This is a genomic window from Pantoea pleuroti (genome assembly GCF_014156615.1).
Classification (GTDB): Bacteria; Pseudomonadota; Gammaproteobacteria; order Enterobacterales; family Enterobacteriaceae; genus Pantoea; species Pantoea agglomerans.
In genome coordinates this window covers 1-57,671 of sequence record NZ_SBFD01000007.1, presented here as the reverse complement: position 1 = coordinate 57,671, position 57,671 = coordinate 1, and the positions used below count along the sequence as shown (strand labels likewise).

General features: G+C 55.8%; 53 protein-coding genes and 1 pseudogene (1 of these 54 running past the window's edge). 17 read left to right on the top strand and 37 right to left on the bottom strand.

Annotated elements, in window-relative coordinates:
• The 6 genes from EPG66_RS16535 to EPG66_RS16510 all read right to left on the bottom strand — a co-directional run.
• A protein-coding gene (locus EPG66_RS16535) for a sugar kinase (protein ID WP_010671602.1) crosses the window boundary here: on the bottom strand, window positions 1-561 show its 5' portion. The gene continues 405 nt to the left of window position 1, outside the view; only the first 561 of its 966 coding nucleotides appear in the window; it begins with the start codon at window positions 559-561; its stop codon lies off the left edge, out of view.
• A gap of 9 nt (window positions 562-570) precedes the next feature.
• Window positions 571-1,320, bottom strand: a complete 750-nt coding sequence (locus EPG66_RS16530) for a sugar phosphate isomerase/epimerase (protein WP_182687556.1) — start codon at window positions 1,318-1,320, stop codon at window positions 571-573.
• Window positions 1,321-1,459: 139 nt separating this feature from the next.
• The gene (locus tag EPG66_RS16525; protein ID WP_061703507.1) at window positions 1,460-2,485 is read right to left on the bottom strand and encodes a LacI family DNA-binding transcriptional regulator; all 1,026 of its coding nucleotides are present in this window, start codon (window positions 2,483-2,485) and stop codon (window positions 1,460-1,462) included.
• A gap of 65 nt (window positions 2,486-2,550) precedes the next feature.
• Complete coding sequence (locus EPG66_RS16520; protein ID WP_069025556.1) at window positions 2,551-3,531, bottom strand: LacI family DNA-binding transcriptional regulator; 981 nt, start codon at window positions 3,529-3,531, stop codon at window positions 2,551-2,553.
• A 135-nt stretch (window positions 3,532-3,666) separates the two neighbouring features.
• Window positions 3,667-4,329 carry an OmpA family lipoprotein gene (locus tag EPG66_RS16515; protein WP_010258904.1) on the bottom strand — a complete coding sequence of 221 codons (663 nt, stop codon included), beginning with the start codon at window positions 4,327-4,329 and terminating at the stop codon, window positions 3,667-3,669.
• Between the two features lie 110 nt (window positions 4,330-4,439).
• Window positions 4,440-5,006 (bottom strand): DNA-3-methyladenine glycosylase I, encoded by a 567-nt coding sequence (locus EPG66_RS16510; RefSeq protein ID WP_069025555.1) that lies wholly within the window; start codon window positions 5,004-5,006, stop codon window positions 4,440-4,442.
• Window positions 5,007-5,159: 153 nt separating this feature from the next.
• Between EPG66_RS16510 and EPG66_RS16505 the strand changes: the two genes are divergently transcribed.
• The 5 genes from EPG66_RS16505 to EPG66_RS16485 all read left to right on the top strand — a co-directional run bounded on the left by EPG66_RS16505 (window position 5,160) and on the right by EPG66_RS16485 (window position 9,428).
• Window positions 5,160-5,846 carry an autotransporter gene (locus tag EPG66_RS16505; protein WP_069025554.1) on the top strand — a complete coding sequence of 229 codons (687 nt, stop codon included), beginning with the start codon at window positions 5,160-5,162 and terminating at the stop codon, window positions 5,844-5,846.
• A 75-nt stretch (window positions 5,847-5,921) separates the two neighbouring features.
• Complete coding sequence (locus EPG66_RS16500; RefSeq protein ID WP_031591008.1) at window positions 5,922-6,602, top strand: hypothetical protein; 681 nt, start codon at window positions 5,922-5,924, stop codon at window positions 6,600-6,602.
• Window positions 6,603-6,713: 111 nt separating this feature from the next.
• Window positions 6,714-7,250 (top strand): primosomal protein DnaT, encoded by a 537-nt coding sequence (gene dnaT / locus EPG66_RS16495; RefSeq protein WP_069025553.1) that lies wholly within the window; start codon window positions 6,714-6,716, stop codon window positions 7,248-7,250.
• Window positions 7,250-7,990 (top strand): replicative helicase loader DnaC, encoded by a 741-nt coding sequence (gene dnaC / locus EPG66_RS16490; RefSeq protein ID WP_010258898.1) that lies wholly within the window; start codon window positions 7,250-7,252, stop codon window positions 7,988-7,990. The genes dnaT and dnaC overlap by 1 nt, the downstream gene beginning before the upstream one ends.
• A 304-nt stretch (window positions 7,991-8,294) precedes the next feature.
• A complete protein-coding gene (locus EPG66_RS16485) occupies window positions 8,295-9,428 on the top strand; it encodes an ROK family protein (protein ID WP_069025552.1) in 1,134 nt (377 codons plus the stop codon).
• Between the two features lie 58 nt (window positions 9,429-9,486).
• Here the strand turns inward: EPG66_RS16485 and xylR are convergent, their stop codons facing one another.
• The 4 genes from xylR to xylF form a co-directional block, all read right to left on the bottom strand.
• Entirely contained in the window at window positions 9,487-10,665 is a 1,179-nt protein-coding gene (gene xylR / locus EPG66_RS16480) for a D-xylose utilization transcriptional activator XylR (protein WP_010672192.1), read from the bottom strand.
• Window positions 10,666-10,758: 93 nt separating this feature from the next.
• Complete coding sequence (xylH, locus tag EPG66_RS16475) at window positions 10,759-11,943, bottom strand: xylose ABC transporter permease XylH (protein ID WP_031591003.1); 1,185 nt, start codon at window positions 11,941-11,943, stop codon at window positions 10,759-10,761.
• Window positions 11,936-13,456, bottom strand: a complete 1,521-nt coding sequence (locus tag EPG66_RS16470; RefSeq protein ID WP_069025551.1) for a xylose ABC transporter ATP-binding protein — start codon at window positions 13,454-13,456, stop codon at window positions 11,936-11,938. The genes xylH and EPG66_RS16470 overlap by 8 nt, the downstream gene beginning before the upstream one ends.
• A gap of 28 nt (window positions 13,457-13,484) precedes the next feature.
• Complete coding sequence (gene xylF / locus EPG66_RS16465) at window positions 13,485-14,477, bottom strand: D-xylose ABC transporter substrate-binding protein (RefSeq protein ID WP_010258888.1); 993 nt, start codon at window positions 14,475-14,477, stop codon at window positions 13,485-13,487.
• Between the two features lie 344 nt (window positions 14,478-14,821).
• On the opposite strand from xylF, the gene xylA reads away from it, so the two are divergent.
• From xylA to EPG66_RS16450, 3 genes are all read left to right on the top strand, one after another.
• Window positions 14,822-16,144: a xylose isomerase gene (gene xylA / locus EPG66_RS16460; RefSeq protein WP_163793989.1), complete on the top strand. Its 1,323-nt coding sequence runs from the start codon at window positions 14,822-14,824 to the stop codon at window positions 16,142-16,144.
• A 17-nt stretch (window positions 16,145-16,161) separates the two neighbouring features.
• Window positions 16,162-17,604 (top strand): xylulokinase, encoded by a 1,443-nt coding sequence (gene xylB, locus EPG66_RS16455; protein WP_069025549.1) that lies wholly within the window; start codon window positions 16,162-16,164, stop codon window positions 17,602-17,604.
• 384 nt (window positions 17,605-17,988) lie between these two features.
• The gene (locus EPG66_RS16450; RefSeq protein WP_039390344.1) at window positions 17,989-18,237 is read left to right on the top strand and encodes a hypothetical protein; all 249 of its coding nucleotides are present in this window, start codon (window positions 17,989-17,991) and stop codon (window positions 18,235-18,237) included.
• 358 nt (window positions 18,238-18,595) lie between these two features.
• Here the strand turns inward: EPG66_RS16450 and EPG66_RS16445 are convergent, their stop codons facing one another.
• The 24 genes from EPG66_RS16445 to ravA form a co-directional block, all read right to left on the bottom strand.
• A complete protein-coding gene (locus EPG66_RS16445) occupies window positions 18,596-19,834 on the bottom strand; it encodes an MFS transporter (RefSeq protein WP_010258883.1) in 1,239 nt (412 codons plus the stop codon).
• 107 nt (window positions 19,835-19,941) lie between these two features.
• Window positions 19,942-20,676, bottom strand: coding sequence for a phosphate signaling complex protein PhoU (gene phoU, locus EPG66_RS16440; RefSeq protein ID WP_009088225.1), 735 nt, complete (start codon window positions 20,674-20,676; stop codon window positions 19,942-19,944).
• Between the two features lie 17 nt (window positions 20,677-20,693).
• Window positions 20,694-21,467 carry a phosphate ABC transporter ATP-binding protein PstB gene (gene pstB, locus EPG66_RS16435; protein ID WP_010258879.1) on the bottom strand — a complete coding sequence of 258 codons (774 nt, stop codon included), beginning with the start codon at window positions 21,465-21,467 and terminating at the stop codon, window positions 20,694-20,696.
• Window positions 21,468-21,511: 44 nt separating this feature from the next.
• Window positions 21,512-22,402, bottom strand: coding sequence for a phosphate ABC transporter permease PstA (pstA, locus tag EPG66_RS16430; protein WP_010258878.1), 891 nt, complete (start codon window positions 22,400-22,402; stop codon window positions 21,512-21,514).
• On the bottom strand, window positions 22,399-23,361 hold the full coding sequence (gene pstC, locus EPG66_RS16425; RefSeq protein WP_022624789.1) for a phosphate ABC transporter permease PstC: 963 nt from the start codon (window positions 23,359-23,361) through the stop codon (window positions 22,399-22,401). The genes pstA and pstC overlap by 4 nt, the downstream gene beginning before the upstream one ends.
• Window positions 23,362-23,448: 87 nt before the next feature.
• Window positions 23,449-24,492 carry a phosphate ABC transporter substrate-binding protein PstS gene (pstS, locus tag EPG66_RS16420; RefSeq protein ID WP_010258875.1) on the bottom strand — a complete coding sequence of 348 codons (1,044 nt, stop codon included), beginning with the start codon at window positions 24,490-24,492 and terminating at the stop codon, window positions 23,449-23,451.
• Window positions 24,493-24,657: 165 nt separating this feature from the next.
• Window positions 24,658-26,487 (bottom strand): glutamine--fructose-6-phosphate transaminase (isomerizing), encoded by a 1,830-nt coding sequence (gene glmS / locus EPG66_RS16415; RefSeq protein WP_010672188.1) that lies wholly within the window; start codon window positions 26,485-26,487, stop codon window positions 24,658-24,660.
• Window positions 26,488-26,641: 154 nt separating this feature from the next.
• Window positions 26,642-28,012 (bottom strand): bifunctional UDP-N-acetylglucosamine diphosphorylase/glucosamine-1-phosphate N-acetyltransferase GlmU, encoded by a 1,371-nt coding sequence (gene glmU, locus EPG66_RS16410; protein ID WP_031590995.1) that lies wholly within the window; start codon window positions 28,010-28,012, stop codon window positions 26,642-26,644.
• A 160-nt stretch (window positions 28,013-28,172) separates the two neighbouring features.
• The gene (locus EPG66_RS16405) at window positions 28,173-28,592 is read right to left on the bottom strand and encodes a F0F1 ATP synthase subunit epsilon (protein WP_031590994.1); all 420 of its coding nucleotides are present in this window, start codon (window positions 28,590-28,592) and stop codon (window positions 28,173-28,175) included.
• Window positions 28,593-28,616: 24 nt separating this feature from the next.
• The gene (gene atpD, locus EPG66_RS16400) at window positions 28,617-30,014 is read right to left on the bottom strand and encodes a F0F1 ATP synthase subunit beta (protein WP_010258870.1); all 1,398 of its coding nucleotides are present in this window, start codon (window positions 30,012-30,014) and stop codon (window positions 28,617-28,619) included.
• Window positions 30,015-30,044: 30 nt separating this feature from the next.
• The gene (atpG, locus tag EPG66_RS16395; RefSeq protein WP_031590993.1) at window positions 30,045-30,911 is read right to left on the bottom strand and encodes a F0F1 ATP synthase subunit gamma; all 867 of its coding nucleotides are present in this window, start codon (window positions 30,909-30,911) and stop codon (window positions 30,045-30,047) included.
• A gap of 52 nt (window positions 30,912-30,963) precedes the next feature.
• Window positions 30,964-32,505 carry a F0F1 ATP synthase subunit alpha gene (gene atpA / locus EPG66_RS16390; RefSeq protein ID WP_010258868.1) on the bottom strand — a complete coding sequence of 514 codons (1,542 nt, stop codon included), beginning with the start codon at window positions 32,503-32,505 and terminating at the stop codon, window positions 30,964-30,966.
• A gap of 14 nt (window positions 32,506-32,519) precedes the next feature.
• On the bottom strand, window positions 32,520-33,053 hold the full coding sequence (gene atpH / locus EPG66_RS16385) for a F0F1 ATP synthase subunit delta (RefSeq protein ID WP_003849530.1): 534 nt from the start codon (window positions 33,051-33,053) through the stop codon (window positions 32,520-32,522).
• A gap of 14 nt (window positions 33,054-33,067) precedes the next feature.
• Entirely contained in the window at window positions 33,068-33,538 is a 471-nt protein-coding gene (gene atpF / locus EPG66_RS16380; RefSeq protein WP_003849528.1) for a F0F1 ATP synthase subunit B, read from the bottom strand.
• 105 nt (window positions 33,539-33,643) lie between these two features.
• Window positions 33,644-33,883 carry a F0F1 ATP synthase subunit C gene (gene atpE, locus EPG66_RS16375; protein ID WP_003849523.1) on the bottom strand — a complete coding sequence of 80 codons (240 nt, stop codon included), beginning with the start codon at window positions 33,881-33,883 and terminating at the stop codon, window positions 33,644-33,646.
• A 105-nt stretch (window positions 33,884-33,988) separates the two neighbouring features.
• On the bottom strand, window positions 33,989-34,807 hold the full coding sequence (gene atpB / locus EPG66_RS16370) for a F0F1 ATP synthase subunit A (RefSeq protein WP_010258863.1): 819 nt from the start codon (window positions 34,805-34,807) through the stop codon (window positions 33,989-33,991).
• Between the two features lie 8 nt (window positions 34,808-34,815).
• Window positions 34,816-35,196 carry a F0F1 ATP synthase subunit I gene (gene atpI, locus EPG66_RS16365; RefSeq protein WP_010258861.1) on the bottom strand — a complete coding sequence of 127 codons (381 nt, stop codon included), beginning with the start codon at window positions 35,194-35,196 and terminating at the stop codon, window positions 34,816-34,818.
• Window positions 35,197-35,907: 711 nt separating this feature from the next.
• Window positions 35,908-36,525 (bottom strand): 16S rRNA (guanine(527)-N(7))-methyltransferase RsmG, encoded by a 618-nt coding sequence (gene rsmG / locus EPG66_RS16360; protein WP_010258859.1) that lies wholly within the window; start codon window positions 36,523-36,525, stop codon window positions 35,908-35,910.
• Between the two features lie 48 nt (window positions 36,526-36,573).
• Window positions 36,574-38,463 (bottom strand): tRNA uridine-5-carboxymethylaminomethyl(34) synthesis enzyme MnmG, encoded by a 1,890-nt coding sequence (gene mnmG, locus EPG66_RS16355; protein ID WP_182687554.1) that lies wholly within the window; start codon window positions 38,461-38,463, stop codon window positions 36,574-36,576.
• 432 nt (window positions 38,464-38,895) lie between these two features.
• Window positions 38,896-39,336 (bottom strand): FMN-binding protein MioC, encoded by a 441-nt coding sequence (gene mioC / locus EPG66_RS16350; protein ID WP_010258855.1) that lies wholly within the window; start codon window positions 39,334-39,336, stop codon window positions 38,896-38,898.
• 155 nt (window positions 39,337-39,491) lie between these two features.
• Window positions 39,492-39,953, bottom strand: coding sequence for a transcriptional regulator AsnC (gene asnC, locus EPG66_RS16345; protein WP_003849496.1), 462 nt, complete (start codon window positions 39,951-39,953; stop codon window positions 39,492-39,494).
• Between the two features lie 103 nt (window positions 39,954-40,056).
• The gene (ovoA, locus tag EPG66_RS16340) at window positions 40,057-42,195 is read right to left on the bottom strand and encodes a 5-histidylcysteine sulfoxide synthase (protein WP_031590990.1); all 2,139 of its coding nucleotides are present in this window, start codon (window positions 42,193-42,195) and stop codon (window positions 40,057-40,059) included.
• Window positions 42,196-42,266: 71 nt separating this feature from the next.
• On the bottom strand, window positions 42,267-43,727 hold the full coding sequence (gene viaA / locus EPG66_RS16335) for an ATPase RavA stimulator ViaA (RefSeq protein WP_031590988.1): 1,461 nt from the start codon (window positions 43,725-43,727) through the stop codon (window positions 42,267-42,269).
• A complete protein-coding gene (gene ravA, locus EPG66_RS16330) occupies window positions 43,724-45,220 on the bottom strand; it encodes an ATPase RavA (RefSeq protein WP_031590986.1) in 1,497 nt (498 codons plus the stop codon). The genes viaA and ravA overlap by 4 nt, the downstream gene beginning before the upstream one ends.
• Window positions 45,221-45,512: 292 nt before the next feature.
• Between ravA and kup the strand changes: the two genes are divergently transcribed.
• Window positions 45,513-47,381: a low affinity potassium transporter Kup gene (gene kup, locus EPG66_RS16325; RefSeq protein ID WP_010258849.1), complete on the top strand. Its 1,869-nt coding sequence runs from the start codon at window positions 45,513-45,515 to the stop codon at window positions 47,379-47,381.
• Window positions 47,382-47,396: 15 nt separating this feature from the next.
• Here the strand turns inward: kup and qseC are convergent, their stop codons facing one another.
• Window positions 47,397-48,752 (bottom strand): quorum sensing histidine kinase QseC, encoded by a 1,356-nt coding sequence (gene qseC, locus EPG66_RS16320; protein WP_143991316.1) that lies wholly within the window; start codon window positions 48,750-48,752, stop codon window positions 47,397-47,399.
• A complete protein-coding gene (qseB, locus tag EPG66_RS16315) occupies window positions 48,740-49,411 on the bottom strand; it encodes a quorum sensing response regulator transcription factor QseB (protein ID WP_010258847.1) in 672 nt (223 codons plus the stop codon). The genes qseC and qseB overlap by 13 nt, the downstream gene beginning before the upstream one ends.
• Before the next feature lie 162 nt (window positions 49,412-49,573).
• Between qseB and EPG66_RS16310 the strand changes: the two genes are divergently transcribed.
• From EPG66_RS16310 to rbsR, 7 genes are all read left to right on the top strand, one after another.
• Entirely contained in the window at window positions 49,574-49,981 is a 408-nt protein-coding gene (locus EPG66_RS16310) for a YgiW/YdeI family stress tolerance OB fold protein (protein WP_182687552.1), read from the top strand.
• 182 nt (window positions 49,982-50,163) lie between these two features.
• Window positions 50,164-50,583: a D-ribose pyranase gene (gene rbsD / locus EPG66_RS16305; RefSeq protein ID WP_182687550.1), complete on the top strand. Its 420-nt coding sequence runs from the start codon at window positions 50,164-50,166 to the stop codon at window positions 50,581-50,583.
• Between the two features lie 7 nt (window positions 50,584-50,590).
• On the top strand, window positions 50,591-52,099 hold the full coding sequence (gene rbsA, locus EPG66_RS16300; protein ID WP_010672182.1) for a ribose ABC transporter ATP-binding protein RbsA: 1,509 nt from the start codon (window positions 50,591-50,593) through the stop codon (window positions 52,097-52,099).
• Window positions 52,096-53,067 carry a ribose ABC transporter permease gene (rbsC, locus tag EPG66_RS16295; RefSeq protein ID WP_010258841.1) on the top strand — a complete coding sequence of 324 codons (972 nt, stop codon included), beginning with the start codon at window positions 52,096-52,098 and terminating at the stop codon, window positions 53,065-53,067. The genes rbsA and rbsC overlap by 4 nt, the downstream gene beginning before the upstream one ends.
• Before the next feature lie 25 nt (window positions 53,068-53,092).
• Complete coding sequence (rbsB, locus tag EPG66_RS16290; protein WP_031590976.1) at window positions 53,093-53,968, top strand: ribose ABC transporter substrate-binding protein RbsB; 876 nt, start codon at window positions 53,093-53,095, stop codon at window positions 53,966-53,968.
• 62 nt (window positions 53,969-54,030) lie between these two features.
• Window positions 54,031-54,960 (top strand): ribokinase, encoded by a 930-nt coding sequence (gene rbsK / locus EPG66_RS16285; protein ID WP_137230576.1) that lies wholly within the window; start codon window positions 54,031-54,033, stop codon window positions 54,958-54,960.
• 13 nt (window positions 54,961-54,973) lie between these two features.
• Window positions 54,974-55,957 (top strand): ribose operon transcriptional repressor RbsR, encoded by a 984-nt coding sequence (gene rbsR, locus EPG66_RS16280; protein ID WP_182687646.1) that lies wholly within the window; start codon window positions 54,974-54,976, stop codon window positions 55,955-55,957.
• Here rbsR and mdtD read toward each other — a convergent pair.
• The gene (gene mdtD / locus EPG66_RS16275; RefSeq protein WP_031590970.1) at window positions 55,954-57,354 is read right to left on the bottom strand and encodes a multidrug transporter subunit MdtD; all 1,401 of its coding nucleotides are present in this window, start codon (window positions 57,352-57,354) and stop codon (window positions 55,954-55,956) included. The two genes, rbsR and mdtD, sit on opposite strands and share 4 nt — an antisense overlap.
• 3 nt (window positions 57,355-57,357) lie before the next feature.
• Here mdtD and EPG66_RS22880 point away from each other — a divergent pair.
• A pseudogene (locus EPG66_RS22880) lies at window positions 57,358-57,671 on the top strand (hypothetical protein); the annotation flags it as partial.

Here is a 57,671-nt window from a genome sequence, read left to right as displayed (position 1 = left end):
TTCGCTGCGCCACAGTACCGGCCGCAGGTTAGGGTCAAACGAGATAGTTTTACCGCGCGCGCGCATCTCTTTGGCCGTGTGCTTCAGCAGCTCCAGCGAACTCTCTGACAGCGCCGCCGCCACACCGCTCAGGTGCAGATGACGCGCCGAGCCAAAATAGTCCGCGTCAAAATCGTCGACCGACAGATGGCTGGCCGCCGAGCCTTTACGAAAATATTCCACCAGCGGATCAGAGCCGTCATCGACTTTGGACTTGAGCTGAAAACCGGTGGGATAGCGCTTATCTACCGTCACCCGGGCGTGGTCGATACCCTCTTTTTCCAGCTGCTGGCAGATAAACCGGCCAAACGCGTCATCGCCAATACGACTGACCCAGCCCACTTTCAGGCCAAGACGAGCCAGGCCGGTCGCCACATTGAGTTCAGCACCCGCCGCGCGTTTAACAAAGGTCTCTGCTGCGGCCAGGTCGCCGGTTTCACGGGCGATGAACATCGCCATCGCTTCACCGATAGTGACAACATCAAGCGGACCGTTGTGATGCATAGTGTGATGCGTGGTCATCTTCACTCCTTACACGTTACGCAGCAGCGACACATAGTGGCGTGTCACCGCAGTCAGATCGTCGCCTTCCAGCGGAAATTCAATACCGCGCGGTGCCTGTGCGGGCAACTGTTGCAGCAGTGTGCGCCAGTGGTCATCAGCCTCATCCAGCGCAATCGCGCGGTAGCTATCCTGGTGCGCCACGGCGGCTTTGACATGCACATAGCCCACCTGCGCAGCCAGCTGCTGCGCCGCCTGATCGGCATCCTCACCGGTCCAGCACCAGTTACCCATATCAAAGGTCATGCTGATCGACAGATCCGCTTCCCTGACCGCGGTGAAAAAGGCGACTGACGGAGCCAGTCGGCCATGCTCAGTCTGGTCATTTTCCACCGTCAGCTGAAACGGCAGATCCGCCAGCAGCGCCTGCAACGCTTCGCGAGGCAGCGCACCGGTGAACGCTCCCAGCGCCACTTTCAGCCGCTGAGCATTTAACTGGCGTGCTTCTTCAACGTAGTGGGTTATACGAGGATTGATTTCGCCGCCGTCACAAAACAGCGTATCGGGCACCGAATAGCTGCTGTGCAGCTGATGCTGCTCCACCGCCCGGGCCAGTGCTGGCAGATCGGCCAGCGCCGCGTCATCAAGCAGTTCGCGGCGGATTTCGACCCCGTCAGCGCCCGCCTGCTGGATAATTGGCAGCAGCGCACGCTGACCGCCGAGAGCGGCGATCTGTGCGTGGCCATATGCTGCGGTCACCACGATGATGTCAGGTTTCATGTTCTACTCCATGGCAGGGTTCTGCCCATAACGAATACAAAAACCCTAAATGGAACCGGTTCCAAAGCAAAGCAGCAAACAGTGAAATTATGATCGTGCTCACGAAGCGAGCACGTAAACGGAAGGTTAAATCTGAAATTCAGTTAAGAGGCTGGCTGGAGCCGCGAACGATAAGTTCGCCAGAGAAGACCTGCTCGGCAACCGGTAATCCGCTGCCCTCGATGCGCGCAATCAGGCGTTCCAGCGCACTGTAGCCAATCTGCCAGGTGGGTTGTTTCAGCGTGGTGATACCCACACCGGCCAGCGCCGCCCACTCCAGTTCGTCAAAACCGAGCAGGCCGATATCGCGGCCCCAGTGCAGATTGAGTCGCTGTAGCGATCGTGCTACCTGCAATGTCAGCGCCCCGTTGGCGACCATCACCGCGCAACGTTTGCCGGTGTGACGCTGATGAAAGGCCAGTAGCGCCTGATCCAGCGCAGCGGGCTGGTGCAGCGCCACCTCGGTATTCTCATGCTCAACCTGCGGATGCTCCGCCAGTAGCTGGCGGAAGGCCTGCAGGCGCTCACGGCGCGTGTTGACGCTGCCCAGCGGCTCGCTAAGAAAAAGCAGCGCATCGTAGCCATTGTCGACCAGATGCCGCGTTGCCGTTTCGGCTGCCTCGGCGTTGTTCAGGCCCACCACATCGCAGGGAAAATCGGGGATTTTACGGTCAATCAGCACCATCGGCAGCAGGGATTGTTGCAGATGGTTCAGCACCTCTTCACGCATCCCGACGGCGTTAACCACAATGCCCTCAACCTGATAGCTGCTCAGCAATTGCAGATAGTGCTGCTCCAGATCCACTTCGTTATTGGTGTTACACATCAGCAGCGTGAAACCCTGCTCGCGGCAGGCGGCTTCAATACCGCTCATGACATCAACAGAATAGGGATTGGTGATATCGGCGATAATCAGCCCGATCAGGCGGGTACGTCCGCGCTTCAGGCCGCGCGCCATCTGACTCGGGCGATAGCTGAGATCAGCAATAGCCTGTTCGATCCGCGCTTTCAGACCGGCAGAGAGCAGATGCAGTTCACCATTGAGATAGCGTGAAACGCTGGTTTTACCGGTTCGTGCCGCGTGAGCAACATCGCTGATGGTGGCGCGAGGCGGCCTGATTTTCATGAGATATCCTGCGTAATAAGAAACCAGGCAGAGACTAGCACAAGCAAAGCCCGGCGCAAAAAGCGCTACGCCGGTAATTGCAGCCAGGGTTGCCACAGAGTCTGTAACGTCTCCGGCGGTGCGCCATCAATCAGCTGGATGACCATTTCAGCCACCTGTTCACCGGCCTGATGCGGCGTCGCCTGACGAATGGCGACAATGGGATGATCGAGAATCGCATCTCGCGGCAATCCTTCCCAGCCCGCCAGCAGAATGGCACCCTCGCCCGCTGCACGCCCGGCCAGTTGCAGCGCCAGAGCCGCGCCTTCAGCCAGCGCAGCGCAGTCGGTGATGATCACTTCCGGTGCTGGCCCCTCTGCCAGCCACTCCCGGGTTTGCTGATAGCCGGCGCGGCGCGACGGCGCCACCGCCGCCATCGCATAAGGCGTAACCTCCCCCAGCGCCGTCAGATAACCCTGACGCCGGTCACGCACCCGCGTACTGTTTTCATTGCTGCCAAGCCAGGCTATCCGCTGCCGTCCCTGCGCCAGCGACCAGCCCACCGCCAGCTGTGAACCGGCAAGGTGATCAACATCAAACCACGCATAGGTCGATGGCAGATCGCTGCGGCCCAGCGCCAGAAAACGAAAATTGGTCTGGAGCAAAGCATGAAGCCGACTGTCTTCTGGCATGGTGTGGCCGACGATCAGGGCATCAACTACGCCACTGCGCAGCAGGCGTGTCAGAGTCGACTGACTATGCTGCTTATCCGCCAGCAACAGCAGGTTAATGTCATAACGGGCAAGGTGATGCTCCAGCGCCAGCAGCATGTCGCTGAAGTCGCTGCCATTCAGGGGAGAGGCACTGATCGGGTAGACGAATCCCACCGCGTTAGCACGGCCGGTTTTCAGACGCCGGGCCGCCGCATTAGGCCGGTAGCCACGCCGCTGCGCTTCTTCTTCGATGCGTTTACGCGTCTCCTGAGCGACATCCTGATAACCGTTGAGGGCGCGACTGACGGTCGTTACGGAAAGACCTAAAACCGCAGCGATGGCTTTAAGAGACATGGGAAGGCATCCATTGATCAATTTTTGATCAGACTATCATAAAGCCTCTGCTGGCTCTATTCGCAGAAACATTACTGATACTTTTAACGCGCTGCTTTACAGAAAAAAGGTGCCCCCAGGCGGGGGCGACCGCGTTTATCCCAGCGGGCTGAGCGTGATCTCAACACGACGGTTTTGTGCTTTGCCTGCTTCGGTGCTGTTGCTGGCAACCGGGTTATCCGGGCCTGCGCCCTGCGTGCGCAGGCGATCGCTGGCGACACCCTGCACGATCAACGCGCTGGCGACGCTTTCAGCACGCTGCTGTGACAGACGCATGTTCAGTGCGCGGGTGCCGGTGCTGTCGGTATAACCCACTACGTTTACCGCGGTTTTTGGATACTCTTTCAGCACCATTGAAACACCCGTCAGGGTGTTCGCGCCGGCAGGTTTCAGATTGCTGCTGCTGGAGTCGAAGGTGACATTGTTTGGCATATTCAGGACGATGTTATCGCCATTACGGGTCACGCTGACGCCCGTACCGCGCATCTTGTCGCGCAGTTTCGCTTCCTGCACATCCATGTAGTAGCCCACGCCACCGCCCAGTGCGGCTCCGCCTGCAGCACCAATCAGCGCACCTTTACGGCGATCTTTCTTCGACGAGGAGAGTACGCCGACACCGGCACCCACTAACGCACCCAGGCCTGCGCCCACACCTGACTTACCCGCCTGAGATTCGCCGGTGTAAGGATTGGTGGTACAACCTGGCAGGGCCAGACTGCCGCTTAGTAACAAGGTGATGGCGATTAATTTCTTCTGCATTTTTGTTCCCTTACATTCGACACACAGGGGAAAACCTTTCCCATAAGTGGCACGATTATGCCGCCTGGTGGCCGGGAATGTAGTGAGGAAAAATCCTGATTTAGCGGGAATTACGCCTTTTGATTGTCAGGATGGCAAAAACAGTTGCTCTGATGATCGTTTATCAGCCCGCAGGCCTGCATAAAGGAGTAGCAAATTGTGGGGCCGATGAATTTGAAACCACGCTGCTTTAGCGCCTTCGAGAGCGCAATGGCCTGCTCTGAGGTGGTGGGAGCCTGGCTATAGTCAGGATAATGGTGAACGATTTGTACGTTATCGACAAATTGCCAGACGAAGTGGCTGAAATCCTCTCCTTGCGCTTCCATCTGGAGATAAGCACGGGCGTTGGCGATAATTGCCGCGATTTTACCGGCGTGGCGGATAATGCCGCTGTTGAGCATCAGCGTGTCGATCTCTGCCGCATCCATCTGTGCAATCGCCTGCGGATCAAACTGGTGAAACGCCGCCCGATAGTTTTCGCGCTTTTTCAGCACGGTTATCCAGGATAACCCCGCCTGCTGTCCTTCCAGACAGAGCATCTCAAACAGCGAACGCTTGTCTCTCTGCGCCACACCCCATTCCCTGTCATGATAAGCCAGATAGAGGGGATCCTGCGTTACCCAACCACATCGTTGCATCGCTCTGTTCCTTTATAACGAGAATATTTTAGCGGTCCGCTTGATCTTAGAATTAATCGGTTGATAGTTAAACGATCACCGGTTAAATAACAGAGACGGGCCGAAATTTAATTTAAACGCCGGATAATAACTTCAGCCTTGCCTGGAGAAGCGATGTTGCCGAGAAGCGGTTGGAAAGGTCTGCGGATCTGCTGTGCTGTATGGCTGTTAATCTTAACGCAACCGACTTTTGCGCGCGGCTGCATCTCTGCGCCTCAGCATCCCGACTTTCTGCCCGACTACGATACGATTCTGGCGGAGAAGATCGCCCTGACGCCACTCGCCTTCAGCGATGAGAGCCGCGCCCTGTTTGAAGCCGCCATCAACTCTCCCACCGCGTCCCCCATCGCACTCCACAGTGAAACCGGCAGCGTAGGCACTACCCCGCTGGGAAAACGCTATCGGGCTGGGGTTGACCTGCCCATTGCCCCGTCATTTACCACCGGGCCGGTGGCGCAGTATGCCGTTGATCCGCAGCAGATGAACTGTCTGCAATGTGACTACAGCGATCAACAGAGTCGTGAGCAGAGCGCCAGCGTCGGCTGGCGCATCGATTCGCAGCAGGGATGGATATCGCCCTGGGCGCAGCTGAGTTATCACTATCTGCTGGCAGACACGCCGCAGAATCCCCGGCGTGAGGCGACGAACGGCACCGATCAGTCCGAAGGCATCGATCTGAGCATCGGTGCACAAATGCCTCTGAACGATAATCTGGCGGCTTTCGCCGCGTTTTCACAAAGCGAAGCGCTGAATAACCAGGAGCAGCAACTTTACACCTTTGGCTTCAGCGCCAGCTTCTGACCGGGGCATGAAAAGAGAAAGGGAATCGGGCGTTTAAAATATAATGAGTCCGCTAATCATTATACTGGTAACACTATGCGCAACGATTTGACAATTATTGGCCGCGAAATGACGGTCTTCATACTGGCAGCACTCTTTCTCGCTCTGATGATATTGCCCATCTATATTGATGTGGCCTGGATGAATGATGCGCTGCACGAAACCTCTTTTACTGAAACTACCCAGGAAATCATGCTGGCGGTGATTGCCGCCCTGTTCTTTATTGCTGCCCAGCGCCGTCCGGCTCAGCGCGGCGCGCTGACCTTAGTGGCGGGCTTCTATAGCTGTATGCTAATCCGTGAGCTCGACTTTGTTTTTGATGCCATCCAGCATGGCAGCTGGATCTGGTTCGCCCTGGCGGTGACGGCCGGTTGCCTGGCCGTCGCGCTGCGAACGCCGAAAAAAACGCTGCACGCGCTGGCCAGGCTGCTGCAACACCGCAGCTGGCCGGTGATGGCCTCCGGCTTTTTAGTGGTGCTGGTCTTTTCACGACTGTTTGGTATTCATGCGCTGTGGCAGCACCTGATGCTGGGGGATTACAACCGCGTGGTGAAAAACATGGCCGAAGAGGGTACCGAACTGCTGGGTTACGGCCTGTGCTGGCTGGCCTCGGTTCGCTATCTATGGCAGACCCGCCCGGCCGCCGCGGCTGTCAGCGTGCGGGCCACCGAATCTGCACCGGCCCGTCACGCCACTTCTCCGGTCACCTCGCACTGATCCGCACTCTTGCTTTTTAAGCGATCCGCATCATTAAAAAAGGTACAATAAACACTTCTGCGTCGGCGACGGGTTCCCGGCGCAAGGTGTTCGTTAACCTCAGGTCTTTTCATGTCAGCTAAAATCTTAACTTCAACGCTCATTGGCCTGGATGCCTTCCGACAGGATCCGCTGACTGCCCTGCAGCAGGCGGAAAAGGGCACGCTGGCGGTGTTAGATAATTATGCGCCGGTGATGTACGCCATCACCCCGGCGCGTCTGGCTGAGCTGCTGGCGCTGGAAGCCGCCGCCCGGCAGCCGAATGATGTGGCGCTGGATGACAGCCTGTATGACGATTCCCCCGCCGCGATCCATACGCCGGCAGGTAAGTTCGCCATGTATCAGGGCTGGCAGCCGGATGCCGACTTTACGCGCCAGGCCGCGATCTGGGGTGTGTCGCTGGGTGAACCGGTGACCCCCAGCGAGCTGGCGGCCTTTGTGGCCTACTGGCAGGCGGAAGGCCGGATGTTCCATCATGTACAGTGGCAACAGAAACTGGCACGCAGCATTCAGATGAACCGTGCCGCAAACGGCGGGCAACCGAAGCGTGATATCACGCAGTTGCCCGATCCTGACCGTACCATTCCCGATGGTTTCCGAGGTGAATGATGAAAACGCCAAACGATCTCTTTAACCGTCTGAAAAAAATGATGCCCGCAGGCACCCGTCCTAAATTTGCCAATGGCGAAGAGCTGCTGGCGTGGAATCAGGAGCAGGGTCGCCTGCGATCAGAGGCGATTGTGCGTGAGAATCGCGCAATGAAAATGCAGCGCGTAATGGGCCGTTCCGGCATTCGCGAGCTGCATATGAACTGCTCATTTGATAATTACCGGGTGGAGAACGAGGGGCAGCGCAAGGCGCTGGAACTGGCGCGTCAGTATGCCGCTGAATTTGATGGCAGCATCGCCAGTTTTGTCTTTTCAGGCCGTCCCGGCACCGGTAAAAACCATCTTGCAGCCGCGATTGGTAATGACCTTATCCTGCGCGGTAAAAGCGTGCTGATCGTGACGGTTGCCGATCTGATGTCGAGCATGAAGGGCACCTTCAGCGGCAGCAGTGGCATTACCGAAGAGCGGCTGATTCAGGATCTCAGCAGTGTTGATCTGCTGGTGATTGATGAGATCGGTATGCAGAGCGAATCGCGCTACGAAAAAGTGATTATTAACCAGATTGTCGATCGCCGTTCTTCATCGAAACGCCCGACCGGCATGTTATCCAACCTCGACCATGCGGGCATGAATACGCTGCTGGGCGAACGTGTCATGGATCGTATGCGCCTCGGCAACAGCCTGTGGGTGCGCTTCGACTGGGAAAGCTATCGTAGTCGGGTACGCGGCGACGAATATTAAACAGTAACCCGGCAGCGCCGGGTCACTGCGCTCATCGGGCCTGAAGCCCCTCGTCACAACGACGAGCAACACCGCTTTTGTCCTTCCGCCCATGCCGGCGCAGCCGGACACGCTGAGTCAGGATCATCCCGACGCCCGGCCACTGGTGCAGCAGAAAACCCGGTATTAATCCCACGATCTGATCGCGGTCACGATCTTAGCCACAGGCGATCGGGTTGTGTGAAACCGCCCGCAAAAGTGTGGGATGTGGAATACGTATGGGCTGATACACTCAATTCTTACTCCTCTGTTGAGTGAACCCGTAATGAAAACGAACGGCAAAGGCCCTGCACTACTGCGACTGAATAACCAGAAACGGGTGATGACTCAGCTGCGTAAGCTGCGCGTGACGTCGCGTCAGGATCTGGCGGAGACGCTGACACTCAGCAAAAACACCGTATCCTTAATCATTGATGACCTGCTGGAGCAGGGCCTGATAGAGGAGCTGGGGCCGGTCAGCGTGGCGGCGGCCGGACGGCCTAAAATCGGGATTACCCTGCGGCCGGAAAAGCTCAAGAGCGCAGGCATCATGGTGGAACGCAACGTCATCCACTGGCGGGTCTGCGACTATTTTTCACAGGTGCTGGCTGAAAAGACGCTGCGCACCGATACCAGTAACCCGACCCGACTGCTGGCTGAGCTGGCGATGCTGTGCCGGGAACTGGTGAAAAGCTATCCTGATTTGCTCGGCATTGGCCTGGGTTTTCCCGGGATCGTCGATCCCCGGCGCGGCTGGATGCATATTTCATTGCCCCTCGAATGGCAGGATGTTGACCTGCTGGGCGCGCTGAGTAAGCACGTCAGTCTCCCCATCCGCATTATGAATAATGTCAAAGCCGCTGCGCTGCTGGCGGTACAGCAGCGTGGATTATCTGTGGAGAGCGGTCACTTTTATCTGCGTATTTCCGAGGGAATTGGCGGCGCACTGGTACAGCATGGCGAAGTATTTACCGGGCACAGCTGGACGGCGGGCGAGGCGGGACATCTGGTTGTCCAGCCCGACGGCCCGCGTTGCAGCTGTGGCCGCCGCGGTTGCCTGGAAGCGCTGGTCAGCCAGCCTGCGGTTAAACAGCAGCTGGCGCAGCGTCAGCCTGGCCTGAGCTGGCAGAACCGCGACAGCGCGCCGCGCGTGGTGGATGAGGTGATGGCGCAGGCGGGTGGCTATCTGGGTGCGGCGCTGAGTCAGATTATGCTGCTGCTCAATCCCGCCACCATCATCATTGATTGTCCGTGGAACGCCAGTGAGGTCTTCTGCAAGGCGGTGCGCACTACCGCACACGGCAACGCGCTGGCCTTTACCGCCGCACATACCCTGCTGCACTTTCCTGAGCAACGGATCGATCCGGCCAACGGGCTGGCGCTGGCGGTGCTGGAGCAGAGGGAGCAGCGGATGATCTAGTGGCTCAAGCCGCCCCAGTTCATCCGGTATCCATCCACCTCAGACTGAACGCTTCCTGCTACAACACATTCTCCCCAAAATGCTGGCGATACTCTTTTGGCGTGGTGTCGTAGCTTTTGCGGAAGACCGAATAGAAGTATTGCAGCGAAGGATAGCCGCACATCTGTGAGATCTCATTGATGTTGAGCGATGATGAAGCCAGCAGCTCGCGCGCTTTTTCCAGTTTTTCACGGTGGATCATCGCATGGAGGGTGTCGCCGGTCTCATCCCGAAAGCGTTTTTCCAGATTAGAACGCGACAGCCCGACGGCATCCAGCACCTGCTCCACTTTGATCCCCTTACAGGCGTTGAAGCGGATGTAGTGCATCGCCTGAATCACCGCCGGATCGCGCAGCGAGCGGAAGTCGGTAGAGCGCCGGGCGATGACTTTCACCGGCGGCACCAGGATGCGCTGAAGCGGTAAGGGTTGCTTATCCAGCAGCCGATGCAGCAGTTTGGCCGCCTGATAGCCCATCTGCCGTGAGCCCTGCGCCACGGACGAGAGCGCCACGCGTGACAGATAGCGGGTCAGCTCCTCATTATCAATCCCGATCACCGTAAGCTTCTCCGGCACCGGTATTTTCAGATGCTCGCACGCCTGCAGCAGGTGTCGCGCCCGTGAATCCGTGACGGCGATAATGCCGGTTTGCGGCGGCAGCGTCTGCAGCCAGTCGGCGAGACGGTTCTGGGCGTGTTGCCAGTTTTCCGGCGCGGTTTCCATGCCCTGATAGACCACGCCCTGATAACGCTCACGTCCCACCAGCTGGCGAAACGCCTGTTCACGCTCCTGTGCCCAGCGCTTGCCGCTGGAGACCGGTAAACCATAGAAGGCAAAGCGGTTGATGCCCTTCTCTTTCAGATGCAGAAAGGCTTTTTCCACCAGCGCGGCGTTGTCAGTCGCGATATAGTGCACCGGCGGATAATCCTCCTGCCGGTGATAAGAGCCGCCAACGCCGACAATCGGCACGGAGACATTGGACAGCAGGGTTTCGATGGAGCGATCGTCGTAATCGGCGATCACCCCATCGCCCAGCCACTCCCGGATGTTGTCGATGCGGCAGCGGAAATCTTCTTCGATGAAGATATCCCAGTCAGTCTGCGACGCCTGCAGATACTCACCGACGCCCTCCACAACCTGACGGTCATACACTTTGTTGGCGTTAAACAGCAGGGTAATGCGATAGCGTTTCTCATGCATGATGGCGCGTTCCCTTAAATCCTCAGCGCATTGCATAACACGGCTGAAAGGGGCAAAAAAATTGTTTGCGCCACAATGTGATCGCCCGCGCGATTACACCCGACGCCGCGTTGCCGTATCCATCCACACCGCCAGCAGCAGAATCGCGCCTTTAACGATGTACTGCCAGAAAGTCGGCACATCCATCATGCTCATGCCGTTATCCAGCGAGGCCATAATAAACGCCCCCATGACTGCGCCCGCCACCGAACCCACGCCGCCCGCCAGGCTGGTGCCGCCGATGACACAGGCGGCGATGGCGTCGAGTTCCGCAATGTTACCCGCCGACGGCGAGCCTGCGCCCAGTCGTGAACTGAGGATCAGCCCGGCAATCGCCACCATCACACCATTGATGGCAAACACCGCCAGCTTGGTACGCGCCACGTTAATGCCAGACAGGCGCGCAGCATCAATGTTGCCGCCGATTGCGTAGATACGACGGCCAAACGCGGTGCGGGTTGCCATAAACATGCCCGCCAGCAACAGCACGGCCAGCAGTAACACTGGCGTCGGCACGCCGCGATAGTCGTTGAGCAACCAGATGGCACCCAGCACTAAGATGGCGGTGATCGCCTGACGCCCGACAGTGCCGCTGGCTGCGCCCTGCGCCAGTCCGAGCTGCTGACGACGCAGCCGCAGCCGCCACTGCCACAGCGTAAACAGCGCCAGACCGGCAACGCCAAAGCCGAAACCGACGCCGCCCGGCAGATAACTCTGACCAATCTGCGACATGCCCGGCGTGATCGGCGCAACCGTAGTGCCATCGGTAATCCCGACCAGAACACCGCGGAAAGCCAGCATCCCCGCCAGCGTCACAATAAACGAAGGCACTTTACGGTAGGCCACCCACCAGCCATTCCACGTGCCAAGCAGCAATCCCATCACCAGCGTTACCACGATGGTCAGCGGCAGAGGCCAGCCGAGCCAGACGTCGAATATCGCCGCCGCGCCACCCAGCAACCCCATCATGGAGCCCACTGACAGGTCGATCTCCGCCGAGATAATCACAAACACCATACCCACGGCCAGAATGCCGGTGATGGCGGTCTGGCGCAGCAGGTTGGAGACGTTACGCGCGCTGAGCCACGAGCCGTCTGTGGTCCAGGTAAAGAACAATGCAATCAGCACAATTGCGCCCAGCATCACCAGAACCTGCAGATTGGGCAGTGTGAACCTGCCCGGTGACGGTTTGCCCGGCGTGCCGGCGAGGCGGCTTTGGGTACTTTCACTTTTAAGCATAATGTTCACTCCGCAGGGCAGCTTCCATCACCTGCTCCTGAGTCAGGTTATCGTTAATCAAATCGGCTTTGATCTGCCCTTCATGCATCACCAGCACCCGATCGCTCAGGCCCAGTACTTCCGGCAGCTCAGAGGAAATCACAATCACCGCGATACCCTGCTGAACCAGCGCATTGATCAGCAGGTAGATCTCCTGACGTGCGCCCACATCAATGCCGCGCGTCGGTTCATCGAGGATCAGGATTTTTGGATTGAGCAGCAGACATTTCGCCAGAATCGCTTTCTGCTGGTTGCCGCCGCTCAAACGACCAATCGGCAGTTCTGAGGAGGAGGTTTTCACCCGCAGGCGGGAGATCGCGTCGTTGATCGCCTGCTGCTCCTGCGCTTCATCCAGCGTTGAGAGTCGGTGGCTGAACTGGTCCAGCGCTGCCAGGGTAATATTTTTGCCCACCGCCATCAGCGGCACGATGCCATCTTTTTTACGATCTTCCGGCACCATGGCGATGCCGTGCGCAATGGCGGCGCGGCAATCGGTGATGTTGGCCGGTTTGCCATTGATCCAGATATCGCCCTGCCAGCGCCCCGGCCAGACGCCAAACAGACACTGCACCGTTTCAGTCCTGCCCGCACCCACCAGCCCGGCGATGCCGAGGATTTCACCGCGTCTGAGCGTGAATGAGACATTGTTAACGCGGCGAATGTGGCGGTTGATCGGATGCCAGGCGGTGAGGTTTTCAACTTTCAGTATCACGTCGCCAATCTGATGCGGCGCGTGGGGATAGAGCGCGGTCAGCTCACGCCCCACCATCATGGTGATGATGTCATCTTCGCTCAGGCCCGCTGCCGGACGGGTAGCAATATGCTGACCGTCACGAATCACGCAGATGGTGTCGGAGATCGCCTTAACCTCATTCAGCTTGTGCGAGATGTAGATGCAGGCGATGCCGTGTTCACGCAGATTACGGATGATGCCGAGCAGCACGTCCGTTTCCTGCTCCGTCAGGGAAGAGGTCGGCTCATCCAGAATCAGCAGCCGGACCTGTTTGTTAAGGGCGCGGGCAATCTCCACCAGTTGCTGCTGCCCAAGGCCTAACTCACCGACCCGGGTGGCGGGAGAGACGTTCAGCCCGACCCGCGCCAGCAGTTGCTGGCAGCGCAGGGTCATGGTTTCATCATCCACCATGCCGAAACGGCTCAGTTCGGCACCGAGGAAAATGTTCTCCATCACCGTCAGTTGCCGCACCAGCGCCAGCTCCTGATGAATAATCACAATGCCTTTACGCTCGGTATCGCGAATGGTCTGCGCCTGAATGTCGTCGCCAGAGAAGTGAATCTGCCCTTCAAAATCGCCGTGCGGATAGAGTCCGCACAGGATTTTCATCAGCGTCGATTTGCCCGATCCATTCTCACCACACAACGACATCACTTCGCCCGCCTCAAGTTGCAGGCTGACATCATTCAGCGCCTTCACGGCACCGAAACGTTTGGTGATATTTTTCATTTCCAGCAGCATCGACTGTTCTCCCTCACGCTATGCGCAGTCAGAGTTCGCTCTGTTTGTGGAAACCGTCTTTCACCACGGTGCTTTCAATATTGTCTTTGTTGACCGGAATCGGCTTCAGCAGCCGTGACGGAACCTCTTTCAGACCATTGTTCAGCGTGCTGTTGCTGGCAGGTGTTTTGCCCTCGCCCAGCTCGACGGCAATTTTCGCCGCTTCGGTGGCGAGCTCAGTGATCGGTTTGTAAACCGTCATGGTCTGGGTGCCCGCTTTGATACGCTTTATGGCTGCCAGATCGGCATCCTGACCGGAGATCGCCACTTTTCCTGCCAGCCCCTGCGCGCTCAGAGCCTGAATCGCGCCGCCTGCGGTGGCATCGTTAGAGGCCACCACCGCATCAATATGATTGCCGTTGGCGGTCAGGGCATTTTCCATAATTTTCAGGGCATTTTCCGGCAGCCAGGCATCGACCCACTGGTCGCCAACAATTTTAATGCTGCCGTTATCAATATAGGGTTTTAACACCTTCATCTGTCCGGCACGGAACAGGCGTGCGTTATTATCCACAGGCGATCCGCCCATTAAAAAATAGTTACCCTTAGGCACCTGTTTCACAATGCTTTCGGCCTGCAACTCGCCCACTTTTTCATTATCGAAAGAGATATAAAAGTCGATATCGGCGTTATTTATCATTCGGTCATAGGCCAGCACTTTAATGCCTTCCCGTTTCGCTTCAGCGACAACGTTACTCAATACCTGACCGTTGTAGGGAATAATCACCAGCACATCGACACCGCGATTGATCATATTTTCAATCTGCGACATCTGTGTCTCTTCGTTGCCGTTGGCTGACTGAACAAACACCTTAGCGCCCAGCGTCTCAGCCTGTTTTACGAAAATATCGCGGTCTTTCTGCCAGCGCTCGAGTCGCAAATCGTCAATCGCCATGCCGATCTTCACTTCTTTTGCCACGCTGGTCTGGCTGAACAGCGCCAGCGCCGCACAGGCGGCGAGCAGTGCATGTTTCATCTTCATTGTGATCATCCTGTAGGTTGAGGCTATTGTCGTTTCAGGCCTATAAACCAGGCGGATGAATTGTTGCCCTTATTTTCCTGTTACAGCAATTACTGATTTTTATCCGGCTATTACGTTTTTTGGTTTATTTCATTTTTTATGAGCGCGATCGAGGTTTCATCTTTTTCGGACAAGAGAGCGATAATGATAAACCACCCCGTAAATAACATTATTTTGCGAGCCAGCGCACAAATAATAATTATCTGACACCCGTAGTGAAATATCGTAATTGAGATGAGACAGCAGCCAATATCAAATATTGCTTCAACGCAGGCCATCCGGGTACTGATGCTAAGGAGCAAACCATGCACGCTTATTTCGATCAGATCGATCGGGTTCGTTATGAAGGCACCCAGTCGACTCATCCTCTCGCTTTCCGCCACTACAATCCCGATGAGGTGATCCTCGGCAAGACCATGGCGGAGCATCTGCGCTTTGCCGCCTGTTACTGGCACACCTTCTGCTGGAATGGCGCGGATATGTTTGGTGTCGGCGCTTTTGATCGTCCGTGGCAGAAAAGCGGAGATGCACTGCAGCAGGCAAAACTGAAAACGGATGTGGCCTTTGAATTTTTCCACAAGCTGAATGTGCCGTGGTACTGCTTCCATGATGTTGATGTCTCTCCAGAAGGCGATTCGCTACACAGCTACAAAGAGAATTTTGCCGCCATGACCGATAAACTGCTGGAGAAACAGCAGGAGACCGGCGTGAAACTGCTGTGGGGCACGGCCAACTGCTTTACCCATCCGCGCTACGGAGCCGGGGCTGCCACCAATCCCGATCCTGAAGTCTTTGCCTGGGCAGCGACGCAGGTCTGCAGCGCCATGCAGGCGACCAAAACCCTGGGCGGTGAAAACTATGTGCTGTGGGGCGGACGCGAAGGGTACGAAACTCTGCTGAATACCGATCTGCGCCAGGAGCGCGAGCAGATTGGCCGCTTTATGCAGATGGTGGTCGAGCACAAACACAAAATTGGCTTCCAGGGAACGCTGCTGATCGAACCGAAACCGCAGGAGCCGACCAAACATCAGTATGACTATGATGTCGCGACGGTTTATGGCTTCCTGAAACAGTTCGGACTGGAGAAAGAGATCAAGGTTAACGTTGAGGCGAACCACGCCACGCTGGCGGGTCACTCTTTCCATCATGAAATTGCGACGGCCATTGCGCTGGGCATTTTTGGTTCAGTGGATGCCAACCGCGGCGATCCGCAGTGCGGCTGGGATACCGATCAGTTCCCGGTCAGCGTGGAAGAGAATGCGCTGGTGATGTACGAAATTCTCAAGGCGGGCGGCTTTACCACTGGCGGCTTAAACTTTGATGCCAAAGTACGTCGTCAGAGCACTGATAAATACGATCTCTTCTACGGTCATATTGGCGCGATGGATACCATGGCGCTGGCGCTGAAAGTCGCCGCTCGCATGATCAGCGATGGTGAACTCGATAAGCGTGTGGCACAGCGCTACAGCGGCTGGAATGGTGAGTTCGGCCAGCAAATTTTGAAAGGTGAGTTTTCACTGGAGGCGCTGGCGGCGCATGCTCAGCAGCAGCAGCTCAATCCGCAGCATCAGAGCGGACGTCAGGAGCAGCTGGAAAATCTGGTGAATCACTACCTGTTTGATTTCTAACCCTTCAGGAGCAGAGCATGTTTATCGGGATCGATTTAGGCACATCTGGCGTCAAAGTGGTGCTGATGGATGCACAAGGCAACGTGGTGGCGACGGAAACAGCGCCGCTGCAGGTTTCGCGTCCGCAGCCATTGTGGAGCGAGCAGGATCCCGAAAGCTGGTGGCAGGCGCTGGATTTGGCCATGCAGGCGCTGAGCGCGCAGCAGGATCTGCGCGCGGTGCAGGCCATCGGGCTGAGCGGACAGATGCATGGTGCAACGCTGCTCGGCAGTGCAAACCAGGTATTACGACCGGCCATGCTCTGGAATGATGGGCGCAGCGAGGCGCAGTGCCGGGAGCTGGAACAGAAAGTGCCGGATTCGCGGGCGATCACCGGCAACCTGATGATGCCCGGCTTCACGGCTCCCAAGCTGTTGTGGGTTCAGCAACATGAACCGGCAATATTCAGTCAGATTGCTCACGTGCTGTTGCCCAAAGATTACCTGCGCTGGCGATTAAGTGGCGACTTCGCCACTGATATGTCAGATGCAGCAGGCACAATGTGGCTGGATGTGGCGCGGCGTGACTGGAGCGATGCGATGCTGCGCGCCTGCGACCTCAGCCGCGATCAGATGCCACAACTCTATGAGGGCAATGCCCTGACCGGCACCCTACATGCTGAACTTGCCGCGCGCTGGAAGATGAACGCTGTACCGCTGGCGGCGGGTGGTGGCGACAATGCTGCGGGTGCGGTTGGTGTCGGCATGACCGAACCGGGCCAGGGCATGCTGTCGCTGGGTACGTCGGGCGTCTATTTCGTGGTGAGCGACGGCTATCTCAGCAATCCGCAGCGCGCTGTGCATAGCTTCTGTCATGCGTTACCCCAGCGCTGGCATCTGATGTCGGTGATGCTCAGCGCAGCTTCCTGTCTGGACTGGGCAGCGACGCTGACCGGTTGCAGAGATGTTCCAGAGCTGCTGGCTGAAGCTGAACGTGCGCGCGCTGACGTGCCCGGGCTGTGGTTTCTGCCCTATCTTTCCGGTGAGCGCACACCGCACAATAACCCGAATGCCCGGGGTGCTTTCTTTGGTTTTACCCACCAGCATGGCCGTCCCGAGCTGGCGAGAGCGGTGCTGGAAGGCGTAGGGTTTGCGCTGGCGGAGGGCATGGATGCGCTGCACGACTGCGGCGTTCAGCCAAAGAGCATTATGTTGATCGGCGGCGGCGCACGCAGTGCACTGTGGCGTCAGATGCTGGCAGACATCAGTGGACAGACGCTGGATTACTGCCATGGCGGGGAGGTTGGCCCGGCGCTGGGAGCCGCCAGGCTGGCACAGCAGGCGCTGGATGCAGAGGTCACCGTGCCGACCCCGGTTCTGGTGCAGCGACACCAGCCGGATCCAGCCCGGGTAGCGCACTACCAGCCGCGTCGGGAGACCTTTGCAACGCTGTATCAACAGCTCCTGCCGCTGATGAAGTAAACAAGCCCGGACGCTCTGCCTGATAACAGGCTTCGCGTCCGGTTCTCCCTACTTAACCTGGTGGGGCAGACTTTCAGAGACAGGCATATTCTTTATTTCACCTGCGGGCAGAATAATAAAAAAGTTCCTTTTTCTCTAAGAGATCTTTAATATTTTAAGATTATTCATGCAGGACAAAATGCGTCAGGCAACAAACATTGACTTACTTTAAAATATCTGTGCAGCCTGAATTTAAAAATGGATTTTTTACTATCTCACAATCCCGTTAATTAGCAATTAATGCTGACAAACTTACGCTTTATTTATTTGATGTTTACTTATTTTTTGATTGCGTTATAAATAAGCCACTCCACTTCAGGAGATAACGCAAATAAGGATATAACAATGAAAGAATTAAATAACAGCGAAATCGAAATGGTGAGCGGCGCTGGTCTGACCGAGTTTCTGGCTGGCCTGAATAAGGCGATTGGTCATGTTAACACTGCACTGACTGACACCACTACAGCGCTTGAGGCTTCCACCAGCACCGGTCAGACCATCGGACTGAGCCATAAGCAATTTGGCCTGAGCATCGCCTCTGGTCATATGACAGGTCTGTATAACTTTCTGTCTTCATTTAACACAGCAGCATAATAGATAAATTATCACCATTATCTAATTGGTAACACTGATAATTAAGGTTGTTATAAGCTAACTATAACAACCTGATTTATTATTTAACACTATTCCATCCCTGGTCGATTCTTCCCGTTTTAAATGCCCTTAAAACGCAAAACACGCCTCTCCTGTATCACTTAACAGTAGCGTTCAGCAAAACTACTCGTCTACTTTTATCGCGTTAAAGCATAACGCTTTCAGGTTAAATTTATGCCAGGATTTTATCTGTCACATAAAGTCAGGCGTTCAGGTGATGAAAACGCTAATAGCAGAAGTGTCACTGATCCATAATTGCTGGGATCACGAGTATCCCAGCATCACTCTCACGGCAGTATCAGCCAATCGCGCCCAGCGTATCTTCCTGACCCTGTTTCTTCGGCAGCAGGAACAGCGTCGCCGCAATATCCAGCAGATAAATCAGCGCCAGCAGGGTAATTGCCGCCGTAAACGAGAACTGGCTCGCCAGCAGACCAATCACCACCGGGCCGAAGCCGCCCACACCGCGGCCAAGGTTGAACAGGACGTTTTGCGCGGTGGCACGCACCTGCGGCGGAAAGGTATCGGAAATCAGCGCGCCATAACCGCCAATCATGCCGTTAACAAACATCCCCATGATCGCGCCGGTAAATAACATGATGTTCGGGTCGCGCAGCTGAGCATAAACCACCACCATCACTACTGCGCCAAACTGATAGAGCAGGAAGATTTTCCAGCGTGCGAAGCGGTCGGCGAGTACGCCAAACAGCCAGATGCCAAAGGTCATCCCGACCACGGTCACCGCGGTCCAGAGGCCCGACTTCGTCAGGCTGAAGCCAAAGCTGGAGGAGAGGTAACTCGGCATCCAGATCATCAGCCCGTAGTAACCAAAGTTCTGTACTGAACAGAGGATAAAAATGCCCAGGCTGGCTTTGGCGGTGGCGCGATCGCGCACCAGCAGTTTCAGGCGCGCCGGAAAAGAGAGTGATGGCACATGTTTAACCTGCCGTTGATACGCCTCCGGTTCACCCATGCCGCGACGAATAGCAAATGAGACCAGCGCAGGCAACAAGCCGACCAGAAACATGCCGCGCCAGCCGATGATAGTCAGCAGCGGCGGTGTGATAAAGGCCGCCATCAGCACCCCGAGTTGCCAGCCGATGCCGACCCACGCTGATGCGCGGTTGCGCTTCTCCGCAGGCCAGGCTTCGGCAATCAGCGCCATACCGATACCAAATTCGCCACCCAGACCGACACCCGCCAGCGTTCGCCAGGCGAGCAGATCCCAGTAGCCCTGCGCCACCGCGCACAGCCCGGTAAAGACCGAGAAGACCAGAATCGTGACGGTGAGCATGCGGATGCGACCATAGCGGTCGCTGAGATGACCAAATACGATGCCACCGATAACCGCGCCAATCAGCGTCCAGGTCACCAGCGATCCCGCCTGTGATGGATTGAGCGCCAGCGAAACACTGATAGCCGGCAGCATAAAGCCGAGTATCAGCAGGTCAAATCCATCCATGGCATAACCGCTGACCGCAGCCAGCATCGCTTTGCCTGGCGTTACGCCGGGCTTAGATTGGGGAGAAGGGGACATTGTTGCGCACCTCATAATGAAAAGTGCCGCAATTATAGAGAGAGTTCAGGATGTGACCAATTGAAAAGGCTTATCCCTGCGCCGATCAGGCGCAGGAAGAAGATTTATCAGGAAGGTCTGTTGCTGCCGTCATCGCCCGACAGTAATTCATCGAGCCGGTCACCGCCAACGTGACGGAAATCCTGACCTTTGACGAAATAGAAGATGATTTCGCAGATGTTCTGGCAACGATCGCCGATACGCTCAATGGCGCGGGCACAGAACAGCGCCGTCAGCACGCTGGGAATGGTGCGCGGATCTTCCATCATGTAGGTCATCAGCTGACGCACAATGCCTTCATACTCTTTATCCACCTTTTTATCTTCACGGTAGATAGTGATCGCTTCATTGAGATCCATGCGTGCAAAAGCGTCCAGCACATCATGCAGCATCTGCACGGTGTGACGACCCAGCGATTCAAGGCTGACCAGCAGCGGCAAATGCTGCTGACCAAATTTCTCCAGCGCCGTGCGGCTGATCTTCTCCGCCACGTCGCCAATGCGCTCCAGCTCAGAAATGGTTTTGATGATCGCCATCACCAGTCGCAAATCGATCGCGGTTGGCTGACGTTTGGCGATGATGCGCACGCAGGCTTCATCAATCTCCACTTCCATCATATTGACCTTCTGGTCACCGTCGATCACCCGCTGCGCCAGTTCGCCATCCAGATTATGCATGGCGGTAATCGCATCGGTCAGCTGCTGCTCGACCATACCGCCCATGATCATCACCTGGGTACGGATATGCTCCAGCTCGGCATTGAACTGACCGGAGATGTGCTTATTCAGATTAAGATTATCCATGTCGATCTCCTGTCAGATCAGCCGTAGCGGCCAGTTATATAATCTTCGGTTTGCTTCTGGGCGGGTTTAGTGAACAGCGTGTCGGTATCGCTGAACTCAATCAGTTCGCCCAGATACATGAAAGCCGTATGGTCAGAGCAGCGTGCAGCCTGTTGCATGTTGTGCGTCACGATCACCACGGTGTAATCCTGTTTCAGCTCGGTGATCAGCTCCTCAATACGGCCGGTGGAGATAGGATCAAGCGCAGAGCAGGGCTCATCCAGCAACAAGACTTCCGGGCGAATCGCGATACCACGGGCAATGCACAGACGCTGCTGCTGGCCGCCGGAGAGACTGTAACCGCTCTGATGCAGCTTGTCTTTGGTTTCATTCCACAGCGCCGCCTTGGTCAGCGCCCACTGTACGCGCGCATCCATATCGGCGCGCGACAGCTTTTCAAACAGGCGAACGCCGAAGGCGATGTTGTCATAGATCGACATCGGAAACGGCGTAGGCTTCTGAAACACCATGCCGACCCGGGCGCGCAGCAGCGCGATGTCCTGCTGAGTCGCCAGAATGTTTTCGCCATCCAGCAGAATGTCCCCTTCAGCCCGCTGATCCGGATAGAGCGAGTACATTTTGTTGAAGGTCCGCAGCAGGGTCGACTTACCACAGCCCGATGGCCCGATAAACGCGGTCACCTGATTCTTAGCGATATCCAGATTGATGTTCTTCAGCGCATGATATTTGCCGTAATAGAAGTTCAGATTACGGACCTGAATTTTATCGGCTGATGCTGTCGCGATACTCATAATTCATCTCTCTTATACGGCGCCGCACAGGGCCGCGCCGGAAATTAACCGTGTTTACCTTTGGCGAAAATCACCCGCGCCACGATGTTCAGCACCAGCACGCACAGGGTAATAATCAGCACGCCCGCCCAGGCCAGGCTCTGCCATTCTGCGAACGGGCTCATGGCGAACTTAAAGATGGTGACCGGCAGGTTCGCCAGCGGCTGCATCATGTCGGTGCTCCAGAACTGGTTCGAGAGCGCCGTAAACAGCAGCGGTGCCGTTTCACCTGCAATGCGGGCAATCGCCAGCAGCACACCCGTGATGATGCCGGAGACCGACGCTTTCAGGGTGATAGACGCGATCATCTTCCACTTGGGCGTACCCAGCGCGTAAGCCGCTTCACGCATGCTGTCTGGCACCAGTCGCATCATGTTTTCGGTGGTACGAATCACAATCGGCACCTGTAGCAGCGCCAGCGCAATCACCCCGGCCCAGCCGGAGAAGTGCTGCATCTGCGACACCACAAGGGTGTAGACGAACAGGCCGACCACAATCGAGGGTGCCGAAAGCAGAATGTCGTTAATAAAGCGGATCACTTCTGCCAGTGGCGACTTGCGCCCATATTCCGCCAGATAGATACCCGCCATGATGCCCAGCGGTGTGCCGAAGAAGGTAGACCAGAAAATCAGTAATCCGCTGCCCGCCAGGGCGTTAGCCAGTCCGCCGCCCGCAGTATTGGGTGGCGGCGTTGATTCGGTGAACAGGGACCAGGAGAGCCCATCCACGCCGCGCGATACGGTGGTGAACAGGATCCACACCAGCCAGAACAGGCCAAAAGCCATGGTCAGCAGCGACAGCGTCAGCGCAATTTTATTTTTAGTGCTGCGCCAGGACTGCATTTTACGGCGTGATGCGTCCAGTTCGGCGCGCGCCTGAATTTCAATTGTGGTCATGAGCGCGCTCCTTCACTTTTCGCCAGCCGCATAATCATCAGCTTTGAAATCGCCAGCACGATAAAGGTAATCACAAACAGGATCAGTCCCAGCTCCATCAGCGCGGCGACATGCACGCCCGATTCCGCTTCAGCGAACTCGTTGGCCAGCGCCGAGGTGATGCTGTTACCCGGCATAAACAGCGACGGGCTGTCGAGCTGGTAGGTGTTGCCGATAATAAAAGTCACCGCCATGGTTTCACCCAGCGCACGACCCAGTCCGAGCATCACACCGCCAATCACGCCATTTTTGGTAAAGGGCAGTACGATGCGCCAGATCACTTCCCAGGTGGTGCAGCCGATGCCGTAGGCTGACTCTTTCATCATCACCGGGGTCTGCTCAAAGACGTCGCGCATGACCGAGGCGATATAAGGGATGATCATGATCGCCAGAATCACACCCGCCGCGAGGATGCCGATACCGAAAGCGGGGCCGGAGAAAAGCTCGCCGACAATCGGAATGCCCGATAGCACGTCATTGACCGGTGTCTGGAAGTATTCGGCAAACAGCGGCGCGAAAACAAACAGGCCCCACATGCCATAAACAATACTGGGAATGGCCGCCAGCAGCTCAATGGCGGTGCCCAGCGGGCGACGCAGCCAGCCTGGCGCGAGTTCGGTCAGGAACAGCGCAATACCAAAACTCACCGGTACTGCGATAATCAGGGCAATAATGGAGGTCACAAGGGTGCCGTAGATCGGTACCAGTGCACCAAATTGTTCGTTGGGCGCATCCCAGGTTTTGGTCCACAAAAAGGCGAAACCAAACTTCTGGATGCTGGGCCACGAGGAGATGATCAGGGAGACAATAATGCCGCCCATCAGTAACAGGACAATCAGCGCAGCCAGCCTGACCAGCGCGCCAAAAATTCTGTCACCTTGTTTGCCTGGGGCTTTGAATGCCGGCTTCGTTGCAGCCATAGAAGTCTCAGTCTTCAGAAGTTATCAGTACGGCATGACGCCGCCCGTTGAGTCTGACCGGACTGCTGTCCGGTCAGGGTCGGTCAATTACTGATAAAGCGCTTTACCAGAACTGTCTTTGATGTTGGCTTTCCAGGCGGCGCGAATCTGTTCAGTCACGCTCTCTGGCAGCGCAGCATAATCCAGCGCTGTGGCGGTTTTGCTGCCGCTTTTGTAAGCCCAGTCGAAGAATTTCAGTACTTCAGCGCCTTTGGCCGCATTAGCCTGATCTTTGTAGATCAGAATAAAGGTGGTTGACGAGATTGGCCAGGCATCAGCGCCCTTCTGGAAGGTCAGATCCTGCGCGAACGATTTACTCCAGTCAGCGCCTTTCGCGGCATTACTGAAGCTGGTTTCGCTTGGGGCAACCGCTTTGCCATCGGCATCGATCAGTTTGGTGTAGGTCAGGTTGTTCTGTTTAGCGTAGGCGTACTCCACGTAGCCGATTGAACCCGGCAGACGCTGAACAAACGCGGCGACGCCGTCGTTGCCTTTACCGCCCAGACCGACCGGCCAGTTAACGGTGTTACCTTTACCAATTTTGCTGTTCCAGTCCGGGTTCACTTTCGCCAGATAGCTGGTGAAGACGAACGAGGTGCCTGAACCATCAGCACGACGTACCACGTTGATGTTGGTCTCTGGCAGTTTCACGCCTGGGTTAAGTTTGGCAATCGCCGGGTCGTTCCACTTTTTGATGGTGCCAAGGTAGATATCACCAACGGTTTTGCCATCCAGCGTCAGCTGACCTGACTTGATACCCGGCAGGTTAACCGCCAGTACCACGCCACCGATCACGGTCGGGAACTGGAACAGGCCATTTTTCTGCAGATCTTCATCTTTCATTGGCGCATCGGACGCACCGAAATCGACGGTTTTGGCGATGATCTGTTTTACGCCGCCAGATGAACCGATACCCTGGTAGTTAACTTTGCTACCGGTGGCTTTTTGATATTCTGCTGCCCACTTGGCATAAACCGGCGCCGGGAACGTCCCGCCTGCGCCAGTGAGATCGGTTGCCGCAAAAGCAGATACCGCGCTTACGGCGAAGGTGGTGGCGAGGATTCGGGCTACGGTGCTACGCATCAGTGTCATATTCCCTCCAGGGGAGAAAAGTCAGGCTTGGGGCCGTTTTAGTAAGAATCTGTGATTGCTGCAGGAGGGAAAATAGGACAGTTTGATGACAGTGAAATGTACGAAATATGACAGTTATATGACAAAGGGCCGGAGCAAAGTGGGCCCGCGACGGGGCCCACCCGGTTATTCCACAGTAACCGATTTTGCCAGGTTACGTGGCTGATCGACGTCGGTCCCTTTGATCAGGGCGACGTGATAGGAGAGTAGCTGTAGCGGCACCGTGTAGAAGATGGGCGCAATGACCTCTTCGACATGCGGCAACGGGATAATCTTCATTCCGTCACTGTCGCTGAAGCCCGCATCCTGATCGGCAAAGACATAAAGCAGGCCACCGCGTGCGCGTACCTCTTCGATGTTGGATTTGAGCTTCTCCAGCAGTTCGTTGTTAGGTGCCACCACGATCACCGGCATGTCCGCATCAATCAGCGCCAGCGGGCCATGTTTCAGCTCGCCTGCGGCGTAGGCTTCCGCATGAATGTAGGAAATCTCCTTGAGCTTCAGCGCCCCTTCCATGGCAATCGGATATTGATCGCCACGACCCAGGAACAGCGCGTGATGCTTGTCAGAGAAGCCTTCTGCCAGATTTTCAATCAGCTTATCCTGCGCCAGCATCTGCTCAATCCGGTTCGGCAACGCCTGCAGTGCATGAACGATCTCATGTTCAGTCTCGGCAGACATCCCTTTCAGACGGCCCAGTTTCGCCACCAGCATCAGCAGCACCGCTAACTGGGTGGTGAACGCTTTGGTAGAGGCGACGCCAATTTCGGTGCCCGCTTTGGTCATCAGTGCCAGGTCAGATTCCCGCACCAGTGACGAACCGGCCACGTTGCAGACCGCCAGCGAGCCCAGGTAGCCCAGCTCTTTAGAGAGACGCAGCGCCGCCAGGGTATCTGCCGTTTCACCCGACTGCGACAGGGTGATCAGCAGGCTGTTTTTGCGAACGGCTGATTTGCGATAGCGGAACTCCGAGGCAATCTCGACATCACAGGGCAGGTTTGCCAGCGACTCAAACCAGTAGCGTGACACCATGCCGGAGTTATAGGAGGTGCCGCAGGCGATAATCTGGATATGCTCAACCTGGCTCAGCAGCGCTTCTGCGCCCGCGCCCAGTTCGCTGAGATCAACCTGACCCTGGCTGAACCGACCGCTCAGGGTACTTTTCAGCGCCATGGGCTGTTCGTAGATCTCTTTCTGCATGTAGTGACGGTAAATGCCTTTGTCACCGGCGTCATATTGCAGGTTCGATTCGATCTCGGCACGGGTCACGGTGTTGCCTTCACGGTCGATCACCGTGACATCGCGACGGCTGATCTCGGCGATATCACCCTCTTCCAGATAGATGAACCGACGGGTCACCGGCAGCAGAGCCAGCTGATCCGAGGCGATAAAGTTTTCGCCCATGCCACGACCAATCACCAGTGGGCTGCCGGAACGGGCCGCCACCAGCAGTGACGGATCGCGGCTGTCCATGATCACCATGCCATAGGCACCGCGCAGCTGCGGAATCACACGCAGCACCACTTCACGCAGCGAACCGCCCTGCTTCTGCTCCCAGTGAACCAGATGCGCCACCACTTCGGTGTCCGTTTCAGAGGCAAAGACGTAACCGCGCGCGATCAGTTCAGCGCGCAATGGCTCATGGTTTTCAATGATGCCGTTGTGCACGATGATGATGTGCTCTGAGACGTGCGGATGCGCGTTCGCTTCCGACGGTTCGCCATGGGTAGCCCAGCGCGTGTGCGCGATGCCGGTGCCACCAATCAGCGGTTGCTGCTCAGCGGCTTCCGCCAGTTTCTGCACTTTCCCTAAACGCCGCAGGCGCGTGACGTGCCCCTGACGATCGACCACGGCCAGACCGGCCGAATCATATCCGCGATATTCAAGACGACGCAGACCTTCCAGCAGAATCTCTGCGATATCACGTTGCGCTACTGCACCAACAATTCCACACATAATGATGTTTTCCTGACTACATGGCTTTTCGCCACTTCTGTTGTCATGCGACCTGATATCCGGCTTTGCCGGTTCCCCGAGCCTTGTAGAGAGAGGGGATTATAGTTTTGGCACTGCACTGCATCGGCCCGCATTAAAGCGGGCCGTTAAAAATTTATTTTTTCTTCACCGGACGCTGCCAGTCCGCTTTGTGATTCTGCTCTTTACGGTTATAGACCAGACCGGCCTGGGTCACATCTTTCATGATGGTCGTGCCCGCCGCAATGGTGGTCCCTGCCGCGATGCTGACCGGCGCCACCAGCTGAGTATCCGAGCCCACAAACACATCATCACCAATCACGGTTTTAAATTTGTTCGCACCGTCGTAGTTGCAGGTAATGGTGCCTGCACCGATATTTACGTTGTCGCCAATCTCCGCATCACCGAGATAGGAGAGGTGCCCCGCTTTCGATCCTCTGCCCAGACGCGCTTTCTTCATTTCGACGAAGTTGCCCACGTGGGCGGCATCGGCCAGTTCGCTGCCAGGACGCAGACGGGCAAAAGGTCCGACGGTGCAGGCAGTGGCGAGATTCGCATCCTCGATCACCGAATAGGGACTGATTTCACAGTCATCTCCAATCACGCTGTTTTTGATAATGCAGCCTGCGCCGATTCTGACGCGTGCACCCAGCGTGACCTGGCCTTCAATAATGACGTTCGTGTCAATTTCAACATCCCGCCCGTGCGTCAGCGTCCCGCGCAGGTCAAAACGGGCCGGATCGCGCAGCATCACGCCAGCCAGCAGCAGTTTTTCCGCCTGTTCAGCCTGGTAAGTGCGCTCTAATGTCGCCAGCTGCAGCCGGTTATTGACGCCATCAGTTTCACTGATGCGTGCAGGATGAACCGCGTTGATCACCCGACCTTCCTGATGCGCCAGCGCGATAATATCGGTGATGTAATACTCACCCTGCGCATTATTGTTGGTGAGCTGCGCCAGCCAGCGTTTTAAATCGCCGCCGTTGGCTATCAGAATGCCGGTGTTGATCTCTTTAATGGTGAGCTGCGCCGGACTGGCATCTTTCTGTTCGATAATGCCGGTGATGGTGTCGTTCTCACGCACAATGCGGCCATAGCCGGTTGGGTCGTCCAGTACCACGGTAAGTAAGCCAATGCCGCCCTGCGGTTTGGCTTCGCGCAGCCGCTGTAGTGTCGCCTGAGAGATGAGCGGCACATCACCGTAAAGCATCATGATATCTTCATCATCAGCGAATGCGGGCGCTGCCTGCTGCATCGCATGGCCAGTGCCGAGCTGCTCGGCCTGCAGCACCCAGTTGAGCGTGCTGTCAGTGAGGGTCGCCTTCAGGCGATCGCCGCCGTGACCATAAACCAGATGAACCTGCTGTGCACCCAGCCCCTTAGCCGCGTCAATCACATGCTGAACCATGGGTTTGCCTGCCAGCGTATGCAGAACTTTAGGCAGATCGGAATACATACGGGTGCCCTTGCCAGCAGCAAGGATCACCACACTCATCGCACTGTTAGACATAACTATCCTGAGTGAATTTTTACGGGTGAAAGTAAAACGGTTTGGGATTGAGATTACTACATTTTTCTCAGGCCGAAATTAGGCGGACAGGCAGATCAGGCGCAGCAGACAAAAAAAATGCCAGCCCGAGGGCTGGCATTTCATGACGCATAAAGCTGGATTACATCGCTTTTTTGGTCAGTTCGATCACGCGCAGTTTAGCAATGGCTTTCGCCAGCTCGGCAGAGGCCTGAGCATAGTCCACGTCGCCGTGGCTGCTGTTCATATGGTCTTCTGCTTTGCGTTTTGCTTCCAGAGCGCGCGCTTCATCCAGATCGGTACCGCGGATAGCGGTATCGGCCAGAACGGTGCTGCTGCCCGGTTGCACTTCCAGCACGCCGCCAGAGAGGTAGATATACTCCTCTTCGCCATGCTGTTTCACGATACGGATCATTCCAGGCTTAATGGCAGTCAGCAGCGGCGCATGGCCAGGGAAAATCCCCAGTTCACCTTCGCTACCTGACACCTGAATTTTCTGTACCAGACCAGAGAACAACTGCTCCTCTGCGCTGACCACATCCAGGTGATAAGTCATAGCCATAATCTTCCTCCCGGGAAACCGTTATTACAGTTTCTTCGCTTTTTCCACGGCTTCTTCGATGGCGCCAACCATGTAGAAGGCCTGCTCTGGCAGGTGGTCAAACTCACCTTCCATGATGCCTTTAAAGCCACGGATAGTGTCTTTCAGCGTCACGTATTTGCCCGGTGAACCGGTGAATACTTCTGCAACGAAGAACGGCTGAGACAGGAAGCGCTGAATCTTACGCGCACGTGCCACCAGCAGTTTGTCTTCTTCAGACAGCTCATCCATACCGAGGATGGCGATGATGTCTTTCAGTTCCTGATAACGCTGCAGCAGTGACTGAACGCCACGTGCAACATCATAGTGCTCCTGACCGACAACCAGCGGATCCAGCTGACGGCTGGTAGAGTCCAGCGGGTCAACGGCCGGGTAGATACCCAGAGAGGCGATCTGACGGCTCAGCGTTACCGTTGAGTCTAAGTGCGCAAAGGTGGTTGCTGGTGATGGGTCAGTCAGGTCATCCGCAGGGACGTAAACGGCCTGTACGGAGGTGATTGAACCGGTCTTGGTGGAGGTAATACGCTCCTGCAACACACCCATCTCTTCTGCCAGCGTTGGCTGGTAACCTACCGCAGATGGCATACGACCCAGCAGTGCAGAAACTTCTGTACCGGCCAGGGTATAACGGTAGATGTTATCGATGAACAGCAGAACGTCGCGGCCTTCATCACGGAATTTTTCCGCCATGGTCAGACCGGTCAGTGCTACGCGCAGACGGTTACCCGGCGGCTCGTTCATCTGGCCATAGACCAGCGCAACTTTATCGATAACGTTAGAGTCAGTCATTTCGTGGTAGAAGTCGTTACCCTCACGAGTACGCTCACCCACACCGGCAAACACTGAGTAACCTGAGTGTTCAGCCGCGATGTTACGGATCAGTTCCATCATGTTGACGGTTTTACCTACACCCGCACCACCGAACAGACCGACTTTACCGCCTTTGGCAAACGGACACATCAGGTCGATAACCTTGATGCCGGTTTCCAGCAGTTCCTGCGAGTTAGACTGATCTTCATAAGAAGGGGCGGCGCGGTGAATAGAGGCGATCTCTACTGCGCTGCCATCTTCTTCTTTCAGCTCGCCTTTCATATCGATTGGCTCGCCGAGAACGTTCATGATACGGCCCAGGGTCGCTTTACCGACGGGTACCTGAATCGGTTTCTGCAGGTCGTTGACGCTCAGACCACGCTTCAGGCCGTCAGACGTACCCATTGCGATGGTACGTACTACGCCGCCGCCGAGCTGCTGCTGAACTTCCAGCACCAGACGCGCATCACCATTCATAACCTCGAGGGCGCTGTACACTTGCGGTACCGCGTCCTGAGGGAATTCGACGTCAACAACGGCGCCGATAATCTGGACAATCTTTCCAGTTGCCATCTTGAATCCTCTACCTAATTCCAAACCTGGTTAAACCGCGGAGGCTCCACCGACAATCTCGGTAAGTTCCTGGGTGATGCTGGCCTGACGAGCTTTGTTGTACACCAACTGCAGCTCTTTGATCAGATTTCCGCCGTTATCGGTTGCGGCTTTCATCGCCACCATACGTGCGGCCTGCTCACTGGCCAGATTTTCCACCACACCCTGATAAACCTGCGATTCGACATAACGACGCAGCAGGGTATCCAGCAGCGCTTTCGGATCGGGTTCATACAAGTAATCCCAGGTCTTCGCCTTCATCTCTTCTTCACCTTCCGCTGGCGGTAACGGCAGCAGTTGGGTGATGGTCGGAGTCTGAGACATGGTGTTATTGAATTTGTTATTGACGATCATCAGCTTGTCGATGCGGCCTTCATCATAAGCCTGCAACATCACTTTTACCGGGCCAATCAGATCAGACAGAGCAGGTTTATCGCCCATGCCGCTGACTTGCGCCACAATGTTGCCACCCACAGCATTAAAGAATGATGCCCCTTTCGAACCGATAATCGACAGATCGCTCTGCACGCCTTTATCGGACCAGGACTTCATATCCGCCAGTAACTTTTTGAACAGGTTAATGTTCAAACCACCACAAAGCCCGCGGTCAGTTGAAACGACCAGGTAGCCGACGCGCTTCACGTCGCGCTCTTCCAGGTAAGGGTGCTTGTATTCCAGATTACCCAACGCAAGGTGACCAATCACTTTGCGCATGGTTTCTGCATACGGACGGCTGGCCGCCATGCGTTCCTGCGTTTTACGCATCTTGGAGGCGGCGACCATTTCCATCGCTTTGGTGATCTTCTGCGTGTTTTTCACGCTTCCAATCTTGCTTCGTATCTCTTTTGCGCCGGCCATTAGCTTCTCCTCAAAGCCTTGCGGCCTGCCTTTTCAGACAAGCCGCCAGACATTACCAGGACTGGGTTGCTTTAAACGTCTCGACCAGGCCTTTCAGCTTGGCTTCGATATCGTTATTAAAGTTACCCGACTGGTTGATTTCAGCCATCAGCTCAGCGTGGTCGCGATCGGCGAAGGCCAGCAGTGCAGCTTCGAAGCTGCCAATTTTTGCCAGTTCAACGTCGTTCAGATAGCCACGCTCTGCAGCGAACAGAACCAGACCCTGCTGCGCAACAGACATCGGCGCATACTGTTTCTGCTTCAGCAGCTCGGTCACTTTCTGACCGTGGCTCAGCTGTTTGCGGGTTGCATCATCCAGATCAGAGGCGAACTGCGAGAATGCCGCCAGTTCACGATACTGCGCCAGCGCGGTACGGATACCACCGGACAGTTTCTTGATGATCTTGGTCTGTGCAGCACCACCTACGCGGGATACCGAAATACCTGGGTTAACGGCCGGACGAATACCGGAGTTGAACAGGTTCGATTCCAGGAAGATCTGACCATCAGTAATCGAGATTACGTTGGTCGGAACGAACGCAGAAACGTCGCCCGCCTGGGTTTCGATGATCGGCAGCGCGGTCAGTGAACCAGTTTTACCTGTCACTGCGCCATTGGTGAAACGCTCTACATAATCAGCGCTTACGCGTGATGCACGTTCCAGCAGACGGGAGTGGAGATAGAACACGTCGCCAGGGAATGCTTCACGGCCTGGTGGACGGCGCAGCAGCAGAGAAATCTGACGGTACGCGACAGCCTGCTTAGAAAGGTCATCGTATACGATCAGCGCGTCTTCACCACGGTCACGGAAGTATTCGCCCATCGCACAGCCTGCGTACGGAGAGAGATACTGCAGTGCAGCAGATTCAGAAGCAGACGCCACAACAACGATGGTGTTCTGCAGTGCGCCATGCTCTTCCAGCTTACGAACCACGTTAGAAATGGTTGAGGCTTTCTGACCAATCGCAACGTAGACACACTTGATGCCTGAGTCGCGCTGGTTGATGATCGCATCGATCGCCATCGCGGTTTTACCGGTCTGACGGTCACCGATGATCAGCTCACGCTGGCCACGGCCGATTGGAATCATCGCATCGACCGACTTATAACCGGTCTGAACCGGCTGGTCGACTGACTGACGATCGATAACGCCAGGTGCAATGACTTCAACCGGTGAGAAACCGTCGTTGTCGATTGCGCCTTTACCGTCGATAGGAGCACCCAGGGTGTTTACTACGCGGCCCAGCAGGCCACGGCCTACCGGTACTTCAAGAATACGGCCAGTACACTTAACCTTCATGCCTTCGGCGAGGTCAGCGTAAGGGCCCATCACCACTGCACCAACCGAGTCACGCTCGAGGTTCAGGGCGATAGCGTAACGGTTGCCCGGCAGGGCAATCATCTCACCCTGCATGACATCGGCCAGGCCGTGTACGCGGATGATACCGTCACTTACAGAAACAATCGTACCTTCGTTGTGAGCTTCACTCACGACATTGAACTGAGCAATGCGCTGCTTGATCAGTTCGCTGATTTCGGTGGAATTCAGTTGCATATGCTCCAGTCCCCTTAAGACTGCAAGACGTCAGCCAGACGGTCAAGACGGCCGCGTACGCTGCCATCAATAACCAGATCACCCGAACGGATGATCACGCCTGCCATCACAGACTTATCAATTTTGCAATTCAGCTTAACTTTGCGTGACAGACGTTTTTCCATCGCGGCGCTGATTTTATTCAGCTGGTCGTCACTCAGCGTACTGGCGGAGATAACATCAACTTCAGCGGTGGCTTCATGAGCGTCACGCAGTTCGATGTATTGAGCCAGTACAGCCGGAAGCGCTGTCAAACGTCCGTTTTCCGCCATCACCTTAATCAGGTTCTGCGCGGGTTCATCCAGTTGATCACCACAGACTGCGTTAAACGACGCTGCCAGCGCTTCGGGTGCTAATGCACCTGAGAGAAGATCAGCCATCTGTTCATTGCGAGCCACTTCTGCGGCAAACGCCAGCATCTGTTGCCAGCGTTCAATACTTTGATGCTCAACAGCAAAGTCAAAAGCTGCTTTGGCGTAGGGGCGAGCTACAGTAATCAGATCAGACATCAGCCCCTCCCTCCTTACAGTTCAGCGACCAGTTTATCAACGATGTCGCTGTTAGCAGCTTCATCCACGGAGCGTTCGATGATCTTCTCGGCGCCAGCCATAGCCAGCAACGCGACCTGCTTACGCAGTTCTTCACGCGCACGTTTGCGTTCAGCGTCAATTTCAGCCTGCGCTTGTGTCACGATGCGATTACGTTCGTTTTCAGCTTCGGTTTTGGCTTCGTCCAGAATCTGCGCGCGACGCTTGTTCGCTTGCTCGATAATGACCTGAGCGTCTTCTTTGGCTTTTTTCAGCTGGTCGGTCGCATTAGCCTGCGCGAGATCCAAATCTTTCTTTGCACGTTCAGCAGAAGCAAGGCCTTCAGCAATTTCTTTCTGGCGCTTTTCGATAGCAGCCATGAGCGGCGGCCATACGTACTTCATGCAGAACGCGACAAACAGGATGAACGCGATAGCCTGGCCGAGGATTGTTGCATTAATGTTCACAGCACAATGCCTCTAGATTGAGTATTTAACTTTTCTGCCGTTATCAACGATAAGCGGCAGAATCCGTTCACCCTTGCACATTGTGCGCTGAGTGAACACAGGGCTTTAGGCGACAGCAAACATCACGTACAGACCCAGACCAACAGCGATCATCGGGATTGCATCCACCAGACCCATTACAACAAAGAACTGCGTACGCAGCAGAGGAATCAGGTCAGGCTGACGAGCAGCGCCTTCCAGGAATTTTCCTCCGAGGATGCCGATACCGATCGCAGCACCGATTGCCGCCAGGCCCATCATCACAGCGGCAGCCATGTACAGCAGATCCATATTCAGGTTTTCCATGACAGTCTCCAGTTTGTTTCAGTTAAATGCTCCCTTCATCTTCCGGGCTTCAGCGGTTTGCGCTGCAACCCGAAATCAAGAGGGAAAGTAGTGTTGAGAAAAAAATCAATGTTCTTCAGATGCCATCGACAGATAGACAATCGTGAGGACCATGAAAATGAAAGCCTGTAGCGAAATGATCAGGATGTGGAAAATGGCCCACGGCACATTCAGCACCCACTGCGACCACCACGGCAACAGACCGGCAATAAGGATAAAGATCAGTTCACCCGCATACATGTTACCGAACAGTCGTAAACCCAGTGATACAGGCTTAGACAGCAGGCTCACACCTTCCAGAATCAGGTTGATCGGGATGAAGATCGGGTGGTTAAAAGGCTGCAGCGTCAGCTCTTTAGTGAAGCCGCCAATGCCTTTCATTTTGATGCTGTAGAACAGAATCAAAATAAATACGCCCAACGCCATAGATAGCGTGATGTTCACGTCTGCAGATGGTACGACGCGCAGCGCCGGTAACCCCAATACGTGCTCGCCAATATATGGCAGCAAGTCGATTGGCAGCAGATCCATGAAGTTCATCAGGAAGACCCAGACAAAGATTGTCAGAGCCAGCGGGGCGATAAGTTTGCTCTTACCGTGATACATGTCGCGCACGTTACTATCGACGAAACCGACAACCAGTTCGATAGCCGCCTGCATTTTCCCTGGCACACCGCTGGTGGCAGATTTCGCCACGCTACGGAACAACACCAGGAAGATGATTCCCAGCACCATAGAGAAAAACATGGAATCGATATTTAATACCCAGAACGTCGCGGGAGCGTCGTGCGGATTCACTATCTCGAAGGTACGCAGGTCCAACTGAAGATGAGTCAGGTGGTGACCAATGTACTCTTGCGGAGTAGAGATTTCTCCTGCAGCCATGATGCCTCTTACCCTTTGTTGTTAATTACCGCCGGTGCCAGCATTTGTACCACCAGCACCGATAACCAGGTTATTCCGACCGGCCAGAAAACCGCTCCGAATAGACCCAACGCCACAATGAGCAAAATGATGGTCGCAAACACTTTGGCTATTTCACCCAAAGCGAAGCTCCACGCGACTCGCCCCGAAGCTGGGGTTTGCCCCTGCAGGCGCCAGGCTAAAAACAAAAACAATACGTTTGGCAGCCAGGCTGCCGCACCGCCAGCAAGAGCAGAGAGACCCCAGATGACATCTTTAAGAGCAAAGAGTGCACCGATGATGACTATCGTCACCAGCTGAATCATCAGCACCGTTCGGGCGTATTTTACACTGTAAAGAGACACTGACATGACGCTGATACTCTCCTGCCCCGTTAGGGGTATGTCGCGTGTCGTATAAGACTGCCTTTGCGCAGTTGAGTCAAGCAGCAAAAGCCGTGCAAATTATACGGGCCGCACCTGCGATTTCAATCGGTAAGTAGCGAAAAGGTGAACAATTATTTAAATTTCTTTCCGGAGGGCTATTTTTCCAAAGATTACCCTGCAGAGATTCACCCTAATCTGACTGAAAATTCTCTCGCAACTTGCTTTTAAAGCGTGCTTTAGATCACATAATAAGCACTTTCACTGCACTGAGTTTTATCTGCGCTCTATTTAAGAACAATCTGTATTACAAATTAATTCAATAAAATCAAAACATTGAAATTATAAAAATGCATCTGCAAGACTATTTTCACAGAAAACACGCTATTGACATCGAACTGTGCTTAAGAATCGTGTAATTGATATTACGCACGCAAAGTTATTACCGCGATATATTTTCTGCCGTGACTACTTTTATTCAGCGACCCGCCTATACAAGTGATATTTCTGATAACTGAATGTGAATTAAACGTTAAATGTAACAGAGCTTTTCGGATAATTTCCGTCAGCGTTTTAACGTTTGGTCAGCAAGGGCTTAATCAAAATCTTTTATTGATAGCGCATCATCTGCACTTTTTTCATCCCTTAACTGACGAAAAAAGCTGGCTGATAAACGCTAAATATCTGCCAGTTGAAAGCCTACTGGTGACGAAGAATGACCAGATGGCGGTCACCTTCCAGCTGCGGTACCTGCAGCTTAATCACCGCGTCAGAGACATAGCCTGCCGGTAACTCCGCAATTTCGTCGTCCGGGCGCACGCCTTTCAGCGCGAAGAAGCGCCCTTCTCTTCCCGGCAGATGATGACACCAGTTCACCATGTCGGTCAGCGAGGCAAATGCACGACTGATGACGCCATCAAAGGGCGGCTCAGCCGGGAACGCTTCAACCCGGCTCTGCACCGGAGTAATGTTAGTGAGTCCTAACTCATGCTGAACCTGACGCAGGAACCGCACCCGCTTGCCCAGGCTGTCGAGCAACGTAAAGTGCGCATCAGGCATCACGATAGCCAGCGGAATGCCAGGCAGTCCAGGTCCGGTTCCCACATCAATGAAACGTGAGCCTTGCAGATGCGGCGCCACCACGATGCTGTCGAGGATATGGCGTACCAGCATCTGTTGCGGATCGCGCACTGATGTCAGATTGTAGGCTTTGTTCCACTTATCCAGCAGGCCGACATAGGCAACCAGCTGCTGTTTTTGTTGATCGGAGAGGGAAATACCGGCTGCCTGTAGCAGCGACGTGAGTGTGTTGATCACAGCATAAGTCCATTCAGCGGGGGCGAGTCTCCTCGCCCCGTTTTCAGATCAGGCGCTTTTACGCAGCAGACCCTGTTTTTTCAGATAGATAAGCAGAATTGAGATGGCCGCCGGCGTAATGCCGGAGATACGCGTCGCCTGACCGATCGAACTCGGTTTGTGATCGTTCAGCTTGGCGATCACCTCATTAGAGAGGCCGTTGACCTGGCGATAGTCGAGCTCCACCGGTAACAGTGTGTTCTCGTTACGCAGCTGGCGATCGATCTCTTCCTGCTGACGGGCGATATAACCTTCATATTTAACCTGAATCTCAACCTGCTCAGCGGCCTGCTCATCAGCCAGTGCCGGACCAAAGGCATCCAGCGTCATCAGCTTCAGATAGGTCAGCTCAGGACGGCGCAGCAGATCTTCGCCGCTCGCTTCTTTGGTCAGCGGCGCGCTGAGTACCGTATTCACTTCCGTCACGTGCTCTGACTTCGGATGGACCCAGATATCGCGCAGACGCTGACGCTCCTGTTCAATCGCTTCCAGCTTCTGATTGAAACGCGCCCAGCGAGCATCATCCACCAGACCCAGTTCACGACCGGTTTCGGTCAGACGCAGATCGGCATTGTCTTCGCGCAGCATCAGACGATATTCAGCACGGGAGGTAAACATCCGGTACGGCTCTTTGGTACCGAGCGTGCAAAGGTCATCAACCAGTACGCCCAGATAAGCCTGGTCACGACGTGGTGCCCAGCCCTCTTTGTCCGCAGACTGACGGGCGGCGTTCAGCCCCGCCAGCATCCCCTGCGCAGCGGCTTCTTCGTAACCGGTTGTGCCGTTGATCTGGCCGGCAAAGAACAGGCCGTGAATAAATTTGCTCTCCAGCGTCAGTTTGAGATCGCGTGGATCGAAGAAGTCATACTCGATGGCATAGCCCGGACGCACGATCTTCGCATTCTCCATGCCCTGCATGGAACGAACGATCTGAATCTGCACGTCAAATGGCAGACTGGTTGAGATGCCATTCGGGTAGATCTCATTGCTGGTCAGCCCTTCCGGCTCCAGGAAGATCTGATGCGAGTTACGATCGGCAAAGCGCATCACTTTGTCTTCGATCGACGGGCAGTAGCGTGGACCGATCCCCTCGATGATCCCGGCGTACATCGGGCTGCGATCCAGATTATTGCGGATCACCTCATGGGTTTTCTCATTAGTGTGAGTGATCCAGCACGGTACCTGCTGTGGATGCTGAGACGCATTGCCCATAAACGAGAACACCGGCATCGGGTTATCGCCGTGCTGCGGGCTGAGCACTGAAAAATCGATGGTGCGCGCATCAATACGCGGTGGCGTACCGGTCTTGAGGCGGTCTACCCGCAGCGGCAGCGCACGCAGTCGTTTTGCCAGCGGAATGGACGGGGGATCACCTGCGCGACCGCCACTGTAATTATCCAGACCGATATGAATTTTGCCGTCAAGGAACGTGCCGACGGTGAGGACGACGGTTCTCGCGCGGAACTTCAGTCCCATCTGGGTGACTGCACCCACCACACGATCGTTTTCCACGATAAGATCGTCGACCGCCTGCTGGAAGATCATCAGGTTGGGCTGGTTCTCCAGTGCCGTACGCACTGCCTGGCGATAGAGCACGCGATCCGCCTGAGCACGGGTCGCCCGTACTGCCGGACCTTTGCTGGCGTTTAGTATCCTGAACTGGATACCCGCCTGGTCAATCGCACTGGCCATCAGACCACCCAGGGCATCCACTTCCTTCACCAAATGTCCTTTGCCAATCCCACCAATCGCCGGGTTACAGGACATTTGTCCAAGCGTATCAATGTTATGGGTGAGTAACAGGGTTTGCTGACCCATTCGGGCTGCCGCCATTGCGGCTTCGGTGCCCGCATGACCACCACCAATTACGATGACGTCAAAAGGATCCTGATAAAACATGAAGTGGTACCTCGGTTGATGAACTTGCAGGATCGTCGTCCTGGGGCGTGGATTCTACTCAAATTCCGTCTGGGGTGAAAGCCGCGGGATCGTCCGGTTTTAAAAGAAAGGATCTTAGATCTGTATATGATCTTTCTGTTAGATCTCTTATTAGGATCCCGCTTTTCTGTGGATATGTGCCAGAAGCACAGCAGAAACAACAGGATGAAGAGGATCACTACCTGTTAGTGATCGGTGATCCTGATCCGTATAAGCTGGGATCAAAATGGCATGTTATCCACAGCTCAAAAATCATTCTACGGTTGTTCTTTGGATAACTACCGGTTATACGCAGTAAAAGAGGGTAGTTATCCACAAAATAAACGAGCGGAAAAGGATAAAATCAGCATCTTCCACTGGGGATCGTCACTATTTCGCGATCCCCAGCCCCCTTCAGATCGCCTTTTTCCAGCTTTCCAGCCAGGCTTCCGCGGGATCTTCAGGGATCTCATGCTCCAGCACGTCAATCTCCAGACGATCACCTATCTGGCGGGCACCCTGAGCAATTAACAGCGCTTCAATCTGGCGGATCGCGCCACAAAAGAGATCATATTCATGATTGCCGAGTCCGATGGCACCAAACCGGACCTGCGAGAGATCGGGCTGGCTTTCCGTGATGGCTTCGAACAGCGGCAGTAGATTGTCAGGAATATCGCCTGCACCGTGAGTTGAACAGACCACCAGCCAGATACCCTCATGTGGCACTTCATCCAGCTCCGGGCCATGCAGCATCTGCGTTGAGAAGCCCGCTTCCTGTAGTTTTTCTTCCAGATGTTCAGCCACATACTCTGCGCTACCCAGAGTACTGCCACTGATTAAGGTGATATCGGCCATCTTGCTCTCCCGGACATTAAGGCGAGCATTGTACGCTGTGATCAAGCGGTGATCCACCTGTGGACAACAGGGTTAATAGATTAAGAGAAGCGAACGCAGCCGTTGTCAGCCGCCACATTCGTCAGGGATAAGATTATGCACAAGGCGGAGAAGGATCAGGGCTTGATAGTGCGCATGATCGGGTTTTGCAGTGAGATCAGCGTTTCCGTCGACTGAATTTCATCTATGGTCTGGATCTTGTTGATCAGCACCTGTTGCAGGGCATCAATAGACCGGCACATTACTTTAATAAAGATGCTGTAGTGGCCGGTGGTGTACCAGGCTTCAACTACTTCATCCAGCGCATCCAGTTTGCTCAGCGCCGCCGGATAGTCACGCGCGCTCTTAAGGATAATGCCGATAAAACAGCAGACATCAAACCCCAGCTGGCGCGGATCGATATCAACCCGGGTGCCCAGGATAATGCCCGCCTGCTTCATCTTCTCCACGCGGACATGAATGGTGCCGGGGCTGACGTTAAACTGTTTTGCCAGCTCGGCGTAAGCAGTGCGCGCGTTGTCGAGCAGGGCATTCAGAATGCCGCGATCCAGGTTATCGAGCTGCAGATGTTCGGCCATGGCCATCCTCTTTATTGGTCTGCTGAAGTAAACAAGGATGAATGTGCAGCAAAATAGTGGTTCAGGCAACTCCCGGCAGCGACGGGCGCCGCTGCCGGTTCACTTAGCGTTTGCGCCAGACGGTGACCTGCGCCAGCGTGTGCTGGAACTTGCGGGCCGTTTCGCGGATCACAAACGGTTTATCCTGCGGTTCATCGACCAGGTCGAAGTCGGCCGCCAGCAGACGTTGCAGTGCCTGCAGCGTCGTCAGTGCCTCACCGTTTTCACGCACGCCGCCCAGCCAGTTCTCCTTCGGCGTGAAATCCTCCAGCCAGGTATAGGGCGATGAGAGCACCAGAATGCCGCCCTGACGCAGCATCGGCGTGACATCCCGCAGGAAGCGTGCGGGCTGACGCAGGCGATCGATCAGGTTGGAAGCGAGTACCAGATCGTAACGGGCGGGTTGCGGCTTAAGGTTACAGGCGTCGCCCTGAACAAACTGAATCCGCTGCGCCAGTTCGCTCTCCAGCGCGAAATCTTTCAGGCGAACCTGGCGATACTCCACCAGATCGCCTTCCTGTGGCAGGAGATAACGGAAGTCTTCGCCGCTGGCCAGCTGAAGCGCCACATCGATGAAGCGCGCCGAGTAGTCCATACCGGTGACTCGTTCAAAGTGGCGGGCCAGTTCAAAACTGGCGCGTCCGGTGGCACAGCCAATATCCAGTGCCTCGCCGCGTGCCGTGGTGTAATTCAGCGCCAGGTTTACCAGGCTTTCGGCATAGTTATCCACGCCGAAATAGCGCGGGCCATACTGGAAGTCGAGGTATTGCGACACCATAGCGTCAGATTCATACGGGTTCAGCGCCATGGTTTCCTGATGGCTGGAAACCACGTAGCGGAAACCGGCATGCTGGAAAAAGTGGCGGCGGAACGCATAGCGTGCCGATTTCAGCGCTTCGTTGCCGGTCGATATCCAGCTGCCGCCTTTGATCAGCGAATGTTTGCCATCAAAGGTCGGGGTAGAGAAATCATCATAAAGCGGGTGGACTTTAAAGCCTTCAAAGCCATTGGTCGGCGTGGTCGTCCACTGCCAGACGTTACCGACGATATCGAAGAAGTCGCCCTGAGCGAAGAGATCGACCGGTGAAGAGGAAGCCCAGTACGCCAGATTAATGTTGCCCGGTGCCCGATCCCAATCCGGCTGATCGCCCGCTACCTGTTCGCGCAGCTGAGCCCACTCCGCCTCACAGGGAAGCTGAACGCTCATACCCGTCTGATCCGCTTTCCAGCGGCAGAAGGCCGCCGCTTCCAGCTGGTTAACCTCGGCAGGCCAGTCCCACGGCATCGCGACTTCTTCACACATCAGACGCAGTTTAAGCTGATCGGGCATCGCAGGCGTGCCGACCCAGAAGGTGGGCATCTCCGCTTTAGCAAACTGACACCAGCCCCAGCCTTCGTCATCCCACCAGCGAGCGTCCTGATAACCCCCCGCCTCAACGAAGGCCAGGAATTCCGCGTTGCTGACCAGCATTTTGCTCGCCTGGAACGGCTGCAGCGCGATCTGCTGGCGGCCATATTCGACATCCCAGCCATAGGTATCGTCGGTTTTACCCAACGTGACGGTGCCGCCGGGCATCGGCAGCAGGGAATTGGCCGGAACAGCCTCGCGCTGGTGGCGCGCCATCGGGCAGACCGCCCACGCGGGCTGGGGTTTCACCCACCCGACCGGTAACTGGCGTATCAGTACGCTGGAGGTTTCCAGATGAATACGCTCATGCTCAATACCCATCAGGATCACCCAGGCCGGACTCTCCCAGGTGATCGGCAGAGTCAGCGGCAGGGTCTGGATGAGATCGCTGACCAGTGCTTTAACGCGCCCGCGGTATTCGCGGACTTCTTCAATGGTGGGCCAGTCATAGTGGCTGTCGTTGAGATCGTCCCAGCTCATCTCATCCACACCAATCGCCATCATCGCTTCGATACGATCGTCCAGACGCGCGTCGATAAGGCGTCCGGCCATCAGCTTATTAATGTAGAAGGTGGCGGTGTGGCCAAAATAGAAGATTAAAGGATGGCGCAGCGGAATGGCTTTGGTAAACCAGGCCCTGGGATCGGCCAGACAGGTAAACAGACTTTCATACTGTTCCCAGGTCTGGTGGAAATAGGCCAGCAATTCGGCACGTTTTTGTTCAATGTTATGGCCGGAGAGCAGTAGCGTTCGCGTCGGTGCAGGCAGATCGCGATGAGGTTGAGCAAGCGTCACAGGAAGCTCCAGATTGCTGAGTAAGTGAAACGGTAATTTACTATAGCAAATATGCATTTCTGCCCGATGACTTAACGCCGCCAGTGACGCAGCAGACGGCTTTTCATGCCGGTATCGAAACGCCAGATATGGTCGAAGATGCGCAGAATGCCTGGTTTCCCGTGGGCCGACATAGCCACGGCGTGAAAACGTTGCTGATTATTTCGCTGACGCGTTTTAATGGTCCCGATCACCTCTTCCGGCAGACGCTGGGCAATAAAATCGGAGACGATCACCGCATCGGCTTCCTGCCACAGGACGCCTTCCATACGGGTCACAACGGAAGAGAGGCAGGCTGCCAGATCGGTGCCGCCGCGAAAGCGCTGACTGAGAAAGCGAATCGCCTGTTCCAGCCCGTCATCACCGGTCAGTTCATAGCCGATCACCTCATGCGCAAACAGCATGATGTAGCAGCGACGGCGATCGGCCAGCGCGACTTTCAGCAGCGCCAGACAAAACGCTTTGGCGCAGCGCTCATTGAAACCACCCATCGAACCCGAGGTATCGACGCAGACGATGAACGGCCCGCGCGGCTGCTCTTCATGCTGCTGGTGGCTGGCCGGACGCATCGTGACCTTTTCATGCCAGGCATCGCCCTGCAGCTTGTAGGTCAGCAGCCGTTTCTCTACCAGCCGCCGGTAAAACTCCAGCTCCAGTTCACTGATACTTAGCGCAGCTAATTCCGGCGGCAGCAGACGCAGCACGTCATCGCTCTGGTGAATGCCGCTGACCTCCTCCGGCACGGCCGCAGGTTCCTGCACCATATGGTGAAAGGCCTCCATAGGGGCATCCTGCGACGGCACCGATTTTGCCTCGCGGCTGCGACCCAGCTGCTGGGCCAGCTTCAGCAGCTCCGGTTGCTGCGCCAGAAAGTCGCCATATTGCAGCATCAGCTGATAGTCGCCAGGCTGCAGTGACGCTTTGCTCATGTCCCACAGCCGGCCAGCGGCGGCTTCGTCATCGTCGCCGAGAATCGGTGCCAGCTGACCGCTCAGCGCCATACGCTGCTGCAGTTCCGCCAGCAGGCGTTCGCGCTGCTGCTCCAGCAACGCCTGATTCAGCGTCAGGGTCTGTAAGGTCAGGCTCAGCCGCCAGCGCTGTAGAAAAAGCTGGTGCTGCGCGCTGCTGAGATGGCTGATATCGGTGTGCTGCAGCAGCCGGTTGGCTTCATCCAGAAAAGGGGAAGGCAGGCTTTCAAGCGCCTGAAGTGTGGCATTCAGCTGGTGGCTGAATTCACGATCGCTGAGGAGTTGTACCCGCTGGAACAGCTGAAACTCTTCGGCCAGCGTGGCCGGAACCGGCGTGGTTTTGAGTTCAGCGTTGATCTCCGCTCGCCAGCGTGGCACATCGCGCAATAGCGCTTTTTTCAGCCCGGGAAACTTTTCAAAAAACAGCGCCAGCTGTGGAGACGCCAGCAGGGCAATAATCAGCTCTTCAATCAGTTCGGTTTCACCCACGGAGAGCAGTGTGCTGAGCGTCTCCAGTGGGATCATTTACGCGCCTGTTTCAGCTGTTCCGCCACATCCTGCAGGCTGGTTTCAACCCGCGCCAGCCAGTCATCACTGATAAACAGGCAGCGCTGGTGCTGGCTGAACAGATGACGCTGCGACCGCAGTTCACTCTCCAGTGCATCCAGCGCTTCGGTGATCTCACCGGGCAGTGGCTCGCTGTTGCTGACGCCAGGCAGTGTCAGACGCGACGATTGCAGGCTGACATCACGGATAGCCAGGCAGTGCTGCGCATCCACCTGTAAATCCAGACTCTGCGCAAAGCCAATCCCATTGAGCTTGCCGCGAACCTCGCCCCCTTTCTGCAGCCACTGATTCAGTGCATCACGCGCGATAACCAGATGTGTCACCTGCATGTCATGCAGCATCAGCGGCTTTTGCAGCATCAGCGTCAGTTGCTCATCAGTGAAGGTTTCCGGCAGATCGTAATGGGGTTTGCGACTGAACATCCCACTGTGTTTTTCCAGGGTGATCGCCTGTGCGATGCTCTGTTGCTGCTGCAGAGCCATGCGACGCGCTTTTATCTGATGCAGTTTCAGCAGCATCGGCTGCTGCTGCCAGGCGTGCTGCGTCATCAGCTGATCGATTTCACGCTCCAGCAGTTGCATGGACGCGACGTCGTGCCAGAGGCAATCTTTCAGCAGGATCAGGTCTATCGGCGCAATGGCGCTGCGGCCACTGTAAAAGGCGCTGGCCTGCAGCAGATGAATCGCTTTTTTCCAGCGACGATCGGAAATATAGGGCGCTGCGGGCTGGCTTTCCAGTTGCTGGCGCAGCTGATAAATCAGCTCGAACACCGCATCCGGGAGGCTGACCTGACTGATGCCGAGCTGCCACTGCGCATACTCCTCATCACTGATGCGCAGGGATTCCGCGACCGGATTGGTGTGCTCATCCTGCTGATGGGTCAGCATGCTGCGAAAGTTCTGCTTCTCATGCACATTATCCAGCCACAGGCGGATCAGCATCCGATCATAGAGCGCTTCAAGGCCGCTGTCCGCTTCCGGCATTTCATTGGAGGCAGTGACCAGCAGACGCATCGGAATGGCCTCTTCACTATCGCCATTGCGGAAGCGGCGTTCGTTGATAGCGGTCAGCAGGGTATTCAGAATCGCCGGGCCGGCTTTCCAGATCTCATCCAGAAAAACAATCTCCGCGTCGGGCAGATAACCTTTAGTGAGGCGCTGATAGCGCCCTTCATCCTTCAGTGCCTGAATGGATAGCGGGCCAAACACCTCTTCCGGTGTGGAGAAACGGGTCATCAGATACTCAAAGGCGCGGGCGTGCTGAAAGGCATATTTCAGGCGGCGGGCAATCAGGCTCTTGGCGATGCCGGGCGGTCCCAGCAGGAATACGCTTTCACCGCTCAGCGCTGCCAGCAGGCAAAGGCGGATGGCATGATGTCGCTCATACAATCCTTTTTCTAACGCATTGCTAAGGCGAGAAATTCTTTCTGCCAAAAGATGGGGTTGAGCCATAATCACTTCAATGTCCTTACGATCGTCGGGCCGCCGCGCTTCAGCAAGCGCCTTACTCTATAGATCATCATGCGTGAAAGCGTTGATAGCTGTCAGCTTTTTTGTTTCATAAGGTTTGCCTGCTTTGAAAGCGGCGCTGATTGACGCTTTAATGCCTGAAACCACCCTGTTACCCTGACAGACAGGCGAAGCGGGTATAGGAATTTTCGGCAAACCGTGCATACTGTGCGCTTTTTGATGGCCTGAGCGAGGGGTTTTTTGCGCCTCTTAGACTCCAACAAAAGATAACTCTATGAGCTCGGATAATAAGCAGTCACTTCGCGGATTAACGCTGGCCGCTATTGGTGTTGTTTACGGGGATATCGGCACCAGTCCGCTGTATACCTTACGTGAATGTCTCTCCGGACAGTTTGGCTTCGGCGTTGAGCGGGAAGCGGTGTTTGGCTTTTTGTCGCTGATTTTCTGGCTGCTGGTGCTGGTGGTATCACTGAAGTACATCAGCTATGTGATGCGCGCCGACAACGCCGGTGAAGGCGGCATTCTGACACTGATGTCGCTGGCGGGCCGCCATACGGGTGCACGCGCCACGGCAGTGCTGGTGATCATGGGCCTGATTGGCGGCAGCTTCTTCTATGGGGAAGTGGTCATCACGCCGGCCATTTCGGTGATGTCAGCCATTGAAGGCCTGGAGATTGCCGCGCCGTCGCTGGATCCCTTTATTGTGCCGATGTCGATTGCGGTGCTGACGCTGCTGTTTGCGATTCAGAAACATGGCACCGGCATGGTGGGTAAACTCTTCGCGCCGGTGATGCTGGTATGGTTCCTGGTGCTGGCGATCCTTGGGGTCAGCGGCATCATGAAAAACCCGGAAGTGCTGCATGCGCTGAACCCCGCCTATGCGGTCGAGTTCTTCCTGCACTATAAATCTGTCTCATTCTTCGCGCTTGGCGCGGTGGTGCTGGCGATTACCGGGGTTGAAGCGCTGTATGCCGATATGGGTCATTTCGGTAAAGTGCCGATCCGACTGGCCTGGTTCTCGGTGGTGCTGCCGTCGCTGGTCCTGAACTACTTTGGTCAGGGCGCGCTGTTACTCAGCGATCCCAAAGCGATTAAAAACCCCTTCTTTCTGCTGGCGCCGGACTGGGCGCTGATCCCGATGCTGATTCTGGCGACGCTGGCCACGGTGATTGCCTCACAGGCGGTGATCTCCGGCGTCTTCTCGCTGACGCGTCAGGCGGTGCGACTGGGCTATCTGCCGGGGATGCGTATCATCCACACCTCTGAGCGTGAATCGGGCCAGATCTATATTCCGGTGATTAACTGGGTACTCTACTTCGCCGTGCTGATTGTGATTATCAGCTTTGAGCATTCAAGTAATCTGGCTGCGGCCTACGGCATAGCTGTTACCGGCACCATGGTGCTGACCGCGATGCTCTCCTGTACCGTGGCGGTTAAAAACTGGCACTGGAATAAGCTGGCGGTTGCCGTCATCCTGGTACTGATGCTCTGTATCGATGTGCCGCTGTTTACCGCCAACCTGGTGAAAATCTTCTCCGGTGGCTGGCTGCCGCTCTGTCTCGGCCTGGTGATGTTTATCATTATGACGACGTGGAAAAGCGAACGTTTCCGCCTGCTGCGCCGCATGCACGAGCATGGCAACTCCCTGGAGGCGATGATCGCGTCACTGGAGAAATCGCCGCCGGTTCGCGTGCCGGGCACGGCGGTCTATATGTCGCGTGCACTGAATGTGATTCCGTTTGCCATGCTGCATAACCTCAAGCACAACAAAGTGTTGCATGAGCGGGTGGTGCTGCTGACGTTGCGGACGGAAGATGCGCCTTACGTGCACAACGTGCGTCGCGTGACGATTGAGCAGCTGTCGCCCACCTTCTGGCGGGTGGTGGCCAGCTACGGCTGGCGCGAAACGCCAAACGTCGAGGAGATTTTCCACCGTTGCGGGCTGGAAGGGCTCAACTGCCGCATGATGGAGACATCCTTCTTCATGTCACATGAGTCGCTGATTATCGGCAAACGGCCGTGGTATCTGCGCCTGCGTGGCAAACTCTTCCTGGCGCTGCAGCGCAATGCGCTCCGCGCGCCAGACCAGTTTGAGATCCCGCCAAACCGGGTGATTGAGCTGGGCACCCAGGTCGAAATTTGATCTGCAGCGCCCGCCTTACGGGGTGGGCGCTGACCAGCACAGCGTAACGCATAATCCGCCGCCTGAGCGCTGGCTGAAGCTGACCTGCATCCCGTGCAACTGGGCGATATTGCGGACTATCGATAATCCCAGCCCGCTTCCGCTCTTCTCCTGACCTGGCGGTCGCCAGAAACGTTCACCAAGCCGTTGCAGATCGGCTGCACTCAGACCTTCGCCGTTATCCTCTACCGACAGGCTATTCGCCTGAAGCCGCACATCAACTTCGCTGCCCGCTGGCGTATAGCGAATGGCATTATCCAGCAGATTACGCACCAGCAATGACAGTAACAGCGGATGCCCCTGAATCTGCGGATCGGCGTCAGCATGCAGCCGCAGCGTGACACCCGTTTTATCCGCCAGCGGCAGCTGTGCAGCCAGCGTCTCCTGGACCGTGCGTTTCAGCGCCACCGTTTCGAAGGCGCTGCGTGCATCATCTGCTTCAACCCGTGAGAGCGTCAGCAGCTGATCCACCAGCCGGGTTGCGCGGATAATGCCGGCATCCAGTTGCTGCAGCGCATGGGTTCGCATCACTTCATCATCTGCAGTCAGCTGGATCACCTCGCTTTGCACCTGCAGCGCGGCCAGCGGACTGCGCAGCTCATGTGCGGCATCAGAGGTAAAGCGCCGTTCACGCTGCATCATTGCGCTGATGCGGCTGAACAGACCGTTGAGCGCGACCATCAGCGGCTGCACCTCTTTCGGCACGCGGTCTGCCTGCAGCGGCGTATCATCATCGGGCGCGCGCTGCGCCAGCTGCTGTGCCAGCGTCTTCAGTGGGCGCAGTTCAGACCAGACCAGACCGATCAGCAGCAGCAACATAAAGGGCAGCGCGATCAGCCAGGGCAGCATGCTGGCTTTCATCAGATCCCGCGTCATGTCGTCACGGTATTCGGACTCCTGACCCACTACCACCCGGAACTGCTGGTCGGGCGTAGTCAGCCAGACAAACCGCCAGCGATCGTCATCATTGGTAAGCTGACCCTCATGAAATCCCTGATACTCCGCCTCAAACGGCAGGTAGCGGCCATTGTCACCATCATTCATCACCTGCCTGCCGTCACGCGTGAAGACGGCAAAGGCCAGGGCGTCGTCATCCTGATCGCCGCGATGGTGGCGCAGTATCTCTTTGGTTCTGGGTAGAGTGGCGTTGTCCAGTGAGGAGAAATCCAGCGTCAGCAGACGCTTGGCCAGCAGCATTTGTTGGGTATCGAAGAGCTCATCAAGGGTTTCACGTGTCTGATGCCAGGCACTCAGGCTGGCGCTGGCCCAGCAGATCCCGAGCAGCAGCACAAAACCGATACCCAGCCGCAGAAACAGGCTCATTGATCGCATTCGGCGGCCCCCAGGGTATAACCGACGCCGTGCAGCGTGCGGATAAACTGGCTGCCCAGTTTTTTACGCAGATGATGAATGTGAACTTCTACCGCATTGCTGGAGACATCGGCGTCCCAGTTGTAGAGCTTCTCCTCCAGCTGGCTGCGTGTCAGCACCCGGCCAGGGTTTCGCATAAACAGTTCCAGCAGCGCCAGTTCACGGCTTTTCAGCGCAATCGCCTCACCTTCACGCATCACACTGTGGCTGCCGGGGATCAGCACCACATTACCGTGCCGGAGTTCGGGCTGCAGCTGGCCATGACGGCGGCGGATCAGCGCCTGTAAGCGAGCAGCCACTTCAGTTAAGGCAAAGGGTTTACACAGATAGTCGTCGGCTCCCAGTTGCAGGCCTTCGACCCGCTGATCGAGCGCATCGCGGGCGGTCAGTATCAGTACCGGTACATCTTTCCCCTGCTGTCGCCACTGCCGCAGAATATCGAGCCCATCCCGCTCGGGCAGTGAGAGGTCCAGGATCACCGCATCCCAGGGCGCGGCCTCCAGCGCGTTAAAGCCCGCCTCACCAGAGGTAAACCAGTCAACGCTGAAGCCCAGTTTACTCAGCCCCGCCTTGATACCGTCGCCAATTAAACGATCATCTTCAATCAGTAAAATACGCATCACGTCTCCCTGTTCCGATAGCGCTTTATACGAAGCAACTTCCTGCTTGTACAGCTGATTTCGGCGAAAATAGCTTATTTTTTCCTCTTAAGAAGCTGTTAAGAACTTTATGGTCAACTAAGCTCAACAAGACGAACCACATCATGGAAAAGAGGTGACAAAATGAAAAAGCACGCTGCAATTCTGGCCGTCGTAATGCTGGCTTCTGCCCCGGTTTTCGCTGCACAGCAGGGTGGATTTGTTGATCCCAGTGCGCCAGCCGCACAGTCGCAGGCAGCAGCCGGTCAGGGCGGTTTCAGTGCCGATCACACCAGTGTGGTGACCGTAAAGCAGGCTGAAGAGATGAAAGATGACAGCTGGGTCACCGTGCGCGGTAAGCTGGAGAAACAGATCGGCAACGAAGATTATCTGTTCCGCGACCAGACCGGCACCATGAAAGTCGAAATCGACCACAAGCACTGGAACGGCCAGACTATCTCACCTAAAGACAACGTCGAGCTGACGGGGGAACTGGATAAAGATTTCAACAGCATTGAGATGGACGTTAAGCAGGTTAAGAAACTGCCTTAATCCTCTCCTCCGGGGCCGCATTCGCGGCCCTTTTTTCTGCCCGTTCCCCGACTTAATACAAATTTCCCCCCGCGTGAGCGAAACGTTTCGATAACGATCACAGATTTCTTCTTTGCCGGTTGAGTTGATGGCGGCTTTTCATACACTCCTGACAGCGAAACGTTTCGCTGTGGAGTGAAAAGATGAAAAAAGGTCGCTTGTTAAACGCTGAACTCTCTCATGTGATTGCCCGCCTGGGACACACGGATACGCTGACGATTGCTGATGCAGGCTTGCCGATTCCGGCCGGACCGCAGCGCATCGATTTAGCGCTCACGCCGGGTACGCCCGATTTTATGCAGGTGGTTAATGCTGTCGTACTGGAGATGCAGGTAGAGAGCGCCCTGATCGCGGGAGAGATTAAGCAGCATAATCCGCAACTTCATAGCGCGCTTGTCGCCGTGCTCGAAGCCTTGCAACAGCACCAGGGCAATATCATCACCATCAGCTACACCAGTCATGAACAATTCAAACAACAAACGCAGCGTAGTCAGGCGGTCATTCGCAGCGGAGAGTGCTCTCCGTTTGCGAATGTCATCCTCAGCGCCGGTGTGACCTTCTGAGGCCGCTATGCAACCTTTACTGCAACTCGACGGCATTGAAAAATCCTTTCCGGGTGTGAAAGCCCTCAAGGGGGCGTCGCTGAATGTCCGGGCAGGACGCGTGATGGCGCTGGTGGGCGAGAACGGCGCAGGCAAGTCCACCATGATGAAAGTGCTGACCGGCATCTATCAATATGATGCCGGTACGCTGCGCTGGCTGGGCAAAGAGACCCGTTTCAGTGGGCCGAAAGCGTCTCAGGAAGCGGGTATTGGCATCATTCATCAGGAACTGAACCTGATCCCTCAGTTAACCGTGGCGGAGAATATTTTCCTCGGCCGCGAATATGTCAGCCGTTTTGGCCGTATCCAGTGGCCGCGTATGTATGCCGAAGCCGATGCGCTGCTTAAACGGCTTAATCTGCGCTTCAACAGCCACAAGCTGGTGGGGGATTTGTCGATTGGCGATCAGCAGATGGTCGAAATTGCCAAAGTCCTGAGCTTTGAGTCGCAGGTGATCATCATGGATGAGCCGACCGATGCGCTGACTGATACCGAAACACTGTCGCTGTTCCGGGTGATCAACGAACTGAAAGCGCAGGGCTGCGGCATCGTTTATATCTCGCATCGCATGAAAGAGATCTTTGAGATCTGCGATGACGTCACGGTGTTCCGCGACGGTCAGTTTATTGCTGAACGCCCGGTCAGCGAGCTGACGGAAGAGAGCCTGATCGAAATGATGGTCGGCCGTAAGCTGGAAGATCAATATCCCCATATTGATCAGGCACCAGGCGACGTGCGGCTGAAAGTGGAGAACGTCAGCGGACCGGGCGTGGATAACGTCAGTTTCAGCCTGCGTAAAGGTGAAATCCTCGGCGTTTCCGGCCTGATGGGCGCGGGCCGTACCGAACTGATGAAGGTGCTTTACGGCGCCCTGCCGCGTCGCGAGGGCACACTGTGGCTCAATGGTCGGGAAGTGGTGACGCGCTCACCGCAGGATGGGCTGGCTAACGGCATCGTCTATATCTCCGAAGATCGTAAGCGCGATGGCCTGGTGTTGGGCATGTCAGTAAAAGAGAACATGTCGCTGACAGCGTTAGGCTATTTCAGTCACGGCAGCGGCACGCTGAAACATGCGGCAGAGCAGCTGGCGGTGGGCGATTTTATCCGGCTGTTTAACGTTAAAACGCCTTCAATGGAGCAGCCCATTGGTCTGCTTTCGGGCGGCAACCAGCAGAAAGTGGCGATTGCCCGCGGTCTGATGACCCGGCCTAACGTACTGATTCTGGATGAACCGACACGCGGTGTGGATGTCGGCGCAAAGAAAGAGATCTATCAACTGATTAACCAGTTTAAAGCCGAAGGGCTGAGCATCATTCTGGTCTCCTCGGAAATGCCGGAAGTGCTGGGCATGAGCGATCGGATTCTGGTGATGCATGAAGGCCGTATCAGCGGCGAATTTACCCGAGAAGAAGCCACTCAGGAGAGCCTGATGGCAGCCGCCGTAGGCAAGCAACACAGCGAGGATTTAGTGGTATGACGACCCAAACTTTACCTGCCAGCCGTCGCTGGTTTAGCAAAAGCTGGCTACTGGAACAGAAGTCGCTGATTGCGCTGATGGTGCTGATCGCCGTGGTGGCCAGCCAGAGCCCGAACTTCTTTACCGTGGCGAACCTGTTCAACATTCTGCAGCAGACCTCGGTTAACGCCATTATGGCGGTAGGGATGACGCTGGTGATCCTCACTTCTGGTATCGATCTCTCTGTGGGATCGCTGCTGGCCCTGACGGGCGCGGTGGGTGCATCGCTGGTGGGCATGGAGGTGAATGCCCTGGTCGCGGTGGCGGCGTCGCTGGCGCTGGGAGCGGCAATCGGTGCCCTGACCGGCACCATTGTGGCGCGCGGCAAGGTGCAGGCGTTTATCGCCACGCTGGTCATGATGCTGCTGCTGCGCGGTGTCACCATGGTCTACACTGACGGCAGTCCGGTTAACACGGGTTTTAATGCCAATGCCGATCTGCTGGGCTGGTTTGGTATTGGTCGTCCGCTGGGTATTCCTGCGCCGGTCTGGCTGATGGCGCTGGTCTTTATTGCTGCCTGGTACATGCTGCAGCACACCCGTCTGGGTCGCTATATCTATGCGCTTGGCGGTAATGAAGCGGCAACGCGTCTCTCCGGCATCAATGTGAATCGCGTCAAAATCATCGTCTATTCACTGAGTGGCATGCTGGCGGCGCTGGCAGGCACCATTGAAGTGGCGCGTCTTTCTTCGGCACAGCCGACAGCGGGTACCGGCTATGAGCTGGATGCGATTGCTGCGGTCGTGCTGGGCGGAACCAGCCTGGCAGGCGGTAAAGGGCGTATTTTCGGCACCCTGATTGGCGCACTGATCCTCGGCTTCCTGAACAACGGCCTGAACCTGATGGGCGTCTCTTCGTACTACCAGATGATCGTTAAGGCGGTAGTAATCCTGCTGGCGGTGCTGGTAGATAATAAAAGCAGTAAATAACTCTGACCTTACACAGGATGACATGATGAAAAAGTTAACCGCACTGGCCGTGATCCTTGGCGCAACGCTCAGTACCAGCGCTATGGCCAAAGATACTATCGCGCTGGTGGTTTCAACCCTGAACAACCCGTTCTTTGTTTCGCTGAAAGAGGGTGCGCAGAAAGAAGCGGACAAACTGGGCTACAACCTGGTGGTGCTGGATTCACAAAACAACCCGGCGAAAGAGCTGGCTAACGTGCAGGATCTGACGGTTCGCGGCACCAAACTGCTGCTGATCAACCCAACCGACTCTGATGCTGTGGGCAATGCGGTGAAGATGGCTAACCAGGCGAACATCCCGGTTATCACGCTGGATCGCGTTGCGGCACAGGGTACCGTTGTCAGTCACGTCGCCTCCGATAACCGTTTCGGCGGTAAAATGGCCGGCGACTTCATCGCCAAAAAAGTCGGCGAAAACGCCAGAATTATTGAACTGCAGGGCATTGCCGGGACTTCTGCCGCCCGTGAGCGTGGCGAAGGCTTCAAACAGGCCGCTGATGCGCACAAATTCCAGATCCTCGCCAGCCAGCCTGCCGATTTTGACCGTACCAAAGGTCTGAACGTCATGCAGAACCTGCTTCAGGCACACCCGGACGTTCAGGCCGTATTTGCTCAGAACGACGAAATGGCGCTGGGTGCACTGCGTGCGCTGCAGACCGCCGGTAAAACCGGTGTGATCGTCGTTGGTTTTGACGGTACTGCCGATGGCGTTAAAGCGGTAGAAGGTGGCAAACTGTCTGCGACCGTGGCACAGATGCCAGACAAAATTGGCATGATCGGCGTAGATACCGCTGATAAAGTGCTGAAGGGTGAAAAAGTGAAGGCGATCAACCCGGTCGACCTGAAGCTGGTCACTCAATAACTCAAAGAAAAGCAGGGCACTGCGCCACCCTCCTGGTGGCGCACTTATTCCGGACTCCCCTAATGAGCAAAAACGCAAAACTGGCCGTTCTTGGCAGCATTAACGCTGACCACATCCTTAATCTGGCGCACTTTCCTCGTCCCGGTGAAACGGTGATCGGGCAGAATTATCAGATTGCGTTTGGCGGTAAGGGTGCGAATCAGGCTGTCGCCGCCGGTCGTGCTGGTGCCGATATCGCATTTATCGCCTGTGTGGGCGCTGACGACATTGGTGAACGTGTTCGTCAGCAACTGGCCCGGGACAATATTGATACTACGCCGGTCGAAGTGGTTGAGGGTGAGTCGACCGGTGTGGCGATGATTTTCGTCAATGGCGACGGTGAGAACAATATCGGCATTTACTCCGGTGCAAACGCGGCGTTAACCCCCGCCTGCGTGACGCGCCATCAGCAGGTTATCGCCGACGCCAATGCACTATTGATGCAGCTGGAATCACCGCTGGAGAGTGTGCTGGCTGCCGCGACGCTTGCCCGACAGCATCAGACGCAGGTTATTCTCAATCCTGCACCCGCCACTCAGCTTTCAGATGAACTGCTGGCGTTGATCGACATTATTACCCCGAATGAAACCGAAGCCGAGAGTCTGACCGGCATTGCGGTCAGCAACGATGAAGATGCCGCCCGCGCTGCGGCAGTGCTGCATGCGAAAGGTATCGGCACGGTACTGATTACTCTGGGTCGCCGCGGTGTCTGGCTGAGCGAGCAGGGAGATGGTCAGCGTATTGCTGGCTTCAGCGTTAAAGCTATCGACACCATCGCGGCGGGCGATACCTTTAATGGCGCCTTTATTACCGCGCGGCTGGAGCAGAAAACGATGTATGACGCGGTGCGGTTTGCCCATGCCGCCGCTGCTATCGCCGTTACGCGCTCGGGTGCGCAGCCCTCCGTGCCGTGGCGCGCGGAGATCGATGAATTTTTGCAGCAGCAGGGCTAAGCATTTGAGCACTATGAAAGATGTCGCTCGCCTGGCGGGCGTCTCTACCTCCACTGTCTCGCACGTTATCAATAACAATCGCTTTGTTAGTGAAGGCGTGCGCGAAAAAGTTGAGCAGGCCATCCGCCATCTGAACTACGCCCCCTCTGCGCTGGCGCGCAGTCTGAAAATCAATCAGACGCACACGATCGGTATGTTGCTGACCACCAGTAGTAACCCATTTTATGCCGAAGTGGTGCGGGGCGTGGAGGAGAGCTGCTATCAGCGTGGCTACAGCCTGATTCTCTGTAACACGGCAGGCGATGAAGAGCGGATGAACCGCAGCCTGGAAACGCTGATGCAGAAGCGCGTCGACGGTTTATTGATCATGTGTACGGAAAGCCACCTGCCCTCGGCCGATATTCTGAACCGTTATCCCTCTATACCTGCCGTTATGATGGACTGGGCGCCGTTTGAAGGCCGTGGTGACATTATTCAGGATAACGCGCTGCTGGGCGGGGAGATGGCGACTCAGCATCTTATCGACAGTGGTTATACCCGCATCGCCTGTATCGCCGGTCCACAGGACAAAACCCCGGCTCGTATGCGTCTGGAAGGTTATCGCAACGCCATGACAAAGAGTGGCCTGACGATTCTGCCCGGCTATGTGGTGAATGGTGACTTTGAATTCCAGGGAGGCTACAACGGGATGGTCGAACTGCTGGCGCTGGAAACGCCGCCGGAAGCGGTTTTCACCAGCAACGATGCCATGGCGGTGGGCGTTTATCACGCACTCTATCAGGCCGGCATGCAGGTTCCGCACCAGATGGCGGTAATGGGATATGACGATATCGAACTGGCGCGCTATCTCACTCCGCCACTGAGTACCATTCATCAGCCGAAAGATGCGCTGGGTGAACTGGCGATAGACACCCTGCTCTATCGTCTCAGCAATCCCGACGCCAGTCAGCAAACGCTGGTGCTGACGCCGGAACTGGTGGTACGTGGATCGGTTTAGCGCTTTTTCTTTTTGTCGCGATTACTGATTAGATTACGACCATCGCCGTTTTTCAGCAGCATAAAGGTCAGCGCCGACAGTACTGTTACCACGCCCATGGTCAGAAACGTGGCGTGGAATTGTGAAATGGTGCTGGTTTCAAACTCCTGGTAGAAGCGCAGCACCGCGGCGCTGACGGCCACACCAAAACTGATCGCTAGCTGCTGAGTCACGGCCAGCACGCTGTTACCGCCGCTGGCGTTATCATCATTCAGATCGGCCAGGGTGATGGTATTCATGGCGGTAAACTGCGTAGACATGGCCATGCCGAGAATAAACAGTGGAAGTAATAGCACAATGATGCTTTCAGCGGGCGACTGCAGAGAGAAGCTGGCGATCAGAATGCCAATAATGGCGGTAATGCCAACCAGCAGGCGGCGGTAACCCAGCCAGCGCAGCAGTTGCGTCACAGTCGACTTCGCCAGTATTGAACCAATGGCGATGGGTGCCATCATGCAGCCCGCGATAATCGCTGAATAACCAAAGCCGACCTGCAACATGAGCGGCATCAAAAAGGGCACACAGCCGGTGCCAAGACGTGACGCGATGTTGCCACCGATGCCCACTGAGAACGTCCGGGTTTTAAACATCGGCAGATTGATCAGTGGCGAAGGGTGATTTCGGGCATGCACTATATAAAGAAGCAAAAGCACAATCCCGCTGAGTAATATCCCGCCAGCCAGCCAGGCGGAAACAATCCGCTCGCCAAACAGCTCAATCCCAATCGAGATCATCACCAGTCCGGCCCCAAACAATAAGAAGCCGAAAAAGTCGAAGCGGCGCTTCGGCGTGGTGAAGTCCGGCATATATTTGCGTGCGTAGATAATGCCGAGAATGCCAATCGGGATATTAATCAGGAAGATCCAGTGCCAGGTCGCGTAGGTCACCAGCACCCCGCCCAGCATTGGACCCAGTATCGGGCCAACTAATCCCGGCATGGTGACAAAGTTGAGCACCGGCAACAGCTCACTGCGCGGATAGGCGCGTAACAGCGCCAGCCGCGCGACCGGCATCATCATTGCACCACCGACGCCCTGTATGATGCGCGAGATGACCAGTACCTGGAGTGTGGGAGAAAGTGCACAAGCCAGCGAGCCGAGGGTGAACAGCGAAACGGCAACGATAAACACCTTGCGCGTGCCGTAGCGATCGGCGAGCCAGCCGCTGACCGGAATCAACATAGCAACAGTCAGGGTGTAACTGATGACGGCGGATTGCATGGCCAGAGGAGAACGGTCAAGGCTGGTGGCGATAGCGGGCAGGGCTGTATTCAGTATGGTGGCGTCGAGTGACTGCATGAAAAAGGCCATGGCAGCTATCCATGGCAAACCAGCCATGCTGCGCGCGGATTTTATCATTGAGTGTCCTTCCTGGGGTTATCCTGCGACAAGAAGCAAAATAATAGCACCCGCATTAAGCAACGGCAGGTCTCTTTACAACGTTTAATGGCGATTTTTGTGCGTTATTCCGTCATGAAACGTCTCTTTTTAAGCCGTTCGTTTAAAAAAGATGCGCTCAGCAAATTAATTCAAAGAAACGCTTGTCAGCCCGCGGAAACTCCCTATAATGCGCCTCCATCGACACGGAACACCGGCAACGGGAAGCGGGTTGAGAGGCACAGGAGACTGCGCCGCCGGAGAAAAACTTCTGAGAAAGAAGTTGACTCTGCAGGAGG

What these genes read in the sequence shown, in the direction of transcription:
- EPG66_RS16530 (WP_182687556.1), bottom strand. Translation starts at nt 1,320, where the DNA reads ATGAAACCTGACATCATCGTGGTGACCGCAGCATATGGCCACGCACAG.
- EPG66_RS16525 (WP_061703507.1), bottom strand. Translation starts at nt 2,485, where the DNA reads ATGAAAATCAGGCCGCCTCGCGCCACCATCAGCGATGTTGCTCACGCG.
- EPG66_RS16520 (WP_069025556.1), bottom strand. Translation starts at nt 3,531, where the DNA reads ATGTCTCTTAAAGCCATCGCTGCGGTTTTAGGTCTTTCCGTAACGACC.
- EPG66_RS16515 (WP_010258904.1), bottom strand. Translation starts at nt 4,329, where the DNA reads ATGCAGAAGAAATTAATCGCCATCACCTTGTTACTAAGCGGCAGTCTG.
- EPG66_RS16510 (WP_069025555.1), bottom strand. Translation starts at nt 5,006, where the DNA reads ATGCAACGATGTGGTTGGGTAACGCAGGATCCCCTCTATCTGGCTTAT.
- EPG66_RS16505 (WP_069025554.1), top strand. Translation starts at nt 5,160, where the DNA reads ATGTTGCCGAGAAGCGGTTGGAAAGGTCTGCGGATCTGCTGTGCTGTA.
- EPG66_RS16500 (WP_031591008.1), top strand. Translation starts at nt 5,922, where the DNA reads ATGCGCAACGATTTGACAATTATTGGCCGCGAAATGACGGTCTTCATA.
- dnaT (WP_069025553.1), top strand. Translation starts at nt 6,714, where the DNA reads ATGTCAGCTAAAATCTTAACTTCAACGCTCATTGGCCTGGATGCCTTC.
- dnaC (WP_010258898.1), top strand. Translation starts at nt 7,250, where the DNA reads ATGAAAACGCCAAACGATCTCTTTAACCGTCTGAAAAAAATGATGCCC.
- EPG66_RS16485 (WP_069025552.1), top strand. Translation starts at nt 8,295, where the DNA reads ATGAAAACGAACGGCAAAGGCCCTGCACTACTGCGACTGAATAACCAG.
- xylR (WP_010672192.1), bottom strand. Translation starts at nt 10,665, where the DNA reads ATGCATGAGAAACGCTATCGCATTACCCTGCTGTTTAACGCCAACAAA.
- xylH (WP_031591003.1), bottom strand. Translation starts at nt 11,943, where the DNA reads ATGCTTAAAAGTGAAAGTACCCAAAGCCGCCTCGCCGGCACGCCGGGC.
- EPG66_RS16470 (WP_069025551.1), bottom strand. Translation starts at nt 13,456, where the DNA reads ATGCTGCTGGAAATGAAAAATATCACCAAACGTTTCGGTGCCGTGAAG.
- xylF (WP_010258888.1), bottom strand. Translation starts at nt 14,477, where the DNA reads ATGAAGATGAAACATGCACTGCTCGCCGCCTGTGCGGCGCTGGCGCTG.
- xylA (WP_163793989.1), top strand. Translation starts at nt 14,822, where the DNA reads ATGCACGCTTATTTCGATCAGATCGATCGGGTTCGTTATGAAGGCACC.
- xylB (WP_069025549.1), top strand. Translation starts at nt 16,162, where the DNA reads ATGTTTATCGGGATCGATTTAGGCACATCTGGCGTCAAAGTGGTGCTG.
- EPG66_RS16450 (WP_039390344.1), top strand. Translation starts at nt 17,989, where the DNA reads ATGAAAGAATTAAATAACAGCGAAATCGAAATGGTGAGCGGCGCTGGT.
- EPG66_RS16445 (WP_010258883.1), bottom strand. Translation starts at nt 19,834, where the DNA reads ATGTCCCCTTCTCCCCAATCTAAGCCCGGCGTAACGCCAGGCAAAGCG.
- phoU (WP_009088225.1), bottom strand. Translation starts at nt 20,676, where the DNA reads ATGGATAATCTTAATCTGAATAAGCACATCTCCGGTCAGTTCAATGCC.
- pstB (WP_010258879.1), bottom strand. Translation starts at nt 21,467, where the DNA reads ATGAGTATCGCGACAGCATCAGCCGATAAAATTCAGGTCCGTAATCTG.
- pstA (WP_010258878.1), bottom strand. Translation starts at nt 22,402, where the DNA reads ATGACCACAATTGAAATTCAGGCGCGCGCCGAACTGGACGCATCACGC.
- pstC (WP_022624789.1), bottom strand. Translation starts at nt 23,361, where the DNA reads ATGGCTGCAACGAAGCCGGCATTCAAAGCCCCAGGCAAACAAGGTGAC.
- pstS (WP_010258875.1), bottom strand. Translation starts at nt 24,492, where the DNA reads ATGACACTGATGCGTAGCACCGTAGCCCGAATCCTCGCCACCACCTTC.
- glmS (WP_010672188.1), bottom strand. Translation starts at nt 26,487, where the DNA reads ATGTGTGGAATTGTTGGTGCAGTAGCGCAACGTGATATCGCAGAGATT.
- glmU (WP_031590995.1), bottom strand. Translation starts at nt 28,012, where the DNA reads ATGTCTAACAGTGCGATGAGTGTGGTGATCCTTGCTGCTGGCAAGGGC.
- EPG66_RS16405 (WP_031590994.1), bottom strand. Translation starts at nt 28,592, where the DNA reads ATGGCTATGACTTATCACCTGGATGTGGTCAGCGCAGAGGAGCAGTTG.
- atpD (WP_010258870.1), bottom strand. Translation starts at nt 30,014, where the DNA reads ATGGCAACTGGAAAGATTGTCCAGATTATCGGCGCCGTTGTTGACGTC.
- atpG (WP_031590993.1), bottom strand. Translation starts at nt 30,911, where the DNA reads ATGGCCGGCGCAAAAGAGATACGAAGCAAGATTGGAAGCGTGAAAAAC.
- atpA (WP_010258868.1), bottom strand. Translation starts at nt 32,505, where the DNA reads ATGCAACTGAATTCCACCGAAATCAGCGAACTGATCAAGCAGCGCATT.
- atpH (WP_003849530.1), bottom strand. Translation starts at nt 33,053, where the DNA reads ATGTCTGATCTGATTACTGTAGCTCGCCCCTACGCCAAAGCAGCTTTT.
- atpE (WP_003849523.1), bottom strand. Translation starts at nt 33,883, where the DNA reads ATGGAAAACCTGAATATGGATCTGCTGTACATGGCTGCCGCTGTGATG.
- atpB (WP_010258863.1), bottom strand. Translation starts at nt 34,807, where the DNA reads ATGGCTGCAGGAGAAATCTCTACTCCGCAAGAGTACATTGGTCACCAC.
- atpI (WP_010258861.1), bottom strand. Translation starts at nt 35,196, where the DNA reads ATGTCAGTGTCTCTTTACAGTGTAAAATACGCCCGAACGGTGCTGATG.
- mnmG (WP_182687554.1), bottom strand. Translation starts at nt 38,463, where the DNA reads ATGTTTTATCAGGATCCTTTTGACGTCATCGTAATTGGTGGTGGTCAT.
- mioC (WP_010258855.1), bottom strand. Translation starts at nt 39,336, where the DNA reads ATGGCCGATATCACCTTAATCAGTGGCAGTACTCTGGGTAGCGCAGAG.
- asnC (WP_003849496.1), bottom strand. Translation starts at nt 39,953, where the DNA reads ATGGCCGAACATCTGCAGCTCGATAACCTGGATCGCGGCATTCTGAAT.
- viaA (WP_031590988.1), bottom strand. Translation starts at nt 43,727, where the DNA reads ATGATCCCACTGGAGACGCTCAGCACACTGCTCTCCGTGGGTGAAACC.
- ravA (WP_031590986.1), bottom strand. Translation starts at nt 45,220, where the DNA reads ATGGCTCAACCCCATCTTTTGGCAGAAAGAATTTCTCGCCTTAGCAAT.
- kup (WP_010258849.1), top strand. Translation starts at nt 45,513, where the DNA reads ATGAGCTCGGATAATAAGCAGTCACTTCGCGGATTAACGCTGGCCGCT.
- qseC (WP_143991316.1), bottom strand. Translation starts at nt 48,752, where the DNA reads ATGCGATCAATGAGCCTGTTTCTGCGGCTGGGTATCGGTTTTGTGCTG.
- qseB (WP_010258847.1), bottom strand. Translation starts at nt 49,411, where the DNA reads ATGCGTATTTTACTGATTGAAGATGATCGTTTAATTGGCGACGGTATC.
- EPG66_RS16310 (WP_182687552.1), top strand. Translation starts at nt 49,574, where the DNA reads ATGAAAAAGCACGCTGCAATTCTGGCCGTCGTAATGCTGGCTTCTGCC.
- rbsD (WP_182687550.1), top strand. Translation starts at nt 50,164, where the DNA reads ATGAAAAAAGGTCGCTTGTTAAACGCTGAACTCTCTCATGTGATTGCC.
- rbsA (WP_010672182.1), top strand. Translation starts at nt 50,591, where the DNA reads ATGCAACCTTTACTGCAACTCGACGGCATTGAAAAATCCTTTCCGGGT.
- rbsC (WP_010258841.1), top strand. Translation starts at nt 52,096, where the DNA reads ATGACGACCCAAACTTTACCTGCCAGCCGTCGCTGGTTTAGCAAAAGC.
- rbsB (WP_031590976.1), top strand. Translation starts at nt 53,093, where the DNA reads ATGAAAAAGTTAACCGCACTGGCCGTGATCCTTGGCGCAACGCTCAGT.
- rbsK (WP_137230576.1), top strand. Translation starts at nt 54,031, where the DNA reads ATGAGCAAAAACGCAAAACTGGCCGTTCTTGGCAGCATTAACGCTGAC.
- rbsR (WP_182687646.1), top strand. Translation starts at nt 54,974, where the DNA reads ATGAAAGATGTCGCTCGCCTGGCGGGCGTCTCTACCTCCACTGTCTCG.
- mdtD (WP_031590970.1), bottom strand. Translation starts at nt 57,354, where the DNA reads ATGATAAAATCCGCGCGCAGCATGGCTGGTTTGCCATGGATAGCTGCC.